Source organism: Actinoplanes hulinensis (assembly GCF_019429605.1).
GTDB classification, from domain to species: Bacteria; Actinomycetota; Actinomycetes; order Mycobacteriales; family Micromonosporaceae; genus Actinoplanes; species Actinoplanes campanulatus.
Genome location: NZ_JAHXZI010000014.1, coordinates 1 through 57,671, shown reverse-complemented (window position 1 = coordinate 57,671; position 57,671 = coordinate 1). Strand labels below are relative to the sequence as shown.

Annotated in this window: 42 protein-coding genes and 1 pseudogene (1 of these 43 running past the window's edge); 18 read left to right on the top strand and 25 right to left on the bottom strand. The window is 71.7% G+C overall.

Annotated elements, in window-relative coordinates; translation table 11 throughout:
* Positions 1-671, top strand: partial view of a LacI family DNA-binding transcriptional regulator gene (locus KZ829_RS25460; RefSeq protein WP_220146441.1) — the 3' portion only. The gene continues 169 nt to the left of window position 1, outside the view; the window shows 671 of its 840 coding nt (coding positions 170-840); the start codon falls outside the window, past its left edge; its stop codon occupies positions 669-671.
* 321 nt (positions 672-992) lie between these two features.
* Here KZ829_RS25460 and KZ829_RS25455 read toward each other — a convergent pair whose 3' ends face one another.
* Complete coding sequence (locus tag KZ829_RS25455; protein ID WP_220146440.1) at positions 993-1,820, bottom strand: SGNH/GDSL hydrolase family protein; 828 nt, start codon at positions 1,818-1,820, stop codon at positions 993-995.
* Between the two features lie 182 nt (positions 1,821-2,002).
* On the opposite strand from KZ829_RS25455, the gene KZ829_RS25450 reads away from it, so the two are divergent.
* Positions 2,003-3,616: a peptide chain release factor 3 gene (locus tag KZ829_RS25450; RefSeq protein ID WP_308285655.1), complete on the top strand. Its 1,614-nt coding sequence runs from the start codon at positions 2,003-2,005 to the stop codon at positions 3,614-3,616.
* A gap of 158 nt (positions 3,617-3,774) precedes the next feature.
* On the opposite strand, the gene KZ829_RS25445 is transcribed toward KZ829_RS25450, so the two are convergent.
* On the bottom strand, positions 3,775-5,652 hold the full coding sequence (locus KZ829_RS25445; RefSeq protein WP_220146439.1) for a glycoside hydrolase family 5 protein: 1,878 nt from the start codon (positions 5,650-5,652) through the stop codon (positions 3,775-3,777).
* 75 nt (positions 5,653-5,727) lie between these two features.
* On the opposite strand from KZ829_RS25445, the gene KZ829_RS25440 reads away from it, so the two are divergent.
* Positions 5,728-5,937, top strand: coding sequence for a DUF4287 domain-containing protein (locus tag KZ829_RS25440; protein ID WP_220146438.1), 210 nt, complete (start codon positions 5,728-5,730; stop codon positions 5,935-5,937).
* A 42-nt stretch (positions 5,938-5,979) separates the two neighbouring features.
* Here KZ829_RS25440 and KZ829_RS25435 read toward each other — a convergent pair whose 3' ends face one another.
* Entirely contained in the window at positions 5,980-7,560 is a 1,581-nt protein-coding gene (locus tag KZ829_RS25435; protein WP_220146437.1) for a pectate lyase family protein, read from the bottom strand.
* 138 nt (positions 7,561-7,698) lie between these two features.
* Between KZ829_RS25435 and KZ829_RS25430 the strand changes: the two genes are divergently transcribed.
* Positions 7,699-8,706 (top strand): phosphotransferase family protein, encoded by a 1,008-nt coding sequence (locus tag KZ829_RS25430; protein WP_220146436.1) that lies wholly within the window; start codon positions 7,699-7,701, stop codon positions 8,704-8,706.
* A 35-nt stretch (positions 8,707-8,741) separates the two neighbouring features.
* Positions 8,742-9,656 (top strand): phosphatase PAP2 family protein, encoded by a 915-nt coding sequence (locus KZ829_RS25425; RefSeq protein WP_220146435.1) that lies wholly within the window; start codon positions 8,742-8,744, stop codon positions 9,654-9,656.
* Here the strand turns inward: KZ829_RS25425 and KZ829_RS43280 are convergent.
* The gene (locus tag KZ829_RS43280) at positions 9,584-11,050 is read right to left on the bottom strand and encodes a family 43 glycosylhydrolase (RefSeq protein ID WP_246636257.1); all 1,467 of its coding nucleotides are present in this window, start codon (positions 11,048-11,050) and stop codon (positions 9,584-9,586) included. The two genes, KZ829_RS25425 and KZ829_RS43280, sit on opposite strands and share 73 nt — an antisense overlap.
* Positions 11,051-11,256: 206 nt before the next feature.
* On the opposite strand from KZ829_RS43280, the gene KZ829_RS25415 reads away from it, so the two are divergent.
* Complete coding sequence (locus tag KZ829_RS25415) at positions 11,257-12,702, top strand: family 43 glycosylhydrolase (RefSeq protein ID WP_220146434.1); 1,446 nt, start codon at positions 11,257-11,259, stop codon at positions 12,700-12,702.
* A gap of 44 nt (positions 12,703-12,746) precedes the next feature.
* Here the strand turns inward: KZ829_RS25415 and KZ829_RS25410 are convergent, their stop codons facing one another.
* The 4 genes from KZ829_RS25410 to KZ829_RS25395 form a co-directional block, all read right to left on the bottom strand.
* Positions 12,747-14,588, bottom strand: coding sequence for a rhamnogalacturonan lyase (locus KZ829_RS25410; RefSeq protein ID WP_220146433.1), 1,842 nt, complete (start codon positions 14,586-14,588; stop codon positions 12,747-12,749).
* A 513-nt stretch (positions 14,589-15,101) separates the two neighbouring features.
* Positions 15,102-18,266: a LamG-like jellyroll fold domain-containing protein gene (locus KZ829_RS25405; protein WP_220146432.1), complete on the bottom strand. Its 3,165-nt coding sequence runs from the start codon at positions 18,264-18,266 to the stop codon at positions 15,102-15,104.
* A 218-nt stretch (positions 18,267-18,484) separates the two neighbouring features.
* Entirely contained in the window at positions 18,485-20,395 is a 1,911-nt protein-coding gene (locus KZ829_RS25400; protein ID WP_220146431.1) for an Hsp70 family protein, read from the bottom strand.
* Between the two features lie 255 nt (positions 20,396-20,650).
* A complete protein-coding gene (locus KZ829_RS25395) occupies positions 20,651-21,670 on the bottom strand; it encodes a glycoside hydrolase family 5 protein (RefSeq protein ID WP_246636256.1) in 1,020 nt (339 codons plus the stop codon).
* Positions 21,671-21,798: 128 nt separating this feature from the next.
* Here KZ829_RS25395 and KZ829_RS25390 point away from each other — a divergent pair, with 128 nt between their 5' ends.
* Complete coding sequence (locus tag KZ829_RS25390; RefSeq protein WP_220146430.1) at positions 21,799-21,990, top strand: helix-turn-helix domain-containing protein; 192 nt, start codon at positions 21,799-21,801, stop codon at positions 21,988-21,990.
* 12 nt (positions 21,991-22,002) lie between these two features.
* Positions 22,003-23,100 (top strand): annotated as a pseudogene (locus KZ829_RS25385) (RNA-guided endonuclease InsQ/TnpB family protein); the annotation flags it as partial.
* On the opposite strand, the gene KZ829_RS25380 reads toward KZ829_RS25385, so the two are convergent.
* From KZ829_RS25380 to KZ829_RS25370, 3 genes are all read right to left on the bottom strand, one after another.
* Positions 23,030-23,890 (bottom strand): glycoside hydrolase family protein, encoded by an 861-nt coding sequence (locus tag KZ829_RS25380; RefSeq protein WP_246636255.1) that lies wholly within the window; start codon positions 23,888-23,890, stop codon positions 23,030-23,032. The pseudogene KZ829_RS25385 and the gene KZ829_RS25380 overlap by 71 nt on opposite strands.
* A 118-nt stretch (positions 23,891-24,008) precedes the next feature.
* Entirely contained in the window at positions 24,009-25,337 is a 1,329-nt protein-coding gene (locus tag KZ829_RS25375) for a M1 family metallopeptidase (protein ID WP_220146428.1), read from the bottom strand.
* The gene (locus KZ829_RS25370; RefSeq protein ID WP_220146427.1) at positions 25,334-29,203 is read right to left on the bottom strand and encodes a Pls/PosA family non-ribosomal peptide synthetase; all 3,870 of its coding nucleotides are present in this window, start codon (positions 29,201-29,203) and stop codon (positions 25,334-25,336) included. The genes KZ829_RS25375 and KZ829_RS25370 overlap by 4 nt, the downstream gene beginning before the upstream one ends.
* A 323-nt stretch (positions 29,204-29,526) precedes the next feature.
* On the opposite strand from KZ829_RS25370, the gene KZ829_RS44150 reads away from it, so the two are divergent.
* Together KZ829_RS44150 and KZ829_RS25360 are read left to right on the top strand one after the other, a co-directional pair.
* The gene (locus tag KZ829_RS44150) at positions 29,527-31,188 is read left to right on the top strand and encodes a serine/threonine-protein kinase (protein ID WP_220146426.1); all 1,662 of its coding nucleotides are present in this window, start codon (positions 29,527-29,529) and stop codon (positions 31,186-31,188) included.
* A 9-nt stretch (positions 31,189-31,197) separates the two neighbouring features.
* Complete coding sequence (locus tag KZ829_RS25360) at positions 31,198-32,010, top strand: hypothetical protein (protein ID WP_308285654.1); 813 nt, start codon at positions 31,198-31,200, stop codon at positions 32,008-32,010.
* A gap of 65 nt (positions 32,011-32,075) precedes the next feature.
* On the opposite strand, the gene KZ829_RS25355 is transcribed toward KZ829_RS25360, so the two are convergent.
* The 3 genes from KZ829_RS25355 to KZ829_RS25345 are packed head-to-tail and all read right to left on the bottom strand — an operon-like array spanning position 32,076 to position 35,946.
* The gene (locus tag KZ829_RS25355; RefSeq protein WP_220146425.1) at positions 32,076-33,770 is read right to left on the bottom strand and encodes an AMP-binding protein; all 1,695 of its coding nucleotides are present in this window, start codon (positions 33,768-33,770) and stop codon (positions 32,076-32,078) included.
* Positions 33,771-33,791: 21 nt separating this feature from the next.
* Positions 33,792-34,274 (bottom strand): ester cyclase, encoded by a 483-nt coding sequence (locus tag KZ829_RS25350; protein WP_220146424.1) that lies wholly within the window; start codon positions 34,272-34,274, stop codon positions 33,792-33,794.
* Between the two features lie 31 nt (positions 34,275-34,305).
* Positions 34,306-35,946, bottom strand: coding sequence for a DHA2 family efflux MFS transporter permease subunit (locus tag KZ829_RS25345; protein ID WP_220146423.1), 1,641 nt, complete (start codon positions 35,944-35,946; stop codon positions 34,306-34,308).
* Positions 35,947-36,077: 131 nt separating this feature from the next.
* Between KZ829_RS25345 and sigJ the strand changes: the two genes are divergently transcribed.
* Positions 36,078-36,959, top strand: coding sequence for an RNA polymerase sigma factor SigJ (gene sigJ, locus KZ829_RS25340; RefSeq protein WP_308285653.1), 882 nt, complete (start codon positions 36,078-36,080; stop codon positions 36,957-36,959).
* An 884-nt stretch (positions 36,960-37,843) separates the two neighbouring features.
* On the opposite strand, the gene KZ829_RS25335 is transcribed toward sigJ, so the two are convergent.
* The 11 genes from KZ829_RS25335 to KZ829_RS25285 all read right to left on the bottom strand — a co-directional run bounded on the left by KZ829_RS25335 (position 37,844) and on the right by KZ829_RS25285 (position 50,078).
* Positions 37,844-40,216: an ATP-binding protein gene (locus KZ829_RS25335; protein ID WP_220146422.1), complete on the bottom strand. Its 2,373-nt coding sequence runs from the start codon at positions 40,214-40,216 to the stop codon at positions 37,844-37,846.
* Positions 40,217-40,336: 120 nt separating this feature from the next.
* Positions 40,337-41,002 (bottom strand): class I SAM-dependent methyltransferase, encoded by a 666-nt coding sequence (locus KZ829_RS25330; RefSeq protein ID WP_220146421.1) that lies wholly within the window; start codon positions 41,000-41,002, stop codon positions 40,337-40,339.
* Positions 40,999-42,423 (bottom strand): NAD(P)/FAD-dependent oxidoreductase, encoded by a 1,425-nt coding sequence (locus tag KZ829_RS44145; protein WP_220146420.1) that lies wholly within the window; start codon positions 42,421-42,423, stop codon positions 40,999-41,001. Before KZ829_RS44145 ends, KZ829_RS25330 begins: the two co-directional genes overlap by 4 nt.
* Positions 42,420-43,340 (bottom strand): alpha/beta hydrolase, encoded by a 921-nt coding sequence (locus KZ829_RS25320; RefSeq protein ID WP_220146419.1) that lies wholly within the window; start codon positions 43,338-43,340, stop codon positions 42,420-42,422. The genes KZ829_RS44145 and KZ829_RS25320 overlap by 4 nt, the downstream gene beginning before the upstream one ends.
* Positions 43,341-43,350: 10 nt before the next feature.
* Positions 43,351-43,767 carry a DUF6917 domain-containing protein gene (locus KZ829_RS25315; protein WP_220146418.1) on the bottom strand — a complete coding sequence of 139 codons (417 nt, stop codon included), beginning with the start codon at positions 43,765-43,767 and terminating at the stop codon, positions 43,351-43,353.
* Positions 43,764-44,678, bottom strand: coding sequence for a Gfo/Idh/MocA family protein (locus KZ829_RS25310; RefSeq protein WP_220146417.1), 915 nt, complete (start codon positions 44,676-44,678; stop codon positions 43,764-43,766). The genes KZ829_RS25315 and KZ829_RS25310 overlap by 4 nt, the downstream gene beginning before the upstream one ends.
* Positions 44,675-45,802, bottom strand: coding sequence for an Ldh family oxidoreductase (locus KZ829_RS25305; protein ID WP_220146416.1), 1,128 nt, complete (start codon positions 45,800-45,802; stop codon positions 44,675-44,677). The genes KZ829_RS25310 and KZ829_RS25305 overlap by 4 nt, the downstream gene beginning before the upstream one ends.
* A gap of 6 nt (positions 45,803-45,808) precedes the next feature.
* Positions 45,809-47,107, bottom strand: coding sequence for a M20 family metallopeptidase (locus tag KZ829_RS25300; protein WP_220146415.1), 1,299 nt, complete (start codon positions 47,105-47,107; stop codon positions 45,809-45,811).
* Positions 47,104-47,991: a sugar phosphate isomerase/epimerase family protein gene (locus tag KZ829_RS25295; RefSeq protein ID WP_220146414.1), complete on the bottom strand. Its 888-nt coding sequence runs from the start codon at positions 47,989-47,991 to the stop codon at positions 47,104-47,106. The genes KZ829_RS25300 and KZ829_RS25295 overlap by 4 nt, the downstream gene beginning before the upstream one ends.
* A complete protein-coding gene (locus tag KZ829_RS25290) occupies positions 47,984-49,018 on the bottom strand; it encodes a Gfo/Idh/MocA family oxidoreductase (protein WP_220146413.1) in 1,035 nt (344 codons plus the stop codon). The genes KZ829_RS25295 and KZ829_RS25290 overlap by 8 nt, the downstream gene beginning before the upstream one ends.
* Before the next feature lie 16 nt (positions 49,019-49,034).
* Positions 49,035-50,078, bottom strand: coding sequence for a polyprenyl synthetase family protein (locus KZ829_RS25285; RefSeq protein ID WP_220146412.1), 1,044 nt, complete (start codon positions 50,076-50,078; stop codon positions 49,035-49,037).
* Positions 50,079-50,566: 488 nt separating this feature from the next.
* Between KZ829_RS25285 and KZ829_RS25280 the strand changes: the two genes are divergently transcribed.
* The 7 genes from KZ829_RS25280 to KZ829_RS25250 all read left to right on the top strand — a co-directional run.
* On the top strand, positions 50,567-51,745 hold the full coding sequence (locus tag KZ829_RS25280) for a DegT/DnrJ/EryC1/StrS family aminotransferase (protein ID WP_308285652.1): 1,179 nt from the start codon (positions 50,567-50,569) through the stop codon (positions 51,743-51,745).
* Positions 51,742-52,857, top strand: a complete 1,116-nt coding sequence (locus KZ829_RS25275) for a DegT/DnrJ/EryC1/StrS family aminotransferase (RefSeq protein WP_220146411.1) — start codon at positions 51,742-51,744, stop codon at positions 52,855-52,857. Before KZ829_RS25280 ends, KZ829_RS25275 begins: the two co-directional genes overlap by 4 nt.
* A gap of 33 nt (positions 52,858-52,890) precedes the next feature.
* Positions 52,891-53,721, top strand: coding sequence for a class I SAM-dependent methyltransferase (locus KZ829_RS25270; protein WP_188123024.1), 831 nt, complete (start codon positions 52,891-52,893; stop codon positions 53,719-53,721).
* Positions 53,718-54,665, top strand: coding sequence for a UbiA family prenyltransferase (locus tag KZ829_RS25265; protein WP_220146410.1), 948 nt, complete (start codon positions 53,718-53,720; stop codon positions 54,663-54,665). The genes KZ829_RS25270 and KZ829_RS25265 overlap by 4 nt, the downstream gene beginning before the upstream one ends.
* A gap of 40 nt (positions 54,666-54,705) precedes the next feature.
* Complete coding sequence (locus tag KZ829_RS25260) at positions 54,706-56,022, top strand: nucleotide sugar dehydrogenase (protein ID WP_220146409.1); 1,317 nt, start codon at positions 54,706-54,708, stop codon at positions 56,020-56,022.
* On the top strand, positions 56,006-57,235 hold the full coding sequence (locus tag KZ829_RS25255; protein WP_220146408.1) for a benzoate/H(+) symporter BenE family transporter: 1,230 nt from the start codon (positions 56,006-56,008) through the stop codon (positions 57,233-57,235). The genes KZ829_RS25260 and KZ829_RS25255 overlap by 17 nt, the downstream gene beginning before the upstream one ends.
* On the top strand, positions 57,232-57,671 hold a 440-nt coding region (locus KZ829_RS25250), incomplete at its 3' end, for an S-adenosylmethionine synthetase N-terminal domain-containing protein (RefSeq protein WP_281428226.1). The genes KZ829_RS25255 and KZ829_RS25250, both read left to right, overlap by 4 nt.

Here is a 57,671-nt window from a genome sequence, read left to right as displayed (position 1 = left end):
CCTACGAGCAGTGGGCCGAGCGCAAACAGGTCGCCGGTGTGATGCTGGTCGATCTCAGCCCCCACGACGAACGGGTCCCGCTGGTCCGCCGCCTCGGCATCCCGGCCGTCGTCCTCGGTGACCCGTCGACCGCGGACGGCCTCCCGACGGTGTGGACCGACGACGCCCGGTTCGCCCGCGACGCGGTCCGCTTCCTCGCCGAACGCGGCCACACCGTGGTCGGCCACGTCAGCGGCCCCCTGCTGTTCGCCCACACCCAGCTGCGCCGCGGCGGCGCCGAGACGGAGGCGGGCGAACGCGGCCTGACCCTGATCACCGCCGAGGGCGACTACTCGCAGGAGTCCGGGCGCCAGGCCACCGCGCTGGTGCTGAGCCACTCCCCCGCCCGCCCCACCGCCATCGTCTACGACAACGACATGATGGCCCTCGGCGGCCTGGAGACGATCAGCGAACGCGGCCTCCGGGTCCCGGCGGACGTCTCGGTCGTCGCCTGGGACGACTCGGCCCAGTGCCAGCTCGCCGTCCCCACACTGTCCGCGATGAGCCACGACGTGGGCCGCATCGGCGAACTCGGCGCGGGCGCCATCCTCGACGCCATGCGCGACGCCTCCGCCGACACCGTCTACGAGGCCCCGAAGGCCCAGATCGTCGAACGAGAAAGCACAACCTGAGGACCATTTCCGGTACGCCCGGCCCCGTCCCGCCCTACCAGGGCAGTTCCGCCCAGCCACGCGAGCTGACTGCCACTCCGGCCCGTGCCGCGCCCGCCGGGCTCAGATCGGTGGTCACCCCACCACAGCAAGACCCACCCCGGCGATCATGGACGCCCAACCACCGCCACCGGTGGCCAAACGTCCAAGAACACCGCCCGGCGAACGCCAGCCGACCACGGACGCTGCCCCAGCCCGGTTGAGACAACACCCGTGCCCGGCCGGGCAAGTGCGCCCGGCCGGGCAAGTGGGGAGCCGGCCGATCAAGCGCGGCAGGCTTCCCTAGAGCAGGTAGGTGGCCAGCGGGATGTTCTGGGTGCGCAGTGCGCCGGCGACGAGACCGGCGATGCGCTGGGCGCCGTACGTCTCGAAGTGGGTGTGGTCGTTGCAGAAGTACCGGCCTACCAGCCCGGCGGTGTAGTCGCCGTTGTTGGGGCAGAGCCGGACCGCGTTGTAGTGGTTCACGCTGAGCGTCTGCAGGTCGATGAGCGGGGCGCCGGTCGCGGTGGCGGCCGCCTGGGTCTGGGTGGTGAAGCCGCGGTTCTTGACCGCGGTGCTGCCCGAACAGGTGATGGCCGCCACGGCGGTGAGCAGCACCGGGTGGGCGCCCCGGGCCAGTGCCGTGCGGGCCATCATCGTCATCAGCTGCTGGTAGCGGGCGGCCCCGACGTGCCGGGGGCAGGTGGTGGAGCCGTCGTTGATGCCGAACTGGATGAACAGGTAGTCGCCGGCCTTCATGCCGTCGAGCACCCGCTGCCAGCGCGCCGACGACGTCGTCGAGTTCAGCACGCACTCGCCGTCGGTGCCGATGGTGGACGTGACGTTGCCCTCGTAGAGCCACGTCTGGATGCTGCGGCCGCCGAGGGCCAGGTTGTTGACGACGACGTCGCTGGTGAACAGCGGGTCGAACTGGGCGCCCCAGCCCACCGGGCAGGTGGCGGACGGGTTCGCCATGGTGGAGTCCCCGGCGAGCCAGACCGTGGTGGGGGCCGCGGCGGCCGCCGCGGCGGCGGGGCGGATGCCGCATCCGGGCAGCTCGGCCGAGACGGGGGCGGCCAGCAGCAGGGGTACGGCGAGAACGGTGGCGATCAGTGGGCGAAACGAGCGCATGGGACCTCCATGGGGGATGAATCGTTTCACGCACGAGCCTAAGTATCGACAAATCTCGATGTCAAGCACGAGTATGACGCTTCCCACCGGGGCTTTCCGTGGGTCTGATCCGGGCCGACCTTAAGGTTGCAGGGGCGGCGGCGCGGAGGCGCCGGGCGGGTCACACGGGAAGTTGGGGTTTCGTGAGTCAGAGCGTGTCGTCAGCAGCCACGACGGCGGGTGTCGGAGTCCAGGCGGCCAAACGGCGTACCTTCGCGGTGATCTCCCACCCGGACGCCGGAAAGTCGACGATGACCGAGGCACTCGCCCTGCACGCCCGGGTGATCGGGCAGGCCGGCGCGGTGCACGGCAAAGGCGACCGCCGGGGCGTGGTCTCCGACTGGATGGCCATGGAGCAGGAGCGCGGCATCTCGGTCACCTCGGCCGCGTTGCAGTTCTCCTACCGGGACACGGTCATCAACCTGCTGGACACCCCCGGTCACGCCGACTTCTCCGAGGACACCTACCGGGTGATCACCGCGGTGGACAGCGCCGTGATGCTGCTGGACGCCGCGAAGGGCCTCGAGCCGCAGACGCTGAAGTTGTTCGAGGTGTGCCGCCAGCGCGGCATCCCGGTGATCACCTTCATCAACAAGTGGGACCGCCCGGGCAACGACGCGCTCGCCCTGATGGACGAGATCGAGCAGCGGATCGGGCTGAAGCCGACGCCGCTGACCTGGCCGGTCGGCATCGCCGGGCACTTCCACGGCGTGATCGACCGCCGGACCGGGGTGTTCACCCGCATGCAGCGCTCCCCCGGCGGCGCCGACCTGGCGATCGAGGAGGACATGACCGTCGAGGAGGCGGCCGAGCGGTTCGGGGCGGACTGGACCACCGCCACCGAGGAGTTGGAGCTCCTCGAGATGACCGGCGCCGACCACGACCAGGAGGCGTTCCTGGCGGCGACCACCACGCCGGTGCTGTTCGGCGCGGCGGTCGCGAACCTCGGCGTACGCCAGCTGTTGAACGTGCTCGTGGAGCTGGCTCCGCCGGCGACCGCGCGGCCGACCACGGCCGGCACCGACCAGCCGGTGGACGCGCCGTTCTCCGGGTTCGTGTTCAAGATCCAGGCGAACATGAACAAGGCGCACCGCGACCAGGTGGCGTTCATGCGGGTGTGCTCCGGCAAGTTCGAGCGCGGCATGGTGGTCACCCACGGCGGCACCGGCAAGCCGTTCACCACGAAGTACGCGCAGCAGATCTTCGGGCAGGGCCGCGACACCATCGACGAGGCGTTCCCCGGCGACGTGGTCGGCCTGGTCAACGCGACGGCGCTGGGCATCGGCGACACGCTCTACGCGGGCCGCCCGGTGCGGTACCCGGCACTGCCGTCGTTCCCGCCGGAGCACTTCGCGGCGGTCCGCACCGACGACACCTCGGCCTACAAGCGGTTCCGCCGCGGCATCGAGCAGCTCGACGCCGAGGGTGTGATCCAGGTGCTGCGTTCCGAGCAGCGCGGCGACGGCACGCCGGTGTTCGCCGCCGTCGGGCCGATGCAGTTCGAGGTCGCCACCCACCGCCTCGAGGCCGAGTTCGGGGTGCGGGTGAAGCTGGAGTTCCTGCCGTACGAGATCGCCGCCGTCACCGACGCGGCCGGCCGCGAGATGCTGCGCGGCGAGTCGAACGTCGAGGTGATGACCCGGGTCCGCGACGACGCGCTGCTCGCCGTCTTCCAGCACCGCTGGCGGATGCGCACGGTGGCCGGCCGCCACCCGGGCCTCCGCCTCGACGGGGTGCTCGACGCCGGACTGTCATAGGCGACGGCCGACAGGCGTCCGGCCGCTCACAGGCCAGGGCGGCAAGGCGTCCGGCCGCTCACAGGCCAGGGCGGCAAGGCGCGCGTCCGCTCACAGGCCAGGGCGGCAAGGCGTCCGGCCGCGCCGCGCATAGGCGACGCGGATCAGCGCGCGGCCGCTCACAGGCGACGGCAGAAGAGGGCGTCCGGGGTCTTCGACGACAGGAAGCGTCCGGTGTAGGCGATTCCGGCCACGTACTCGTTGTCGGCGCACTGGCCCTTGTAGTGGCCGCTCGCGAAGTCGCCGCCCGGCCCACCGGCCGGGCGGTTGTCGCCGCGGTCGAACCACACGGTTCGGCCGCTGTCGGTGGCCGCCGCGGGCAGGGCGGTGGCGCACAGGGCGCTGGACACGGCGGCGCCCCGCACCGCGTAGCCGATCAGCACCGACGACGCCGGGCACTGCAACTTCGTGTAGCCGGACGCCCAGTCCCGGGAGACGTGCCGTTCGTCGGTCACCACCTGGTAGGCGCTCCAGACGGTCGCGCCGGACACGTCGGTGCACAGGCCGCGGTTGCCGGTGTGGCTCAACCCGATCAACCGTTGACCGTCCGGGCAGGCGGCCTTGCGGGCGCCCCGGTCCCAGTCCGGCTGTGCACGCATCAACGTTGACGCGGTGAAATCAACATGATCGGGGCTCAACATTGACCGCGACGGGACCGGATCAACGTACCCCTGTCGTGTCGTGCCATTGACCAGCCGCTGCCAGGCGGCCGACCGCCAGTCCGGACCGTCGATCAGCCCGGATCGCCGCCCCGCGGCGTCGAAGAACAGCAGCCCCCACTCGTTGCCGCTCTCCGCCCAGCCGACCACCGGCCAGTAGGCGAAGTCGGCGTCGGCCCGGATCAGGATGTCGACGAAGTTCTCGAACCAGGCCCGTTGCGGGCTGCCCGGAGCGGCGTCGGCGGCCACCCCGAACTCGCTGATCCACACCGGCGCCGTGAAGTGGTTGCCGGGCTCCCCCGCCACGAACAGGGCGTCCCGCTGGACGACCGCGGCCAGATCGGCGGCGCCCAGATCCCGGTAGCGCGGATCGGTCGTCTCGCCGGTCCCGGTGGCCCCGCTGTGATTCGGGCCGGTGTAGTCGTAGAAATGCGCCGAGTACACCAGTTTCCCGGACCGGACCAGGGTGTGCGACAGGTTGCGGACCGGCCGCAGGGTGGGCCGCTCGTGCGCGAAACCGTCGACCGGGATCCCGGTCCAGTTGATCCCCTCCACGATGATCAGCAGGTTCGGGTTGGCCTCGGCGAGGATCCGGTCGCCGGTGCGCTGCGACGCGGCGAGCCAGTCGTGGGCGTTGCCCCAGCCCCAGTTCGGGTCGTCCAGGACGGTACGCCGCACCTCGTTGTACAGATCGGCGCCGACCACCCGCGGATCGCCGGAGTAGCGCCGGGCCATGAACAGCCAGTCGTCCTCCCACTGCTGCACGCTCTGCGAGGTGTTCCAGCGCTCGTTTCCGTCGACGGCACAGCACCAGCGGGTGGTGTTGGTGTGGTTGTTGAGGATCACGGCGAGCCCGGCGCCGGTGAGCGCGGCGACGACCCGGTCGTACACCTGCAACGGTGTGAGCCCGCGCAGCTGCGGATTCGCGGCGACGGCCGGGTCGGTCACCGGGCGGGTGTCACGCAGCATCTCGTTCGAGAACGGCAGCCGGACACTGTTGAGCCCCAGCTCCCGGAATCCGGCGACGATGGTGGCCAGCGGCGCCCGGTCGAGCCCGAGCGGGATCCGCCCCGAGTTCTCCCCCGCGTGATGGTTGGCGTTGTCGGCCGTGTCGCCGGAGCCGTTCCACGTGCCGCTCGCGCCGTGCCAGTTGCCGGAGCGAAGTTTGAAACGCTGCCCGTCGGCATCGACGATGTAGCGGCCACGGGTCGACAGCGGGCCGGTCCATCCGGGTTCGGCCGCCACGGCGGACGGCGCGCCGGGCAGCAGGGCCGCGAACGACAACGACAGAATCACCAGCAGGCGTACGGCGATGACCACCCGTCCATTGAAGAACATGAACGGGTTTCAGGAAATACCTTTCGGTGACCCAGATCACCGATGAGTTCCCGGGGTGGGGCCGGTCTACCCCGCATGACCAACCCGGTGAAGGGCCCCGCCAGCTATTTTCCGTCGATCGAGAAGAAGTACGGGCAGCCGATCGCGTACTGGACCGCACTCATCCGATCGTCCCCGCTCACCCGGCACGGTGAACTGGTCTCCTGGCTGAAGACGGAGCACGGCCTCGGGCACGGGCACGCCAACGCCCTGGTCGCCTACACCCTCGCCGAGCAGCGGAACTGAGCCGATGCCGGACCGGGGTGCGCCCGGTCCGGCGACCGCACGTCAGGAGGCGTACGTCTGGAATTCGGCGATCTTGGGCGTACCGGAAGAGCTTGTGATCTTGAAGGTCAGCTTGGTGGTGGAGGTGGCCGCGAAGGTGACGGTCCCGCCGCCCGTGCCGGAGGCCAGAACCGCGCCGGTCGCGCCGTTGATCACCTGGTAGGCGCCGATCGACGAGCCGGACGCCTCGACGATGGCGATGCGGGAGACCTTGGTGGCCGCCGACCACTTGATCGAGATGTCACCGGTGGCGCCGTTCGGCGACCAGAAGGTGGCCGTGTTGCCGTCCTTCACGTTGCCGTAGCTGGTGCCGCTCGCCTTGCTGGAACCGTCCGCGCCGGCGCCGATGCTCAGGTTGACGCCGCTGGTCGCGGTCGCCGTCGGAGAAACGGTCGCGGTGGAAGAAGCGGTGGGAGAAGCGGTGGGAGAGACAGTGGCGGTGGGAGAGACGGTGGCCGAGGTGGTCGGCGCGGCGGTGGCGTTGCACCTGCCGTCCGAGACCTTCAGTCCGGTGCCGGCGCCGGCGGTGGCCGCCACGATCGACGGCACGCAGGACGCGTTGTCCAGCGCGAACGCGTACGGGATGGTGACGCTGGTGGTGGACACCAGGTCCGGGCCGGCCGGGTTGTTCTCCTCACCGGCAGCCGACCAGGTCACGTTGTCGAGGACGTTGCCGGACACCTGCCAGTAGCCGGCCGCGTCGGTGTAGAAGGTACCGAGCACGTCCTTCGAGTCCTCGAAGTAGTTGCTGTCCACCCGCGCCTTGGCGCCGGCCCGCGAGTTGATGCCCGACTCGTTGAGGCTCAGGTAGTGGTTGTTGTAGATGTGGGCGACACCACCGCGCAGCAACGGCGTACGCGAATCGATGTTCTCGTACTTGTTGTGGTGGAAGGTGATGAAGCTGTTGCCGGTGTCGGTCTCGCTGGAACCGATCAGGCCGCCACGCCCGGAGTCGCGCAGGATGCTGTAGGACAGCGTCACGTATTGGGTGTCGTCCTTCATGTCGAACAGGCCGTCGAAGCCCTCCGGCTCCCCACCCGAGGCGATCAGCGTGGCGTGGTCCACCCACACGTTGCGGACGGTGCTCTCCATGCTGATCGCGTCACCACCGTTGGACAGCGGTGAGCCGGACTTCTTGACGTTCTGCACCGTCACGTTCTGGATGACGATGTTGCTGGAGTCCCGGATGTGGATACCGAGTTGATCGAACGTGGCGCCCGCGCCCACACCGACGATCGTGACGTTGCTGATCTCCTTCAACTCGATGCGATCGGCCGCCGTGTTGCAGCTGTCACCGGACACCTTGGTCGTGTTGCCGTGATTGATCGTGCCCTCGACCTGAATGATGATCGGGGTGTCGCCGGCCGCCCGGGTGCACAGCGCGTTGTGGATCTGGGTGCCGGTGGTGGCCTTGACGGTGGTCCCGCCCGCGCCGCCGGTGGTGCCGCCGTTCTCGCTGGCGAAACCGGTGACGGTGGCCTCCGCGGCCGACGCGTCGTGCTGAGGCAGCCCGAAGGCGATGGCTCCGGCGACGCCGGCCACGCCGAGGACGGCGGAGAGTCGCAGCGCGACTGATCGTTTCATGGTCTTCACCTGTTCTCCGGGGGATGATGCGGCGGGCTCTGGGGGGATGGCCGCCGCGTCGATCACCCACTAGTGGTGACGGATCATGGATTGGTTGCTCGCCCCGGAGAAAAATCTCGTCCCGGTAGGGTCGGGCGGGTGAGCGAGCCGAGCCCGACCCAGCGCCTCCTGGATGCCACCGACATCGAACGATCGGTAGCGACGGCTCTCCCGGGACGGCGGGTGGTGGCGTCCGCGCCGCTCAGCGGGGGCGGTTTCGCCACGGTCTGGTCGGCGCGGCTGGACGACGGCGCCGAGGTGGTGCTCAAGGTGGCGCCCCGCGACGATGTGCGGTTGCTGCGCTACGAGCGGGATCTGATCGCCGCCGAGGGCCGCTACCTGCGCCGGCTGGCGGCCGAGGCGCCGGAGGTGCGGGTGCCGCGGGTGCTGCACGCGTCGCCGGATCTCCTGGTCACCGAGCGCCTGCCCGGCCGCAACCTGTTCGAGGTCCAGTCGGGTCCGGCCCCGGTGGACGACGCGCCGGTGCGGGCCGCGTTCGGCGCCGAACTGGCCCGGGTGCACCGGCTCACCGGCGACCGGTTCGGCTACGACGCCGGCCGGACCAGCGCCCCGACCTGGTCGGCCGCGTTCCTCGCGATGATCGACGACCTGCTCGACGACGCGGCCGAGTGGCAGGTCGAGACGCCCGCCCCGGCCGAGCGGATCCGCGATCTGATCATCCGGCACGCCGGGCTGCTCGACAGCGTGCGCCGCCCGGCGCTGCTGCATTTCGACGGCTGGGACGGCAACCTGCTGGTGGCGGACGGCCGCCTGACCGGGTTCGTGGACGGTGAACGGTTCCTCTACGGCGACCCGCTGCTCGACTTCACCTCGGCCGCCCTGTTCCGCCGCATCGAGGACGAACCCGGGCACCCCTTCCTCCAGGGGTACGGCGGGGTCCGTCTCGACGCACCGGCGCTGCGCCGGCTCAGCCTCTACCGGCTGCACCTCTACCTGCTGATGACCGTGGAGATGCCGAGCCGGCGGATCACCCGGGAGGCGCAGCCGGGCCGCTACGAGCGGCTGGCCGAGCTGCTCGACGAGGAGCTGACCGAACTGGCCCGCCCGGTGCCGGTTGCCGGAACCGGGGTTGACCCGGGGTCGTAAGCTCGGTCGCTCGACACGATGGAAGGCTGCCCGACATGACCGACATGACCCCGAGGCGTCTGGGGGCGCCGCTGGTCGTCGGCGCGCTCGCCGCTCTCGGGACGCTGGCGACCTATCACGTGTTCGTGCGCACCATCTCCGGGCAGTGGCTGGACACCGCCGCGATGCTCGGCACCGATGTGGAACATCCCCGGCTCGCGCAGATCCTGACCCGGGTGCTGAACGGCACCACCCTGGCCGGTCTGGTGCTGGTCTGCCTGGTCGTGGTCGCGGTCGGCGTGGTCCGGCGGCGGCCCGGCCTGGCGGTGGCGGCGGCGGTGCTGGTGCTCGGCGCCAACGGCACCACCCAGTTCCTCAAGAACGTCCTGACCCGGCCGCCCATCGACCGGCTGGAGTTCGCGAACTCGCTGCCCAGCGGCCATACGACGGCCGCCGCGTCGGTGGCGTTCGCGGTGGTCCTGGTCCTGCCCGAGGCGGTCCGCGCCACCGCCGCCCTGTGCGGGGCCGGTTACACGGCGGCCATCGCGATCGCCACCGTGTGGTCGCAGTGGCACCGGCCCAGCGACGCGGTCGCCGCCATGCTCGTGGTGCTGGGCTGGGGTGCGCTGGTGATCCTCGGCCTGCGGCTGACGAGCCGGGACCGGGCGGCCGCCACCGGCCGCCCGAGCCCGCTGGGTGTGCTGCCGCTGGCCCTGACCGGGCTGGTCACGGCGCCCGCCGCGGCCCTCGGCTTCCTCGCCGCGAAGGCGTCCGAGCCGATGACCACCACCCCGGAGCCGAGCCGTATCGCTGTCGCCTCCGGGGCGGCCGGGATCGCCGCGGTCGTCGCCGGCACCTTCCTGGTGTGGCTGTGGCTGGCGACCGACGGCGAACGCGGTCAGGACGTACGGCGGAAGGTGGCGTCGGCGCGTTCGGCGGCGGTGGAGACCGGGTCGATCCGCAGCACGTAGTTGCTGTGCCGGATGTAGCGGGTCGGGAAGTTGTACGACTGGAACGACGACCAGGAGGAGTCCGCCAGCCCGGCCACCTGACGGAAGGTGGCGTCCTGCCGGAACGTCGCCGTCCCGTTGTTCGGTTCGAGCCGCAGCACGTAGTTGTTGTGCCGCAGGTAGTGGCCGGGGAAGTTGACCGACTCGAACGAGACGGCGGTGCTGTCGGCGAGGCCGGCCACGACGCGGAACTGCGAGTCCAGCGCCGGGGTCACGTTCGCGTCGATGCGGGTGGCGTAGTTCGAGTGGCGTACGAATCGGTCCTGGAAGTTGTAGGACTGGATCCGCTGGACCGTGACCGCGCCCGGGTTGCCCAGCTCACCGGAGGGTCCGGCCAGCACCGTCGCGGTGGAGACCGGGACGCCCAGGGTGGGGGTGCCGTCGGCGTTCCAGGAGATCCGCTGGGCCCGGCTGGTACGCGTGGTGCCGCACCCCTGCGAGGTGGAGTCGTTGGCGTGGTAGACGATCCAGTCCTCGGTGCCGTCCGGTGACTTGAAGAAGCTGTGGTGGGCGGGCCCGTAGACCCCGTTGGCGTCGCTGCGCTGGAAGAGCGGGTTGGCGAGCTTGGTCCACGCGGAACGGTTGAGCGGGTCGGAGCCGGTGAGCTCGAGCGCGCCGATCTTGTAGTCGGGGGTGCCGCAGAAGCTGGCCGAGTAGGTCAGGAAGGTGCGGCCGTTGCGCTGGAGCACGTACGGCCCCTCGTTGACCGGGTTGCCGACCCTCTCCCAGGCCAGCGTCGGCTCGGAGATGATGATGCCGAGCGACGCGGGTGTCCACGGGTTGGTCAGGCGAGTGATGAAGAGGCTCTGGAGCCCGCCGTTCTCGAACCCGCCGTTGTTGTTGAAGGCGGAGAACACGAAGTAGTTGACGCCGCCGACGGTCATCACGCTGCCGTCGATCGACCAGCCGTTGTTCGGCATCAGGGTGAGCGCGCCCTTGTAGGTGTACGGCCCCATCGGGTCGGTGCCGGAGCTTTCGAGGACGTGCTGGCGCTGCCCGCCGCAGCAGGCGGACGGCCCGGCCGAGTAGTAGAGGTACCAGCGCTGCCCGTTCGGCCCGTTGAGCAGGTGCAGGCTGGGCGCCCACATGTTCGACACCGCGTTGGGCTGCGACATCGTGAACACGGTCGTCTCGGCGGCGGTCTTCAGCCCGGCCAGGGTGGTGGACCTACGGATGAGGATCTTCCCGGTCCACGTCGTGGCGGCGTAGTAGTAGTTGCCGTTGTAGTAGCTCATCCACGGGTCGGCGCTGTTGGGCGTGCCGACGACGGGGTTCTGATAGGACGCTCCCGGCGCGGCGAGGGCTGGGGTGGGCGTCACGATGAGAGCCATCGCGGTGACCAACACGGTGATCATGGCCCGTATCCGCACGGCACGCCTCCTAAAGCGTTAGCGCTCACAAAGATGACCGGCATGTTACGAGACATCCATATCCGTCACAAGGCTTGATCTCCAGCCTCTGCGACCGCCTTCTATTTCGGCGATGTTTCTTGACGTGACGGGCGATCGACGTGCATGTTAACGATCACACATCCCCGTCCCCACCCACAAGGAAGTCATCGATGGGTCTTCGTGCTCGAATCCGTCGCAAGCTCACCGTCGCGCTGGCCGTGACGGTCGTGCTGCTGGCCGGCTTCGCCTCCCCGGCGTCCGCCCAATACATCAGCGTCAAGAACCCGGTCGTCTCGCAGCGCGCCGACACCGCGATCTTCAAGCACACCGACGGCTACTACTACATGACCGCGTCGGTGCCCGACTACAAGCGCGTCGAGCTGCGCCGTGCCACCACCCTCCAGGGGCTCGGCACCGCCGCCACGAGCAACGCGTTCGTCGCCCCGTCCAGCGGCGCCCTCAGCGGCTGGATCTGGGCGCCCGACATCCAGTACATCGACGGCGCCTGGTACATGTACTTCTCGGCGTCGCCCAGCACCGCCGTCTTCGACCAGCGGCTCTACTGGATCCGCAACACCAGCGCCAACCCGATGACCGGTACGTGGAGCGCCCCGCAGCGCTTCAACACCGGCTGGGAGTCGTTCCAGCTGGACGCCGCGGTCTTCGTCAACAAGGGCGTCCGCTACTTCGCCTGGGCCCAGGACAGCCCGTCCACCAGCTTCAACAGCCACATGTACCTCGCCCGGATGAACGGCCCGACCGCGATCACCGGGACCGCCGTGGAGATCGCCCGGCCCACCGTGGCCTGGGAGAAGGAGGGCGTCGCCGGCGTCGTCGAAGGGCCGTCGCCGCTGGTCAAGAACGGCCGCGTCTACATCGCCTACTCGGCGTCCGCCACCGACTCCCGCTACAAGCTGGGCCTGCTGTCCTCGTGGGACACCAGCGATCTGCTCAGCCCGGCGTCCTGGTACAAGCACCCGAACCCGGTCTTCCAGACCGCGAACGGCGTCTACGGCCCGGGCCACGGCAGCTTCACGGTCGCCGAGGACGGCGTCACCGACATGCTGGTCTACCACGCCCGCGACTACGCCACCCCGACGCCGGACGCGCTGACCGACCCGAACCGGCACACCCGGGTGCAGCAGCTGCTGTGGCGGGAGAACGGCGACCCGTTCTTCGGCCAGCCGATCCCGAGCACCGTCACCAACCCGGGCATCCGGGGCCAGCACAGCAACCGGTGCGTCGACAACTACAACCGTGACACCACGCTGAACGCGCTGGTCCGCCTCTACGACTGCAACGGCGGCACGGCCCAGCACTTCGAGCTGACCTACAAGAACGGGTCGTACTACGAGATCCGTAACCGCAACACCGGCACCTGCCTGTCGAACATCAACGCCAGCACCGCCGCGAACGCCGACGTCGGCCTCTACACCTGCAACGGCTCCACCAGCCAGCAGTGGATCGTGCTCGACCGGGGCAGCGGCTGGTTCTCGCTGCGCAACGTCGCCGGCAACACGTGCCTGGACAACTACAACTGGGACGCCGCCAACGGCGCCCGCCTCTCCCTCTACACCTGCAACAGCCTGGCCGCCCAGAACTGGCGCCTCGGCTGACGCATCTGTTGCGGGGGCGGGTTCCCGCCCCCGCAACAACCCACTCAGCCGATCGCGAAGCTCGGGTGCGGCGGCTGGTTGTACGCGGTGTTCTGCCAGGCGACCGCCTCCCGGTACTGCCGGTCCTGCATCAGCGAGGCCCGCGAGATGCTGGTCGAATCGGTGGTCGAGTAGATCCGCAGGGCGGTGTTGTTCGTGGTCGGCCAGATGACCTCCTCCCGCCAGTCACCGAGGATGTCGGCCTGCAACGACGGGGTGGCCTTGGTGCCGTTGTTCGAGTGCACGCCGCTGGCGGTCAGCAGCCGGGTGTCGCCGCCGGTCCCGTACTTGTCGATCCGGGTCTGGTCGAGCAGCTCGCGCTGGGCGTCACCGTCCCACCAGATCACGAAGTTCGTCGACGACGGCTTGCGGCCGATGTTCGCGCCGCTGGCGCTGCGCAGCCCGTCGACCGCCGACGACCACGACTCGGCGCCCGCGCTGCCCGCGTAGATGTCGGCCGACACGCCCCGGCCGTTGTCGCAGCCGCACGACGGAGTCGACCAGATCAGAGCACCGGTGCGCGCGTCGGCCATCCACATGGCCGGCTTGCTGCCGTCCTCGGACACCTTGAAGACCTCCTGCCCCGAGCGGCTCGGGATCAGGTCGCTGACGTGGTAGGCGTCGCCGTGTCCCCGGCCCGTGGTCCACAGTCCGTAGCCGTTGTCGTCGACCGCCATGGCGCCGTACATGATCTCGTCGCGCCCGTCGGCGTCCACGTCGGCGATGGACAGCTGGTGGTTTCCCTGCCCGGCCCAGGCGGAGCCGTTGGTGGACGAGTTGCTGTCGAACGTCCACTTCCGGGTCAGCGTGCCGTTGCGGAAGTCCCAGGCGGCGATCACGCTGCGGGTGTAGTAGCCGCGGGCCATGATGATGCTCGGGTACGACCCGTTGAGGTAGGCGGTCCCGGCCAGGAACCGGTCGACGCGGTTGCCGTAGGAGTCGCCCCACGACGAGACGGTGCCGCGGGCGGGCACGTAGTCGGCGGTGGCCACGGCCCGCCCGGTCTGCCCGTTGAACACGGTCAGGAACTCGGGACCGGACAGGATGTAGCCCGACGAGTTGCGGTAGTCGGCGCTCGAACTGCCGATCACCACGCCGGCGCCGTCCTTCGTGCCGTCGGCGGTCTTCATGGCGACCTCGGCCCTGCCGTCGCCGTCGTAGTCGAACACCTGGAACTGGGTGTAGTGCGCGCCCGCCCGGATGTTGCGGCCCAGGTCGATGCGCCACAGCCGGGTGCCGTTGAGCTTGTAGGCGTCGATGAACACGTTGCCGGTGTAGCCGGACTGCGAGTTGTCCTTGGCGTTCGAGGGGTCCCACTTGAGAACGATCTCGTACTGGCCGTCGCCGTCGAGGTCGCCCACCGACGCGTCGTTGGCCGAGTAGGTGTAGGCCACCCCGTCCGGCGTGGTGCCGCCGCCCGGGATCTGGATCGGCACGTCCTGGTAGGCGGCCAGCAGCCCGACGCTGGGTTCCTCGGCGGCCAGGGTGACGGCCTCGGCGCCGTCGACGACCGGCCGCACGGTGTAGGAGGCGCCGGCCGGGGCGCCGGCGTCGGTGTAGTTCGTGCCGGCGGCGATCGGCGCGGCGTTGACCTTGACCGATCCGCGGTAGACGTTGAACGCCACCCCGGCCGGGTCCGACGCGAGCAGCCGCCACGACAGGAAGTTCCCCCGCGACGTGCGCAGAGCGATCAGACCACGATCAAGATCTTCAGTGGTACGGGCGGACGGCGCGACAGCCGCGAGGGGGCCGCTCTCGGCGGCGGCCACGGAGGTGGCGCCGCCGAGCAGGAGCAGGGTCGTGGCCGTCAGCGCGACGGCCTTTCGGGGTAGGGCAGCGATGTGCATGGGGATCCCATCGTGTGCAGGAACGGGGACACACGGACCGCGCTCGGGGAAAGCACGGGCGGAACGAGCCTCGGGGCGGCTCGCGGTTTCTTGAGTATGTTAACGATTCAATGGAGGGTCAAGCTTCGATGTCCATCGATTGAATTTCGGCACTCTCGGCCTCGCGCTGGACACGGCCGGACACCGGCCGGGATCGACGATCCGGATATCACCGCAGCTCAGAATGGTCACACGACACCGTCCGGCACGCTTCGGGCAACCCGGCACGGCATCTTCCCGCGTAGATTCCGGCGGCCGGAACGACACGGAGACCGGGGGAGACGATGCGCGACCTGAACGCGGGCGAACTGGACCGGTTGAAACGCTCGAATCACCAGCTGAAGCTCTCGGCCGTGGCGGTGGTCGTGCTGATGGGCGCGGTACCGGCGGTCGCGGTCGCCGGCGGCGCGGCCGTGCTCTACCCTCGGACGCCGGCCGGCGCCGGGATCAGAACGATCCCGGCGCCGGAGCGGGTCAGTGGGCCTCGGCCGTGTAGAGGGCGGTCACCTCCTCGTCGGTCAGGCCGCGGTCGTAGGCGTGCACCCGGTCGATCGAGCCGGACCAGAAGTCGGTGCGGTTGCCCGCGTACTTCGCCCGGCCCACCGACAGCGGGCCGGTGCTCACCACGTCCGGGCCGGCCGCCACCGTGGCGGCACGCCGGCCGTCGACGTAGAGGCGGATCTCGCCGGTGGCGTGGTCGCGGACGCCGGCCAGGTGGTACCAGCGGTTCAGTTCGGGCGTGGTGACCAGCCGGGCCCGGTTGCCGCCGGGGGTGCTGAACGCGAAGGCGCCCTGCCCGTACTGGAGATAGAAGGGGTTCTCGGTGCGGCGGCCGTCCTGACTGACCGCGGTGGCGTAGTTGCCGGGCAGTTCGTCGAGGGTCACCCAGGCCGCGATCGTGTAGTCCTTCGTGGTGTCGAGCACCGGCGCCGCCGTGTCGGCGTAGTCGCCGTCACCGTCGAACCGCAGCGCGGTGCCGCTCACGCCGGAAGCCCACGCGGTGTCGCCGGTCAGGGTGAGGTGGCTGTCGCCGCCGCTGTCGCGGGCGGTCGGGCCGCTGCCCTCGTCGAGGTCCCAGTCGCCGTGCCCGGGATACGTCCGGGCCTGACCGGACGCCGCCCCGGCCGCGATCACTTTCGCGTTCACCGCCCGTACCGCCGCGGGGTCGACCTTGATCTCTCGCCGGTCGTAGGTCCAGAGGCCGTTGAGCTCGGTCTCCAGGTCGGTGATCTGGGTGTAGACCGAGCCGGACAACTCCGCGCCGGCGGCCTCCAGGTAGAAACGCTCGGTGTTGTCGACGTACTTCGCGGTCAGTGCCGCCTTGTCGGCGACCCCGCTGTAGATGACGGCGGGCGTGCCCGGCCACATGTGCCCGGGGGTACGCAGGGTGAAGCCGCCGTGTTCACCGTCCATGGCGATGCGGGTGGCGTCCGGGTAGGGCGGATCATTGTTGACGTAGTCGTGGTGGTCGATCACGTCGCCCTTGCCGGAGTCACCCTTGGACGCGCAACAGTTGACGCCACTGTGCGCATTGACGATGCGGGACGGGTCGTCAATCTTGACGGCGGTGGCGATCTGTCCCGTCGTCGTGCGGTCCCATTCGCCCCAGCCCTCGTTGAAGACGATCCACCCGATGATCGACGGGAAGCCGTGCAGTTGGCGCATCATCTCCCGGCCCTGGCTCAGGAACGCCTCCTGACCGGCCGTGCCGTTGATGTCGGCGGAGACGAAGTCCTGCCAGACGAGCAGGCCGAGTTCGTCGGCGTGCCGGTACCAGCGGGCCGGCTCGACCTTGATGTGCTTGCGGACCGCGTTGAAACCGAGCCTCTTCGTCTCCTCCAGGTCGAAGCGCAGGGCCGCGTCGCTGGGCTGGGTGTACAGGCCGTCCGGCCAGAAGCCCTGGTCGAGGGTGGCGAGCGAGAAGATCGGCCTGCCGTTCAGCACCAGCTTCGGAAAACCACCGATGTTCTGTACGGCCACCTCGCGCAGCCCGAAGTAGCCGCGAACGGTGTCGCTGCCGAGCTTCACGTCGAGGTCGTAGAGGTAGGGGTCGTCGGGGCTCCACAGGCGGGGCTCGGCGATCTTGATTTTGAGGTCGGCGTTGGCCGTACCCGAAGCCTGTCCCGCTTTTCTGCCCTTTTTGTCCCTGGCGGTGATGGTGACCTTGGCCGCCGTCGCGGCGTTCACGCGCACGATGACCGACCCGGTCGCGACGTCGGAGGTGATGACGAGGTCGTCGACGGCGACCGGCGCGACCGGCTCCATCCAGACCGTCTGCCAGATGCCGGACGACGGCTCGTAGACGATGCCGCCCGGGTTCAGCGACTGCTTGCCCTTCGGCTGGTTCGGCCCGGTCACGTCGGTGACCGCGACGATGATCTCCTGCGGACCGTGCCCACGGAGCGCGCCGGTGATGTCGGCGGTGAACGCCGTGTAGCCGCCGGTGTGCGTGGTGACCAGCGTTCCGTTGACCCACACCTTCGCCTCGTAGTCGACGGCGCCGAAGTTGAGCCTGATCCGCTTGCCGGTCCAGTCGCGGGGAACGGTGACGAGCTTGCGGTAGAACATGTGGTCCTCGCGCCGTTCGATGCCGGACAGCAGCGACTCGACCGGGTAGGGCACGATGATCCGCTCACCGAGGGCCCGGCCGAAGACCGGCTGCTCCCCCGCCTCGGCGGCGGCGAACTCCCACGGCCCGTTCAGGTTGATCCAGTCCTTGCGGATCAACTGTGGACGCGGGTATTCGGGCAGGGGACGACGCTCGTCGACCCGGTCGCCCCACGGCGTCGTGAGCCGGTGCGTGGACGTGTTGACCGCCGAGCGGATGACCTGCGGGACGGTCTCGCCGCCGACGACGAGCCCGCCTGCGCCGTCGTAGCCGACACGGACCCGCTGGTTCTTCTGGATCTTCTCGGCGAGGGTGACGACCGCCGTGTCGCCGCGCTTGTGGACGCTCCGGATGGGGAAGACGGTGGTGTCCACCTCGACCTTGAGGTGCTCGGCCAGCGTGCCGAGGTCGTCGACGGCCGCGTCGAAGTCGGCGATCAGGGTGCGGCCGTCCGGCTGGACGGTGAACGCGACCGGGAAGATCTGGAAGCCGTCCGGCGGCGTGAAAGCGCTCTCCGGGATGATCTGCCTGTCGAGCCCGGCGCCCGACCAGCGCAGGAACAGGTTCGCGCCGCCGACGTCCTGGAACATCTCGATGCGGACGTCGTGCGCCTCCCCCGCCACCAGCGGCACCGGGGCGCTGACCTGCTCGCGGTCCCAGTCACCGACCCAGTGGTCGATCACCGGCCGCCCGTCGATCAGGAACCGGAACCCGTTGTCGCCGATCATGGAGAACGTGTAGTCACCGGTGGCCGGCGCGGTGATCCTCCCGGTCCAGCGGGCGGTGGTGTGCTCGGTGCGCCCGGTCAGCGACTCGAACGTGCCGGCCAGGCCGGGCAGGTCGATGTTCGCATCGAGAACGATCCCGCCGAGTTCGGCGAAGTCCCGGGCGCCCGGCGCGGACATCCGGAAGTACTCACCCTTGAGACCGTGCACCGGCGCCGCCGCGGAGGCGGGCGCGGCGGGTACGCCGAGAACGGAGAGAACCAGCAGGACGGCGAGGAGCAGGGTTCTCCCGGGTGATCGGGGCATCGATTGTTTCCCTTCGATCGACGAGACTGCAAACACACTGAACTATTTGCATGTATGAGGTCAACAGAAGGCAACAGCTTCGGACATGTTCGCGCGAAAGCTCGCCTCCATGAACCGGACGGCGGTCGACCGGATCACGACGGCGGTGCCGTCGGGGATGGTTACAGCGCTGCTGACGGTGTGGTCGTGCCGCCCGGCCCGGCACCGGCGCGCGGCTGTCAGTCCCGCTGAATGGGGATGCAGTTGCCGGTGTGGTAGCTGCCGTCGGCGGCCCTGGCCAGCCCGTGCCCGCTCTTGGCGATGCGGGCGCACACCTTCGGGGCATCGCCGACGGCCTCGAAGTCGGCGTCGGCGGTCCGCCGCACCGAGGGCTGCTGGTCCTCGAAGTAGTACTCGCCGTGTGCGGTCGCCTGGCTGCCCATCGTCGTCTCGTCGGGGCTCTGCCCGTCGCCGCCGTAGATATGCAGGTGGAAGCCCTTCACGGTGTCCGGGGTCTCGCCGTTCCAGTCCGCCTCGTACCAGATGGTGAACCTTCCGTCCCGGACGGTGGCCCGGGTGAGGCAGACCCAGCGAGGGCTCTGCCTCATCTGATCGGTGCACGCCTCGTCGGCCGGCACCGGGGCGGCGGCCGCGCCGGCCGGCACGCTCGCGCCCGCCGCGGCGGCCCCGCTCGGGATCGGGCTGTGCTGCGGGCTGTGCATGCCGGCCTCGGTCGTCGGAACGTCCTTCTTGCCGTCGCCGCCGAACCTGTTCAGGGCCCAGACGGCGCCGGTGACGCCGGCGAGCAACACCACCACGGCGGCAGCCAGAACAGCGCCGAGAGTCCGTACCCGAGTCGCCGCATCGGCGGGCAGCGCGACGGCGGCAGTCGGCCCGGCTACCTCCGGGGACGAGACCGGCTCCGGCGAAGACGCTGGGGAGAGCGCCACCGGAGACGGCGGGCCCGGCTGGGCGGGCCCGGCGGGAACCACGAGGGCGTCCGGCCAGGCCGGGGCGACCGCCTCCGCGGCGCCGGTCGCCCACGGGTCGACGGCCTCGGGCAGCACCAGCGCCGTCTGGGCCTCGGCGATCGAGGCACCGGCATGCCAGGCCGCGCCGAGCGCCACCGCATGCTTGGGGTGGGCGTCGACCGCGACCGGCCGCCCGAACTCCGCACCGACCAGCTGCGCGACCAGCGGAATCCGCGACGAACCGCCGACCAGCAGCACCGAGTGCAGGTCCGCCGGCTCGATCCCGGCCGACCTGACGGCCCGGCGCAGCGCCTCGATAGGGCCGCTCAGCACCGGGCGGACCATCGCCTCCAACTCGGCGCGGGTGAGCCGGACCTCGGTGGTGACGGCCGGCAGCAGCACCGGGATCGTCACGTCGGTGTCAGCCGACAGCGCCTCCTTGGCCTGCACGCACTCCTCGCGGAGCCGGGCGACCGCGGCGCTCGCCGCCGGATCCTGTTCGTCGAGGTCGTCCAGCGCGCCGTCGAGCGCCCCGGCCACGTGGGCGAAGATGGCGGCGTCGAAGTCGACGCCGCCGAGCCGCTCGATCCCCTCCGGCTTGCCGATGAGCTCGAACCCGTCCGGGGTCTTGCGCAGCACCGCCGCGTCGAAGGTGCCGCCGCCGAGGTCGTAGACGGCAACCGTCGCGTCCGGCTCCAGCCGCTGCTGCCGGGCGTAGAAGACCGCCGCGGCGTGTGGCTCGGTGATCAACTGGACCGGCTGCTCGATGCCGGCGAGGCGGATCACCTGATACAACAGATCGATCTTGTACGGCCCCCAGTTGGCGGGATGCGAGACGCAGATGGCGTTCGGCTCGCCGCCCTCTCGTGACGACACCTCGTCGATCACGGCCCGCAGCATCCGGGCCATCAGCGACTCGGCCGAGTACGGCACCCCGCCGAGCAGGATCGGCGTGGGGTCACCGAGGCGCCGCTTGAACTCGCGGGCCATCCGGTGCGGTTCGGTCAGCCCTCGCCGGCTGGCGATCTCGCCGGTCAGGATGGTCTCGTCGGCCCGCAACAGCACCACCGTCGGGACGGCCGCCGTCCTGCTGCCCAGCGAGACGATCTCGGCATGACCGGAGCGCCAGACGGCGGCGGCGGTGTAGGTGGTTCCCAGATCGATGCCGAGCGCATACATCCCGAGTACTCCGGATCCGGTCGAGGGCGTGACCTGCCTCCCCCGGGTCCGGGGGCTACCAGAATAGGGTCACGCGGACGGCCGGGCCGCCGGGAGATCTCCGGCGTGCCGGGCTTCACACCACCGGGCGAGCCGCCGGGAGGACCGGCGGGCGGCCCCGACACGCGGCTCCACCCGTGCCGTGGATGTTCGACATGGACCGGCCCCCTGCCACGGCGGCGCGTGCCGTGGCAGGGGGCCGGTCCGTTCCGAGCGTCAGAGGCCCCACCCGTACCGGATGCGGTCGCGGCCGGAGGCGTTCCGGACGGCCAGGTTGAGGTTGGTGCCGCTGCCGCTGAAGGCGAACATCGAGTAGTAGTCGAAGCCCGAGGTGCCGGTGGGCTTGCCACCCAGGGCCGGCCAGTAGGTGCCACCCATCTGGTTGTCCCGCATGACCTGGGTGACGGCGCGGATGTGGCGTACGAAATTGTCGGTGCTGTTGGCGTCGGCGTAGTTGAGCCCGGTCGACATCGGGGCGCCGAACTCGGTCACCACGGCGCGGGAGGCACAGTTGCCGAGCCGGGTCTGGACGTGGCTGCGGAAGGCGTCGTAGGTCATCGCGCTGTAGAAGAACGCGTAGTGGTGGAACGAGAGCAGCGTGCCGCTGAACCGGCTGTCGTTGCAGACGTCCCGCAGGTCCTGGCTGTACCCGGTGCCGCCGATCAGCGTCCGGCTCGGCACCGCCGAGTAGTGGTAGCTCATCCAGTTCGCCGCCACGTTGCGCCACTCCGCCGAGGTGTAGCCGTGCGGCTCGTTCATCGGCTCGAAGTAGACGCTGGTGTTCGCGCCGTATTGGTAGGTCACCTTCGACCACATGGTGTTCCAGGCCGCGATGTTGGTGATCCGGCCACCGGAGGCGGCGCCGTCCTCCCAATAGGCGAGGATCACCTTGAACCCGCGGGCGGTGGCGGCGTCGATGGCGCCCCGGTAGTTCTCCCACCACGTCGTACCGACGGTGTGCGTGTTGATCGGCAGCCGGACCGTGTTGACGCCGATCGCGGCCATGTCGTCGTACAGGGCGTTGGCCTTGGCCCGGACCGTCGCGTTGCTGTCCGACGAGCTGAGACCCTGCACGACCAGCGGGCCGGTGCTGAAGTTGTCGCCCAGCATCGCCCAGTTCATGCCGCGGAACTGGTTGGTGGCGGCGGCCGCCGGCGACGAGCCGACGGCGACGGCGCCCAGCGCGGTCAGGGCGGTCACCAGGAGGGGGGTGAGGAGCCGGCGCAACGGTGTCATCGGGGTCCTTCCGTGGATACTCCGGCCTTCGGGCCAGAAATTGAGGGGAAACGAAATGCCCTGTCGAACGGGGTACGAGTAGCCGAGCCGCTGGAAGCACGCCCGTACGGTTGTTCTATCCTGTGTGGATGGTCGCGATGGTGGAGCGCGGGTACAAGTACCGCTTCTACCCGACCCCAACCCAGGCCGAGCTGCTGACACGAACGTTCGGGTGCGTGCGGCTGGTCTACAACCTGGGGCTGCAGGCTCGTCGTGAATCCTGGAAGCAGCGGGAGGAGAAGGTCGGCTACAGCGCGACATCGGCGATGCTGACCGGCTGAAAGAAGACCGACGAGTACGGCTTCTTGAACGAAGTGTCCTGCGTGCCGCTGCAGCAGGCACTGCGTCATCTGGACGCCGCCTATACCAGGTTCTTCCAAGGGGTGGCACAGTATCCGCGGTTCAAGGCAAAGAAGAAGTCGCGGCGATCGGCTGAGTTCACCGCGAGCGCTTTCCGGTACGCCCCGGGTGAGCTGCGGCTGGCGAAGCTGCTTGACGAGCCGTTGCGAGTGGTGTGGTCTCGGCCGTTGCCCGAGGGCGTGGTGCCGTCGACGGTAACGGTGTCGCAGGACCGGGCCGGGCGATGGTTCGTCTCGCTGCGTGTCCAGGTACCCGCTGCCGTCGCCCCAGCCACAGGGAGGATGGTCGGGATCGACGCCGGCCTTCTTCACCTGCTCACCCTCTCCGATGGCGAGCAGGTGGAGAACCCACGCCACGAAAGACGCGAGCGTAAGGCGCTGTCGCGGGCACAGCGGGTGCTCGCGCGCAAGGAGAAGGATTCCCGAAATCGGGAGAAGGCGCGGGTGAAGGTGGCGCGGGTGCATGCCCGGATCGCCGACCGGCGCCGGGATCTGTTGCATCGGGTGACGACTCGGCTCGTGCGCGAGAACCAAGTGCTCGTGATCGAAGACCTCACCGTGCGCAACATGGTCCGTAACCACACCCTCGCCCGGGCGATCATCGACGCCTCGTGGCGGCTGTTCCGTCAACTGATCACCTATAAGGCTGAGGAGTACGGGCGAACGTTGATCGTGGTGCCGCGCTGGTATCCGTCGACCCGGCTCTGTTCGGTGTGTGGGGCGCTGGCGGAGAAGATGGATCTGTCGGCACGGAAGTGGACCTGCGCCGCCTGCGGTAGCAGGCATGATCGGGACGTGAACGCGGCCCGCAATATTCTGGCCGCTGGTCTGGCGGTGACAGCCTGTCGAGCTGACGTGAGACCTCAACGGGGAACCCTCCCGAGCGGGCAGCCGGCGATGAAGCAGGAAACACTCTGGGGCGACCCAGTGGAATCCCCGCCCCTTTCAGGGCGGGGAGAAGTCAACGGGGAATCGCGGTGCCGTGGCGGCAACCGGAGCAGCCGACCGCGCTCAGGCCGGTCCACGTGTTGAGGTCGGAGCTGGTCGCGGTCCAGATCCCGCCGTTGGTGTACTTGTCGATGTAGATGCGCCACCGGCCGTCGTCCAGCCGGACCAGGGACGGCCCCTCGTAGCCCGAGGCCCACAGGTTGCCCCGGTTGATCCAGCCGCCGGTGAGCCGGTCGGTGCTGGTCCAGTGCTCGATGTACTTGGTGGTCTCGTTCTTGACGAAGGAGTGCCAGGTGCTGCCGGACTTCACCACGTACGCGTCGATGTGGTTGAAGCCGAGGCCCCACATCTGCTGCGGCCCGCTCCACGAGGTGAGGTCGCTGTTCTGGGCCGTGTAGACGTACGGCCGGAAGCAGTTGGAGCAGGTCGTCTGGGCCACGTTGGTGATGATGTTGACCGTGCTGCCCTCGATGTAGAACTCCGGCGCCCAGGTGAACCGGGTGCTGCTGATCCCGGACGGGACCGTGGCGATGTTGGTCCAGTTCAGCAGGTCGGTGCTGCGGGCCACCGCGAAGTACGTCGAGTTCGTCGTCCAGGACTGCCAGGTGTAGGCGATGAAGTAGGTGCTGCCCCGCTTGATGATGCTCGGGTCGCGCAGCACCCCGGTCGGGCCCCGGAAGTTGGTGTCGTACAGGACGTTGTAGGTGGTGCCGCCGTTGGTGGACTGGTAGATCCACAGCTCCTGGTCGGCCGCGCCGTCGCCCTTGAAGGTGGCGTAGATCAGCGTCGTCGCCGCACTGGCGGGCTGGGGCAGGGCCAGGCCGCCGAGGACGAGCGCGACCAGTCCGGTCACCGCCATCAGAATGCGTTTCATCCTTGCTCCCTTCGTGGACCGCACCTGAATATGTTCAGTCGGGCAGGCACGTGTCCACGAAGCGAGCAAGGGCACTCAGAACCGTTCACAAGCGAACATGAACGGCGCCGGTGAAAGGTCAGAGCAGGCGCGGGGGCGGCGGCAGCGCCGGGCGGTCCAGCCACGCGGTGAACAGATCGTCCAGCGGCGCGGCCGTGAAGCGGGCGGCGTGCGCCTTGAACTGCGCGGTCGTCACGGTCCGGTGCCGGTGCTCGGCCACCCAGGAGCGCAGCAGCGGGAAGAACGCCTGTTCACCGACCCGTACGCGCAGGGCGTGCAGGGTCAGCGCGCCGCGCTTGTAGACGCGCGGGTCGAACATCTTGTCCACGCCCGGGTCACCGACGACGACGGTCGCCGGCTGCGCCGCCGCCCAGGCGTGCCATCGGGCCGCGTGCACATGTTCCGGCACGCCGCCGGAGACCTCGGACCACAACCATTCGGCGTACGTGGCGAAGCCCTCGTTGAGCCAGATGTGCCGCCAGTCGGCGACCGTCAGACTGTTGCCGAACCACTGATGGGCCAGCTCGTGCACGACGAGCCGCTCGTGGGTGCGCCGCCCGTCGACGTGGTTGCGCCCGAAGACGGCCATGCCCTGCGCCTCGACCGGGTCGTCCAGCTCGTCGTCGGTGACCACCACGACGTACTCGCGGAACGGGTACGGCCCCAACAGCCGCTCCAGGGCCGTCATGATCTCGCCGTGCCGGCCGAAGTCGTGCCGGAAGGCGTGCCGCACCCGCGGTGTGATCGCGGCCCGCTGGGTCACCCCGCCGGCGGCCAGCTCCACCAGGTCGTAGCGGCCGATCTGGACGCTCATCAGGTACGGGGCGGTCGGCTCGTCGCGCTCGTACACCCAGGTGGTCGAGCCGGCCCCGCGGCGGCGCGACACCAGGTCGCCGGTGACCAGCACGGTGTACGGCGACGGCGCGGTGAACCGCACCAGGAAACTGGCCTTGTCGTCGGGCCGGTCGTTGCACGGGAACCAGGACGGCGCCCCGTTCGGCTGGCTCGCCACGAGCACACCGTCGGTCAGCTCGTCCCACCCGATGTCGCCCCACCGCCCGGAGACCGGGGCGGGCTTCCCCCCGTACCGGATCTCGGTCTTGAAGGTGACGCCGTAGCCGATCGGGCGCTCCGGCTTGATCCGGAGCTTGCCCCGCCGGTGGTCGAAGCTCGCCGGGCGGCCGTCGACGCGCACCCCCTGGACCCGCATCCCGGCCAGGTCCAGGCTGAACCGCGACAGCGGCTGGACCGCCCGTGCCGTGACGATCGCCTTCCCGGCCAGCCGGTTCGACACCACCCGGTAGTCGAGGTCGAGTTCGTAGTGCAGCACCCGGTAGCCGCCGTTGCCGTGCTCCGGCAGGTAGGGATCGGGGGAACGGTCGGCGCCCGGCGTGGCCGGTGGGTTCATGCCCAGGTCGCGATCGGGTTGCCGAGCCAGCGGGTGTCGGCGGGCACGGCGTCGCCGCGGGTGACCAGCGAGCCGGGGCCCACGGTGGTCCGGGCGCCGATGCTCGCGCCGGGCAGCACGATGCCGTGTGGGCCGAGGGTGGCGCCGGCCCCGAGAGTGACCTCATCCATGCTCATGATCCGATCATGGAACAGGTGGGTCTGCACCACGCACCCCCGGTTCACGGTCGCGCCGGAGCCGAGACGGACCAGGTCGAACTCCGGCAGCCACAGCGTCTCCAGCCACACACCACGGCCGATCCGCGCGCCGAGCGTCCGCAGCCACAGGTTCAGCAGTGGCGTCCCGGTGACGAACCGGAACAGCCAGGGCGCGCCGAGCACCTCGACGAACGTGTCGGCGAGCTCGTTGCGCCAGACGAACGACGTCCACAGCGCCCGCTCGCCGGCCCGGAACCGGCCGACCAGCAGCCACTTCGCGGCCGACGCGGTGAGCGCCGCGACGATCGCGGCGGCGGACAGCACCGGCCCGGCGGCGAGCGCGGCCACCGGTCCGCCGGCGGTCCGCCAGATCAGCGTGAGCACGGCGAGCACCAGGACCGCCAGGGCGCCGGCGCAGATCACCGGGACGACCCGGCACAGTTCGATCGCGGCCCGGGCCAGCCGCAGGCGCAGCGGCGGGGCGAAGGTGCGGCCGGTGTCGGCCGCCTCGACGACGCGGCGCAGCGGCATCGGCGGGGCGCCCAGCCAGGACGAGCCCTTCTTCGCCCGGCGCGGCGCCGACGAGAGCACCCCGACCAGGCCGCGCTTGGGCACCGACCGGCCCGGCGCGGCCATCCCGGAGTTGCCGAGGAACGCCTGCTTGCCGATCCGGGCCGGGGCGACCCGCAGCCAGCCGTGGCTCAGCTCGTAGGTGGCCACCATCGTGTCGTCGGCCAGGAACGCGTGGTCGTCGACGGTGGTCATGGCCGGGACCGCCAGCACCGTGGAGATCTCCGCGCCACGGCCCACCTTCGCCCCGAGCAGGCGCAGCCACACCGGGGTGAACATGCTGGAGTAGATCGGGAACAGCGCGACCCGGGCCATCCCCATCAGGCGCTCGGTGGTCCACACCTGCCAGGCGACCCGCCCGCGGACCGGGTGGAACCCCTCCCGCAGGCCGATGCTGAGCAGGCGGACCGCCACCAGCACGAGCAGGGCGTAGGCGACCAGGTAGGCGACCGGCGCGGCCGGGACGGCGAGCAGCGCGGGCCCACCCGTGAACGCCCAGCCGACCAGGGCGAGCGCGGGCAGCGCGGCCAGTACCGGGAGGAGGCCCATAAGCTGCGCGGTGGCGCTGTAGGCGGCCACCCAGAACGGGCCGCCGAGCCGGGAGGGCTCGGGGCGGCGCTCCGGCCAGCCGGTCGCGTCCTTCCCGGCGACCGGTACGGCCGGGGAACCGGCCCAGCGCTGTCCGGCCGGCACCGTGCCGGTCACGGTAGAGCCGGCGCCGATCCGCGCGCCCCTACCGACCCGTGCGCCGGGCATCAGGGTGCTCCGGGAGCCGACCCGGGCGCCGGCGCCGACGCGCACCGTGCCGATCCGGACCACGTCACCGTCGACCCAGTAGCCGGAGAGGTCGACCTCCGGCTCGATCGCCGCGCCGCGCCCGAGTTTGAGCAGCCCGGTGACCGGCGGCGCGGAGTGCAGGTCGACGTCCCGGCCGAGCCGCGCGCCGAGCGCCTTCGCGTAGGTGATCATCCAGCCCGCCCCGGCCACCCCGGTCGCGCCGGTCAGTTCGGCGAAGCGTTCGGCAGCCCACAGTCTGAGGTGGACCTGTCCGCCGCGCGGGTAGGCGCCGGGGCCGACGCCGCGCAGCAGCAGCCGGGCGGCGGCCGCGGCCATGACGATCCGGCCCGGCGGGCTGAACAGCAGCGCCCAGGACGCCGCGATCCACCACCAGGAGACCGCCGGGAGCAGCCCCAGGATCTTCCCGAGAGCGGCGGCCACGGTGAGCCAGCGGAGCCCCACCATCGCCAGCATCGGCACCATGAGCAGGGCCTGGACGAAACCGGTCCGCCGGGGCGTGGGCCGCACCGCCCGGTGGACCGTGGTCTCGGTGCCGAGGCCGTCGAGCACGCTCGCCATCTCGGACAGTCGCGGGTTCTGGTAGACGTCGGCCACCGACACCCGCGGGTGGTCCCGCCGGATCCAGGCGACCAGCTGTGCCGCGTTCAGGCTGCTGCCGCCGCTGCTGAAGAAGTCGGCGCCGGGCTCGGCCGGGCGGACCCCGAGGATCTCCTCCCAGCCGCCGGCCAGCCACTGCTCGGTCGCGGTCAGCTCGCCGTCCGGCGATGCGCCGGGTACGGCCAGCGGCCAGGGCAGCGCCGCCCGGTCCACCTTGCCCGAGGTGCGGGTCGGCAGCCCGTCCACCACGGCCAGCAGCGGGACCAGCGCGGCCGGGAGCTGCTCGCGGATCCGCCGGTTGGCGGCGGCCAGGTCGAAGCCGTCGCCGTCGCGCGGCACCAGGTAGCCGACCAGGAGCTGGTTGCCGCCGGCGGTCCGCTGCACCGCGGCGGCCGCGCCGGCCACCCCGGACAGTGCCTGGAGAGCGGCGTCCACCTCGCCCAGCTCGATCCGGCGGCCGCCGAGTTTCACCTGCTCGTCGCCGCGGCCCAGGAACAGCAGGCCCTCCGGCTCGGCCCGGACGATGTCGCCGCTGCGGTAGGCGCGGTCCCAGTCCAGGGCGGACAGCGGCGCGAACTTCTCGGCGTCCTTGGCGGCGTCCAGGTAGCGGGCCAGGCCGACGCCGCCGATCACCAGCTCGCCGGTCTGCCCCATGGTGACCGGCTCACCGGACGGGTCGACGACGGCCAGCTCCCAGCCGGCCAGTGGCAGCCCGATCCGCACCGGGCCGTCGCCGGTCATCCGGGCGGCGCAGGCCACCACGGTCGCCTCGGTCGGCCCGTACGTGTTCCACAGCTCACGGCCCCCGACGGCCAGCCGCTCGGCCAGCTCGGGCGGGCACGCCTCGCCACCGAAGATCAGCAGCCGGACGTCCTCGAGCGCCTCGGCGGGCCACAGCGCGGCGAGCGTCGGCACCGTGGACACCACCGTGATGCGCTGCCCGGCCAGCCACGGGCCCAGGTCGACGCCGCTGCGCACCAGCGACCGCGCGGCCGGCACCAGGCAGGCGCCGTGCCGCCAGGCGAGCCACATCTCCTCACAGGACGCGTCGAAGGCCACCGACAGGCCGGCCAGGACGCGGTCGCCCGGCCCGAGCGGCGCGACGCCGTCACCGGTGAGGAACAGTTGCGCCTCGGCGTCCACGAACGCGGCGGCGGCGCCGTGCGGGACCGCCACCCCCTTCGGGGTGCCGGTGGATCCCGAGGTGAAGATGATCCAGGCGTCGTCGGCCGGGCCCGGGCGCCCGGGCCGCCCCTGGGGGGTACGCCGCGGCGACACGTCCAAGCCGTCGCCCAGGACGGCGCAGACGCCCGCCTCGGCGAAGACGAGCTCGGCGCGCTCCTCCGGGTCGTCGGCGTCCACCGGCACGTACGCGGCGCCGGCCGCCAGCACGCCGAGGATGGCCAGGTACAGCTCCGCCGTACCGGAGGAGATGCGGACGCCGACCCGGTCGCCGACGCCGATACCGTGGCCGCTCAGCGTGGCACGCAGCGCCTCCACCTCGGCGGACAGCCGCCGGTAGGTCAGCGTGCCGGCGTCGGTGCCGATCGCGGGGGAATCGGCGTGGGCCGCGATCGTCGCGTCGAGGATGTCGACCAGCGTGCGCCGGACCGGGGTGGACCGGGAGCGGAACACCGCCGGGGCCTCCGGCTCGAGAGTGAGCTCCGGAAGCTCGATCAGTCGCAGGTCGGTCGTCGCGGTCACCGGGCGCACTTCCTCTCCGCCTCGGAAACCGTCCGCGGCAGCCTTCGAAACTACGAGACGAGAACGGAGAACGACGCCGGAATGACGTATACGTGTCTACTGACACACCGCGATGCCCACATTACGCACCGATTTTTGGCACTTGCGGCGAGTGGATAGCGTCGGCCTGGTCAGAACACGTTCGAGCCCCGGACGCATTCGAGGTCGCCGATCCGGCCGGGGAAATCACCCGATGCGCTGATCCCCCGGGTGGCTGTTCCGCGACCAGAATGATCGGCGCGGCGGAGGGGGCCTCCGCCCCTTGGATGGTGGAGTGGGTCGACATGAGCAGCTGGCAGCTGTCCGGCTACACGACCGTTCGTCAGCTCGGCGCCGGCGCGTCGGGCAGCGTCGTGCTCGCCACCCACGACGAGACCGGCACCCCGGTCGCCATCAAGTACCTGGTGCACGTGCTCGGCGACGACGCCGCCTTCCGGGCCGCGTTCCGCCGGGAGGCGCGGCTGCTCGGCGAGATCGACGACCCGCACGTCTCCCGCCTCTACGAGTACGTGGAGACCGCCGACGGCGCGGCGATCGTGATGGAGCTGGTCAACGGGGTGTCCCTGCGGCAGATGCTGCGGGAGAACGGCCCGACCACCCCCGAGTCGGCGCTGGTGGTGCTGAAAGGCTCCCTCGCCGGGCTGGCCGCGGCGCACGGCCACGGCGTCGTGCACCGGGACTACAAGCCGGAGAACGTGCTGGTCACCGGCGAGGGGCTGAGCAAGCTCGCCGACTTCGGCATCGCCACGCAGGCCGGTCAGGGCACCGGCACCGTCGTCACCGGCACGCCACGCTACATGGCCCCCGAGCAGTGGACCGGCGCCCCGGCGACACCCGCCTGCGACATCTATGCCGCCACCGCCACCTTCTACGAGTGCCTCACCGGCCGGCCGCCGTACGACGGGGCGAACCTGTTCGCCCTGCACGACCAGCACGCCAACGCGCCCATCCCGACCGATCCGGCCCCGGCGCCGGTGCACGACCTGCTCCGGCAGGGCATGGCCAAGCTGCCCGCCGACCGGCCCGCACACGCCCTCGCCTTCCTCGACATCCTGGAGCGGGTGGCCGGTGCGGCGTACGGGCCGGACTGGGAGGACCGCGGGCTGCGCGAGCTGGCCCGCCGGGCCGCCCTGCTCGCCATGCTGTGGCCGTTCCCCGACCGCGCCGAGAGCGCCACCAGCCTCGCCTCCACGACGGTCGGCGCCGGCACCGCCACCGGCCGCCGCAGCCGCAGCCGCAAGGTGACCGTGTTCGCCGCGGCCGCCGTCGTCGCGACCCTGGTGATCGGCGGGGCGGGATACCGCTTCGCCGCCGCCGACGACGTCTCCCCCGTCATCGCGGCGGGTGAGGCCGGCAGCCCCACCGCGGCCGCCCCGGCATCGACCGAACCGTCCGGCACCGTCCCCCCGGCCGCGTCGGCGACACCCACGGTCACGTCGACCACGGAGAGCCCGGAGACGCCGGGCGCGACGACCGGCCCGACCGCGACGACGGCCCCGGTCACCAGGACACCGTCCCCGCCGGCCACCACGACGACCACCACCCCAGCCGCGCCGAGCCCGTCGGTCAGCACCTCCCCCACGCCTCCGCCGGACACCGTCGCGCCCACGGTCGGCGCGGTCCGGGCCGGCCCGACCAGGCTGGAGTCGGAGAAGTGCACCTACGGCAACCGGTCGAGCACCGTCACGGCCACCGTCACCGACGACGTGAGCGGGGCGGCCGACCTGAAGGTGACCTTCCGCTACACCCTGAACGGCACCACCTCGACCGTCGCGATGAGCTCGGCCGGCCGCAACCTCTTCCGGGGGACGCTCACCTCGCTGCCGATGCCCAAGGCGGCCACCCGGATCCCGATCACCGTCGTCGCCGTCGACGCCGCCGGCAACTCGGGCCCGTCGGCGAAACCGGTGTACGTGACCCTCGACAACATCTGCACCCCCGGTTAGGAGTACGCCGTGCCGGAGGAACCCTTCGACGAGCGGGCGATGCCGGAGCCCGCCGATCCGTGGCGGACCATCGGCCGCCCCGGTACTCCCGACGAGCGCACCGCCTATCTCGGTTCCTCGGACTTCGCCGGTTCCTCGGACTTCGCCGGTTCTTCGGACGAGCGCACCGCTCGTTTCGCCGACCCGGACGCGACCGTCTCCATCGGCTCGCCCGACCGGACCGTGCACCTGTCCGGGCCGCCGCTCGCCCCGACCGTCCACGCGGGCCCTCCGCCCGCGCCGACCGTCCACGCCGGCGGTGAGTCCGAGCCGACCATCCGCACCCACAGTGAGATGCGCTTCGGGCCCGGCGTGCCGGCGACCCCGGTGGCCACCCCCGCCTGGCCGGCCGCCGCCCCGGCCACCCGCCCGCGCCCGCTGCTGCGCCGGCTGGTGTCGCTGGTCTCCGGCCTGCTGACCCTCGCGCTGGTCGTGGTGGTCGGCCTCTACCTGTGGCAGCGGCTGCGCCCCCTCGAGGTGGAGGGCGCCACGGTGGCCGTGCCCCGGCCCGCCGGAAACCGCTGCGACGTCGCCGTCGACGTGGTCGCCACCGTGCGCACCAACGGCCGCGGCGGCACGATCCGCTACCAGTGGTTCCGCTCGGACGCGCCGCCGGGACCGGTGCTCACCGAGCGGGTGGGCCGCGGGCAGGACACCGCCACCCTCACGCTCACCTGGACGTTCAGCGGCGTCGGCAGGGCCACCGAGACCGCCACCGTCAACATCATCGAGCCGTCACCGGTCCAGGCCACGGCGCCGGTCGTCTACCGCTGCCGCCGCTGATGCTCCGGAGATCCTGACCCGGGCGGTCGGCCTGCTCGCCCGGGCCATGGACGGTTGATCCGCGCTCAGTCCGGCACCTCGGCGCCGGCGAGCCAGCGGCGCAGCACGTCCTTGCGGATCTTGCCGACGTGGCTGCGGGGCAGCGCGGCCGCCACCTCCAGCCGGGTCGGCCGGTACCAGCCGGTCATCCCCCGCCACGTCAGGTAGTCGCGCAGTTCGGTCAGGGTCGGGGGGACCCCGTTCGGGACGACCACCGCGCACGGCAGTTCGCCGCCCCGCTGGTCGACGTATCCCACCACCGCGACCTCGCGCACCGCGGGGTGCCGGGCCAGTTCCATCTCGACCTCCTGCACCGGGATCATGTGCGGGTGGCCGATCCGGTCGTCGACGCGCCCGGCGATGCGCATCGCCCCGCTCGTCTCGCGGGTGACGAGATCCCCGGTGGAGAACCAGCCGTCGTCGTGCTTCCAGGTCTCGCGCACAGTGAGCTGGTCGTGCCACACGCCCAGGCAGACGGACGGCCCACGGACCCGCATCGGGAAGATCTCGTCCGCCTCCCCGGTGGACACCAGATCGGTCTCCAGGCCGGTCACCGGGTACCCCACCTGGAGGTCGTCCGCCGCGGGCGGAGCGTCCGGGCGGGTGCGGATGCCCATGCCGGTCTCGGTCATCCCCCACACCCGGTGCATCGGTTTGCCGAACGCGGCCGACACCTCCTGCAACATGGCCGGTCGCATGGCTGCGCCGGTGGTGATGGCGGTCCGCAGCCGGCTGAGCGCGCGGGGCCGGCGGCGCTGGGCGGCGGCCAGCTCCTGCCAGTGCGGCGGCGCGGCGGACAGTTGGGTGACGCCCGCGCTTTCCGCCACGTCGAGCATGACCTCCGGGTCCCAGCGGTCCAGGAAGATCCCGGTGCCGCCGGAGAGGATGGGTCCCCACACCGCGAACAGCAGAGAGGTGGTGTCGTACGCCGCGAACGGTGTCGCGAACACCTCGTTCTCTCCCCAGCCCCGCTCCTGCACGGCGGCATGGGCGCCGGTCCCGCAGCGGAACGTGTTGTGGCTGTGCAGGACCGCCTTCATCTCGCCGGTGCTGCCCGAGGTGAAGACCACCATGGACGCCCGGTCGGGGTCGTCGAGGGTGAGCCGGTGCGGCGCGTCCGGCAGGTCGTGCCAGGTGTGCACGAAGAAGCCGGCGAAGTCGATCGCCCCGGTGGCGGCCGCGTCGCCGAGCACCACCCGGTGCCGCAGCCAGAGCAGCCGGGGGGCCACCTCGGCCAGCGCCTCGGCGTGCGGGAAGCCGTGCCACTGGTCGGGCACCACGCACACCGTCGCCTGGGTCATCCGCAGCACGCGCTCGAGCTCCCGTTGGCGGACCGACGGGGAGACCGGCACCGCGACCGCACCGGCACGCAGGCAGGCCAGCAGGAGGGCGATCGCCTCCCACGAGTTGGGCAGCTGGACCACCACCGGATCGCCGCGGCGGACCCCGAGGGCGAGCAGTGCCCGGGCGAAGCGGTCGACGTGCTGCACCAGCTGCGCGTACCGCATGGTGACGGTGCGGCCGGCGGCCGCCTGGTGCAGCAGGAACGCCGGCCGGTCCGGGTAGCGGGCGGCCACGAGATAGAGGTCGTGCAGGATGGTCTGCCGCCGCCACCAGCCCTCGGCATAGAACCGGTCAGCGACGTACGGCGGTGGTCGCAGCGCCCGGGCCAGCGCGGCGAAATCGCTCTGTTCCTCGACCAGGACCGGTGACGACGGCATCTCGATCTCCTCTTCTCGGTGTCAGCCGACCTCGACCGGCGTCGCCTGGACGGTCACGATCGCCGGGGCCGGATCCTGATCGTCCTGCGGCAGGGGCATCTGCCAGTCGGTCAGCTGCTGGCGGGTCAGGCCGAGGGTGTTGTGGCCGACCCACTGCTCGACGATCCGGCCGTCACGCAGCCGGAAGGTGTGGATCTCGCTCTCCACGCCCTCGGCCCCGGTGGGCGGGAAGGTCATGAACGGGCCGGTGTTGTGCCACCGGATGCTCATCCGGAGCGTGACCTTGGTGCCGTCGGCGTTGCTGAACTCGTCGTGCAGCGAGGCAGTGAGCCCCGGGTGCGCCCGGTGGAACGCCGCGAGGAAGCCCTTGATGAAGGCGACGCCGGTGTCACCGCGGCGGAACGGCGTGTAGAAGACGACGTCGTCGGCGTACATCTCGGACAGGGTGTCGTAGTCCGCGGAGGCCACCGCGGTGAGGTAGCGGACGCCGAAGCTGTCGGTCATGGTTGTGCCTTTCGGGTCGAGGTGGAACGGATCAGCGAACCCGCTGGACAGCGGTCGCCGGCTCGGTGGCGTCCTCGGTCTCCGGCCGCTCGGGGGCGGCCGGAACCGCGTCGCGGTTGGACAGCAGCAGGCAGAGGAGGGCGGCGACCACCAGGGTCGCGATGGGCAGCAGCAGCGTGGGGCGCAGCGCCTCGGCGAAGCTCCGCCCGAACACCTCGGCGGCCAGCGCGCCGACCTGCGCCCGCTGGGCCTCGGGGATGCCGAGGCGGGCCAGCGCGGCCAGCGGCGAGAAGGAGGCGCTGCCGTCGGCGATGCTGCGCATGGCGGCCACGAACCCGTCGCGCACACCCGGCGGCACCTCGCCGGCCCGGTCGGACACCGCCACGACGATCCGGCTCGACAGCTGGGACTGCAACAGCGCGCCGACGGCGGCGCCGCCGAGCACGGACCCGAACTGGCGGGCGAGGCTGATCACCCCGGAGGCCGCGCCGGCCATCTGCACGGTGACGCCCCGCATGGCCAGCGTGTTCATCGGCGCGAAGACGGCGCCCATGCCGACGCCCGCGATCAGCAGACCCGGCATCAGTGACAGGCGGGACGAGTCGGCCTCGGCGGTGGCCGCGAGGATCCCGAAGCCGGCCGCGAACAGGACCAGGCCTCCGAAGAGGATGAACTTGCCGCCGACCCGGTCGGCGAGCTTGCCCGCGAACGGGGCGATCAGCAGCTGGACGATCGACGGCGGGGCCAGCACCAGCCCGGCCTGCATCGGCGACAGGTCCAGCACCGACTGGAGGTAGAGGGTCAGCGGCAGCAGGAGCGCGGCCACGGAGAACAGGACGGCGGTCGTCACGAAGGCCATCACCGAGAAGTCGCGGCCGGCGAAGAGGCCCAGCGGCAGCAGCGGGTTGCGGTCACGGCGCCACCACTGGTCGGCGACGAAGAGTGCGAGCAGCAGCAGACCCGCGCCCAGCAGCAAGGGGATGGAGAAGACCGCGTTGATCCGGCCCCAGTCGTAGCGCTCGCCCTCGATCAGCGCGTAGATCACCGCCGTCAGGCCCGCGGTGGAGAGCAGCGCGCCCAGCGGGTCGATCGAGCGGCCGATCCGGGGTGTGGCCGGGATCACGAGCACCGCGAGGGCGAGGACCGCGATTCCGATCGGCACGTTGACGTAGAAGATCCAGCGCCAGGACGCGTTGTCGACCAGCACACCGCCCACGATCGGGCCGGCCACCGGGGCCAGGCCGGCGACACCGCTCCACACCCCGAAGGCGGTGCCCCGCTTCTCGCGCGGGAAGACCATCGTGATCAGCGCCAGCGTCTGCGGCAGCAACAGCATGCCGCCGACACCCTGCAGCGCCCGGGCGCCGATCAGCTGGGTGGAGGTCTGCGCCAGGCCGCACAGCAGCGATGCGACGGTGAAGACCAGGACACCGGTGATCAGCATCGAACGCCGGCCGAGCACGTCACCCAACCGGCTGCCGACCAGCAGCAGCGCCGCGAACACCAGGGTGTAGGCGTTGACGATCCACAGGATCTCGTCGAACGAGGCGCCCAGATCGGCGGTCAGGCTGGGGATCGCGATGTTCACGATGGTGGTGTCCAGCAGGACCATGAAGAAGCCGAGGCACAGGGTGACGAGCACTGCCCACGGATTTCCTTGCAACTTCCTCACTATCACGTCTCCTCGGATTTCGGTTCCGCGTCGGTGCGTTCGGCCCATACGACGCGGGGCACCCGTCGTCTGTGACATGCCGTGCGAAGTAAGGTGAGAACGAGATCGGTAGCCACGGCAGGAGGCCGCGCGTGTCCGGACAGACCGTGTTCACCGACGATTTCCAGCGCCATCGCGGGCTGCTCTTCCAGCTGACGTACCGGATGACCGGCAGCACCGCCGACGCCGAGGACGTGGTCCAGGAGACGTGGCTGCGCTGGCACCGGGTGGAGCCCGGGACGGTTCGTGACCCGCGCGCCTTCCTGGTGCGCACGGCCACCCGGCTGGCGATCGACCACCTCCGCCGCGAGCGGGTGCGCCGCGAGGCGTATATCGGACCCTGGCTGCCCGAGCCGCTGCCGAGCGCGCCGGGCGCCGACGAGCCGGTGGCGCGGACCGAGTCCGTCTCGATGGCCATGCTGGTGCTGCTGGAGTCGCTGTCGCCGTTGGAGCGTGCGGTCTTCGTGCTGCACGACGTCTTCGAGTTCGGTTACACCGAGGTGGCCGAGGCCGTCGGCCGTGCCGAGCCCGCGGTGCGCCAGCTCGCCGCGCGGGCCCGCGCGCACGTCCGGGAACGCCGTCCGCGGTACAACGCCGATCCCGCGCTCCGGCGGACCGTCACGGACCGGTTCCTGAAGGTCTGCCTGGGCGGCGACCTGAGCGGGCTGATGGACGTGCTCGCCCCCGACGTCGCGCTGTGGGCCGACGCGAACGGCTCCAACGAGATGCCGCGCGAGGTGCTGTACGGCTGGGACGCGGTGCTCGCGTTCTTCCGCGACTCGATCAAGCTGTTCCCGCCGGACATCGCGGCGCACCCGGCCGACCTCAACGGAGGGCCCGCCGGCCTGCTCGCCACCGCCGACGGGATCGCCGCGGCGGTCCTGCTCGACCTCGACGAGCAGGGCCGGGTGGCCGTGGTCCGGCTGGTCCGCAACCCGGAGAAACTCACCCGCCTCGGCTCGGTCCCCGGCTAGGTCACCGTCCGTTTTCCGCTCCCTTGTGGTACGCGTGTCCTCGCCCCCGTCCTGTCAGGACAGTGCCGTCCGGTCGGCGCGATCCCGCTGCCGACTGCGGCCTGTGCCGCGCCCGCCGGGCTGAGATCGGTGCCCGGGCGCTTTTCGGTCACGCTGGGCGGGTGGTCGCGGTCTTGCCGGCCAAGCACCGGGACTGCCCACTCCCGGCCATCGCGCCGGTCGCGCCGGGTGAGTGGCTGCGGTCTTGCCTCCCTGGCACCGGGGCTGCCCACTCCCGGCCATCGCGCCGGTCGCCCGGTGCGGGTGGTCGCGCTTTCGAGGGTGGGTGGGCGCACACGGCGGTGTCGTGGTCGCCTACCTGACCTATCGCCGCGATGACCTCCCACGTGGCGGCTTTCGTGTGCGTTCACCTCCGAACGCCCGGCCGGTCGGAACTCCGCGTGAGCGAGGGGCCCCGTTCACCGGCCCTTGTGGAACATCCGGGTAGCCGGAACAGCACGGATCTACCACGCACCCTCACGCACACAAGATCACGGTCACGGTGAGTGACTTCCGACGGGTTCACCGTGGCGCGACCGGCATCAAGCGCAACCACCCACCCGGCGCGACTGGCATGACGGCCGGGAGCACCACCCCCGGTTGCCTGGCAAGCACCACCGCAACCACACACCCGGCGTGAGCGGCAGCATGCGGAGGTGTCCAACCGATCTGAGCCCGGCGGGCGCGGCACAGGCCGAAGTAGGCAGCGAGATCGCGCCGCACGGACGGGACAGCCCTGATGGAACGGGGCAAGGACTCGCGTACAAGAAGAAGGAGCTGGAAGCGAAACGCGGACCTCGACCACGGGAGATCTCTAACCGCCCGCCGCATCCCCACGATCGGGGTCAGCCGGCATCGGCACGCCCGGCGACCTCGGCGTAGCCGGTGGACTCGGCGCCCCGCTGCTGCGAGATCCACTGAGCCACGTGCACCCGCGACGGCAGGTCGAGCTTGCGCATGATCTGCCGGACGTGGTTGATCACCGTCCACTCCGACAGTTCGAGGCGCTTGGCCACCTGCCGGTTCGTCATGCCCTGCCCGACGAGCATCGCGACCTGGAACTGTCGGGCGGTCAGGGTGCGGGCGCGGCTGCCGTCGAGGACCTCGACCGGCTCGGCGCCGGGCGCGGACAGCAGGTCAAGGGTCGCGGCGGCGGCGCTGGACCGGCCGCCGGTGCGCCACGCGGTCTCGAAGGCCAGGGCGCCGAGCCGGGTACGGACGTCGTCCACCGCGGTCCGCAACGCCGCCGACTCGTGGGGCAGCAGCGTGACGCCGGCACGTTCGCGCACCGCGTCGGCGGTGCCGAGCACCCGGGCGACCCGGGTCTCCTGACCGGCCACACAGGAGAGCAGCAGCAGCGCGGCGTGGGTCAGGCCGCGGCCGAGTTCGCCCTCGGCGCCGACCTCGTACAGCATGCGCAGGCTCCGGCGGTGCAGCTGGTCGGCACGTTCGACGGCGCCCTCGGCGTCGGCGATGACGGCGGCCTGCCGCAGGGCCAGGGCCTCCCCGTAGGTGTCGTCGAGACGCCGGTACGCCGCGAGGGCGGTCTCCGCGTGTTCCGCGGCGGCGGCCATGTCACCGTTGCGGATCAGGACGTCGGCGAGGCTCAGGCGGACCGCCGCGGCCGCCGCGGGCCGGGACTCGTCCAGGGCCGGCAGGATCCTGGCGGCCGGGTCGCGGCCGGTGCCGGAGCCGGCGAGCAGGCGTGCCGTGCGGCCGCGGGCCCGGGCCTGGAGCACGTCCGCGGGGTCGCCGACCGCATCGGCCAGCACGTCCACCGCCCGCTCGTGCCGGTCGGCGGCGGCGTCCGGGTCGCCGAGGGCCGTGGCCAGCTGGCCCGCCGCGTCCCGGACCCGGGCGGCGAGCGGCGGGTCGATCTCGGCGCACTGCTCGGCGGCGGCGTCGAGCAGCCGCAGTCCCTCCGCCGCGCGGGTGTCGATCAGGAAGTACCGGTGGAGGTTCAGGCTGTGCGCGGCCACCTCCCGGTGCAGGCCGCCGGCGCTCAGGTGGGTCAGGGCCGCGAGCAGATCGTCGTGGACGGTGCGCAGCCGGTTCAGGGCGGTGGCCTGGGTGGCCCCGTCGAGGGCCGGGCCGGTCCGGGCGGCGAGCGCGGCGAAGTAGCGGGCGTGGCGGTCCCGGGCGGCCTCCAGCTGTCCGGGGACCCGGGTGAGCCGGTCCCGGCAGTGCGCCGCCATGGTCCGCAGCATCCGGAACCGCGGCTCGTCGCCGGTGTGCTCGGCGGCCGTGATCAGGCTCCGGTCGGCGAGGGCCTCGACCGTGTGCTCGGCCGCCTCGGGGGTGAGCTCGCACAGCTCCTCGACGGTTCGCAGGTCGAAGCCGTCGAGGCAGAGGCTGAGCCGGTCCAGGGCCTCCCGCAGCGGCGGTTCGAGGGCGTCGAGGCTCCACTCGATGGTGGCCGTCAGGGATCGCTGGCGGGGATGCGCGGCCACATGCCCCCCGGTGAGCACACCGTTGCCGGCGCGCACCCGGGTCAGCATCGTGGCGAGGGAGAACAGCCGCAGGCGCCCCGCGCACAGCTCGATGGCCAGCGGCAGTCCGTCGAGCCGGGCGCAGAGTCGCGCGACCACCGTGGCGTTGTCCGCGGTGAGGGAGAAGGCGGGGTCGACGGTCCGGGCACGCTGCACGAAGAGCGCCACCGAGGCGTACTCCTCGAGCTCCAGCGGGTCGGCCCGGGCGCCCTGGCGCGGCGTGGGCAGCGGGTCCACCCGGAACAGGCGCTCGCCGTACACCCCCAGGGCTTCCCGGCTGGTGGCCAGCACCCGCAGCCGGGGCGCCGCGGTGAGAAGGTGGTGCAGCTCGGCGGCGAGGCCGGCGGCCCGCTCGCAGCCGTCGAGCACCAGCAGCAGCTCGTGCCCGTCGCCGGCGCCCGGCGGGAAGACCCGCTCGGCGAGGGCGGCGAGCGCCGCACGGCCGTCGGTCACCCCGGCCAGATCGGCGATGACGACGTCGACCGGCTGCTCGGCGGCGGCGAGCTCGGTGGCGGCCAGGGCCAGGCGGGTCTTGCCGACCCCACCCGGCCCGGTCAGGTTCAGGATGCGGAGGTCCGGGGAGAGCAGGTGCCCGGTGAGCGTCGCGAGTTCCTCCGTACGGCCGACGAGCGGCAGCAGCGACCCGACCGGAAGGAATCCCGAGGAGCGATCGATCGTTTCGACAACCCCCGGTAAATGGTCACGCGACACCTCATAGCCCCCGTACATCTGATGAAGATCACCAATCGGCAAGCGGGCCTTTACATCGGCCCTCGTCGTTCCATTAGATAGTTCTCCCACCTTCCGGGCGCAGATCGCCAGGCGTGATTGACATTACATAAACGTCGATCAAACCGTTGATCTCTTGCCCGCGACACCGACGGCGACGTACACCCAGCCGAAGTAGCGCTCCAGCATGCGCATGGTCTCCGCATGGCGCGCCACCTCCTCGAAGGGCTTGCGCCGCACCATCTCCAGCGTCCCGCCGAACGGCGCCACCATCGGCCCGATCGCCGGCACCGCGAAATTCGGCCACCAGCGCGGTAGCTTGTAGTCCAGCGCCACGAACCGGCCGCCGGGCGCCAGCGCATCGAACCCGTGCTGGATCACCGTGTCGAATTCCCTGATCAGGGTCAGCGAGAAACACGCGATGATGCCGGCGGTGTCCTTCGGGAAGACGAACCTGGTCAGGTCCGCCTCCTGCAACGTGACGTTGGTCAGCCCGTGCTGGCGTACCCGGTCGTCGGCCCGGGCCAGCATGGCGTCGGTCAGATCGACACCGATGACCCGCCCGGTGGGACCCACCGCCTTCGACAGCAGCGGCAGATTGTGGCCGGTGCCGCAGCCGGCGTCCACCACGGTGTCGCCCGGTTTGAGATCGAGCTGCTGGACGGCCAGATGCTTGTAGGCCATCGTGCGCTGACCGACCACGTACAGCCGGTTCGACACGATGTCGTACTTTCCCGCCAGATTGCGGTAGACATCCACCATGCGGCGGTTCTCGTCGACGGTCATGACCGCTCCCCCTCGAAGATCAGGCCCCGGTCGGCCGGGGGTGTGACGGTGTCGATGACGGTCCGGCGGGGGCCACGGAGCACCGCGGCCACGATGCCCGGCCGGAAGACCACGGTGGGCGGCGCCACCAGGTGCGTCATGTCGAACAGCGCGGTGGCCGCACGCTGGTCGTCGGTGACCACCCGGAGCAGGCGCTGCATGTACCGGCCGGCGAGCCGGTCCGGCAGCGGCTGGCTGCCCTCGCGCGCCCAGGGGTAGCCCGAGTCGGCCGCCGCCGACAGCGCCCAGGCCGCGTTCACCTCGGCCGCGATCGGTTTGCGCAGGCGGGCCGCGAGCCCGGCCGGCAGGCGGCCGGCGTTGCGTTCCCGGGCCGCGGCCATCGCCCGGCCGACCGCCACCGCGGTCCGGGCGGCCACCGAGATGCCCTGGCCGTACGAGGGGTTGAAGGAGCCGAAGGCGTCACCGGCCACGATGAACCGGTCCGGCCAGCGGGACAGCCTCTCGTAGTGCCGGCGGCGGTTCTCGGTACGGCCGGACCCGTACACCGGCGACACCGGGGTCGCGGTGCGCAGCGCCTCGTAGAGCACCGGGGTACGCAGTCCCCGCGCGAATTCCACGAAACCGTCGTGATCGTGTGGCGGGCGTTCACCGTTCATCCCGGTCACCGACACCATCCAGCGGCCGCCCTCGATCGGGTTGAGGATGCCCTGGCGCGGTTCCCGTTCGGTGGACTGGATCAGGATGCACTTCCAGTCGCGCCGCTGATCCGGCCCGGGCTCGAACACGCACGTCGCATAGGAGGTCCGGGGGTCCACCACGGACTCCTCCGGCGCGTCGTACCCGAGGGCCCGCAGCCAGGCGCCCGCCTGTGACGTACGGCCCGTCGCGTCCACCACCAGGTCGGCCCGCAGGTCGCTCTCCTCGGTGCCCCCGCCGGCGGTCCGGGTGCGGACCCGGACCCCGGCGACGCCACCGTCGTCCGCGGCGAGCAGGCCGGTCGCCTCGGTGGCCTCCAGCCAGTCGACGTTCGGGATCTCGCGCAGCCGGGACCGCACGTGATGGTCCAGCAGGTCCCGCGTTCCGGTCAGCACCACGTGCGGGCCGTCGAACCGGTTCACCCAGCCGCCGGCCACCAGCAGCAGCATGTCGCGGGGCATCCGGACCGGCACCATGCCGGCCGTGCGCAACTGGCCGGTGAGGCCGGGGAAGAGCTCGTCGAGCGCCCGTTGCCCGGCGGCGAGCAGGTTGTGGGTGTGCCGCGCCTGCGGCACACCGCGCCGCCAGGCGGGCCGGTCCGGCAGGGTGTCGCGTTCGACGATCGTCACCCGTTCGACGTGGTCGGCCATGACCCGGGCCATGACCAGGCCGGTGATGCTGGCGCCGAGCACGATCGCGTGACCGCCGGCGGCCGGGGCGGTCACCGGAGGATCCCGTCGATCCAGGCGCCGGCGGCGGTGAACCACTCCGCGGCGTTCGCGTGCACGTTCAGCGCGTGACCGGCGGCGGGGAGCACGAACACCTCCAGCCGGGCCGCGGGCGCGTAGAGCGGCCGCTCGTGCGCGAGGACCGTGGCGGCGTCACCGCCGCCGAAGATCCGGTCCTCGGCTCCCACCACCAGCATGACCGGGACCTCCACGCCGGCCGGCACCGCCGGGTCGTAGATCCGCTGGAGGGTGCCGCCCTCGCCGAGGGTGACCGTCGACTTCGTCTCCTCGTGCCACTTGCTCAGCTCGGGCGTCACCGCGCCGGGGTGCTCGTAGAAATCCGCCCGCCTACCGGGCTGGGTGGTGAGGTAGCCCTCCGGCGCGGTGTCTGCCTCGAACGCCGGGTCGAGCGCCGCCGGGTGGAGCCCGCCGGCGACCTCGTCGTGGAGTGGGCCGAAACGGTGCTGGAGCCCGGTGACCACCACGCCGTCGACGTCGCGGTGCTCGGCGGCCTCCAGCAGCGCCAGACCGGAGCCGAGCGAGTGCCCGACCACGATCACCCGGCGGAACGCGGGCAGGCCGGCGTGACCGGCCCGCAGCGCGGTGATCACCTGGTGCAGCGCCGCGAGGTTGCCGTCCACGGTGACCTCGGTGGCCGGCGGCCGGCCGCTGCGCCCGGTGCCGATCCGGTCCAGGGCCAGAACGGCGTGACCGGCCCGGACCTGGTGTGCCACGTAGTCGTTCGCACCGGGCAGCGTCCAGTACCGGCTGTCGTAGGTCAGGCCGGAGATCAGGACCTGGACGGAATCGGGGGCCGGGCCCTCGGGCAGGAAGAGCTCGGCGTGCACCGGGTACCGGACCGGATCGCCGTCGTGCAGCGCGACGTCGAACGTGATCGCACGGTTGGCTGACATGCTGTTCTCCTTAGGGGAAACGCCGGGCCGGGCGGAACTGGATCTCGATCTCCGGCTTCAGGCCCAGGTCGGGTCCGGTGACCGGCACCGGGGTGCGGATCAGCACGTTGTAGTGGTTCGGGAAGTGGCAGCCGTCGAAGCCGAGCACCGTGCCCACCACCTCGCCGCCGATCACCACCTCGTCGCCGCGGTCCAGCACGCCGGCGTTGCCGACCTCGGCGAACCCGAGGAAGCCGACCCGGTCGATCCGGGCGCCCGCGGCGGTCTCGGTGTGGTCGGTGGTGACGAGTTCGTGCACCTCGCCGGCCCGCACGCAACGGCTCGCGAACGGCTCCAGGCTCATGCCGCGGTCGTCACGCCGGTGGACCAGCGTCTTGACGACCACCGCGTGGACCGGGCGCTTCGGCCCGTCCTCGGCCGGATTCATCGCGCCTCCCGGGCGTACGTCTGCTCGACCAGCCGGAGCGCGGCGAGACCGTCCTCGGTACGGTGCGACGACGGCCCGCCCCGCACCGCCGCCGCGAAATCGGTGAGCACCGCGACGTACTCGTGCCACAGCGAGCTCTTGAACTCGGAGTGGCCGGCCAGCATGTCGGCGTACGCGGTGGTCCCGTCGGCCAGCCGTACCGTGACGTCCTTGATCTCACCGGGGTAGGCCCAGTCCAGCTCGACCCGGGCCGGAACCCCGCCGGCGGACAGCAGCTCCACGACGGCCTGCTGGTCGACGCCCGCGCCGTCCCGGGTCACCCGGACGTCCTCGACGGAGACCTCACCGAGGAAGAGCCGCACCAGGTCGTACGCGTTCGGCCCGTTGTCGGCGACGCATCCGCCACCGCACCGGCCCGGATCCAGGTACCAGCTGTCGGTGCCGGCGTGCTCCTCGATCTTCTCCAGGTACCGCACGGTCAGGTCGGCGACCGGCACCCCGGCCGGCAACCCGTCGCGCAGCCGCAGGACGTTGTCGTTGTACCGGCGGTGGAAGGCGGTGAACAGGGTGAGCCCACGGGCGCGGGCCAGATCGGACAGTTCGCGGCCCCCGGCGACGTCGAGGGCCAGCGGCTTCTCCACGCAGACCGGCAGGCCCGCGTTCAGCACGTCCCGGCAGATCTCCAGGTGCACGTCGTTCGGGGCGTTGACCACGACGGCGTCGATCCCGCCGGCAGCCAGCATCGCCCGGTGGCCGGTGTAGCGCCGCGCCCGCCCGGCGAACGGGTCGAGCACCTCCGGGCGCAGGTCGCACACCGCCTCGAGGCGGATGCCGGGCACCCCGGCGAACGCATCGACGTAGAACCGGGAGATCACGCCGAGGCCGATCACCCCCACCCGCAGGTCGCTCATCGGATCACCGCCGGGAAGGCGACGCCGGTCTCGTCGGCGACCGCGCGCAGTTCGGCCGCGAGGGCCGCGCCGAGCGGAACACCGTCTCGCTGGTATTCGCCGGCCCGCTCCGCCTCGTACCAGCCGGGATAGCGGACCCCCCGGCCGGGCCGCGTCGCCGGGCTGTCGAGCAGCGCGCCGAACAGCGCCGTGACGGTCTGCCGGAAGCCGTCCGCGCCACGCAGCTCGCCGGGTGCGACGGCCAGGGCGAAGACGCCGATGTCGTCGTCCCGGCCGGTGGGGCCGCCGTCACCGCCGAACGCCTCCGGATCGGGGCCGAGTCCGGCGCCGGCGACCGCGGCCGCCAGCACCTCCACCAGCAGCGCCAGCCCGTACCCCTTGAAGGCCCCGGTCTCCGGCGAGCCGCCGAGCCACTGCACGTAGGCCTCCCGGCGGTCCAGCGCGCCCGGGTCGGTGACCGGCCGGCCGTCGGTGTCCTCCAGCCAGCCCACCGGGATCGTCTCGCCGGCGCGCTCGGCCGCCCGGATCCGCCCGGTCGGCACCACCGTCGTGCTCATGTCCAGCACGAAGGGGTGGTGCGGGCCGGCCGGCGCGGCGATGCTCAGCGGGTTGGTGCCGAGCAGCGCGGGCCGGGCGCCCGGCGGCCGGGCGATCCGCTGCCGGCCGCAGTTGCCGGCCAGCAGGCCGACCATGTCGTGCGGGACGGCGCGGGCCGCGTGGAAGCCCGCGCAGCCGAAGTGGGTGGCGTTGCGGATCGACACCAGGCCGACACCGTGCTCGCGGGCCCGCTCGACGGCGAGGTCCACCGCCTCGGCGGCCAGCCACAGTCCCAGCGCCCGGCCGCCGTCGAGCAGCACGCTGGCGCCGCGGTCGGCGAGCACCCGCGGCTCCGCGACCGGATCGGCCCGCCCCTCGGCGAACAGGGGCAGATAGAGGCGGGTCAGATTGGCCAGCCCGTGGGATCGCACGCCGGTCAGGTCGCCGTGGCACAGCGCCTCGGCCGCCGTCCTGGCCCGCGCGGCCGGCACGCCGTGATGCTCGAAGACGCCGGTGGTGAAGGTGATCAGGTCCGGGTAGGCGACCGAGACGTCTCCGGTCACCGCCACGGTGCTTGCTGAGGTCATCGATGGTCAACTTTCGGTTCGGCTGAACTGGACCAGGACACGGCCGATCGCGGCGGCGTACCGCTCGAGATCGGCCACGTCGACGTACTCCCCCGCCGCGTGTGCCCGGTTGGCGGCGAGATCGCCGGGCCCGAACACGGCGGTGTGCGCGCCGGGCACCCCCTGCATCCAGATGGCGTCGCAGGTGAAGCCCGGCTCGTCCGCCGGCCAGCGCGGCAGGCCGGCGTGCTCCTCCAGGAGCGCCCGGGCGACCGGGTCGCCGGACGGGGTCAGCGCGGGCAGGTCGCGCTTGAGCCATTCCAGGCGGGTCACCGCGGCGGCGTCGGTCGCGGTCCGGGCGAATCCCGGCCGGCCGGCGAAGACGGTACGGAAGGCGGCGAGCCCCTCGGCCACGGCCTGTTCGGTCGCGGCCGCCAGCGCCCGGCCCGCCTCCGGGGTGCCGTACGACAGGTTGAGCAGCAGGCGGCCCGAGCCGTACACCCGGTTGTGGGCGTCGCCGGTGTGCATCCCGGCCACGCAGACCTGCCCGCCCGCGGTCTCGCCGGACAACGCCACGGCCAGGTGCTGGGCCAGGTAGCCGAGGAGCACTGTCGCGTTGTGCCCGGCGCCGGGCCGGTCGTCGATGGCGTCCTCCCCGTCGACGGACAGGCACGCGGTCATCGACGCGGTGCAGTGGTCCAGCAGCCGGCCGCCGGTCGGCTCGCAGAACAGGTTGATCCGGCCGGTGAAGCCGGCCCGCACCAGGGGCCGGGTGCCGAGGACCCCCATCGCTCCGCCCTCCTCGCCGGCCACCGCCTGGATCAGCACGGTGACCCGGTCGGTGAGCCGCGGCTCGGTCTCCAGGGCGGCGCGGACGCCGGCGAGCAGGGCGACCGCCGGGCCCTTGGCGTCCACCGCGCCGCGGCCGTGGATCCGGTCCGCCTCCTCCCTGACCGGCTCCACCCCGGCGACCGTGTCCAGGTGCACGTTGAACATCACGGTGCGGTCGGCGGACCGCGGCGGGCCGAGCCGGAGCACCAGGCTCGGCTGGCAGGCGAGGAACCCCGGGTCGGCCGCCGCCCGCCGGACCGACGCCGGCACCCCGGTCCCGGTCAGGTCGGCGGCGGTCGGCGCCTCGTGCCGGGCCACCACGAAACCCAGCTCCGCCGCCGCGGCCGCGTAGGCACGCTGGGCCTGCCACAGACCGTCCGAGAGGACCCCGGTCTCGAGCGGGCTGACCGTGTCCACGGCGAGCAGGCGCAGCAGGAGGTCACGGTCCGCGCGCCGCAGCTCCACCTGCCCGGCCGGGATCTGCGGGGCGCTCACGTGCGGACCCGTAGCCGGGGGACGGCGGTGCGCAGCAGCTCTTCGAGCCGCCGGCCGTACGCCACGAAGGCGTCCTTCCCGGCGGCCCCCGCGTCGGTCACGCCGGCGTGCGGCTGGACGTTGAGGTGCGGTTCGATGGAGCAGACCCCGGTCCAGTTCCGGTCGGCGAGCAGCCGCAGGCAGTCGGCGACCCGGCAGTCTCCGTCACCGGGATCGGTCCAGACCGGAGTGCCGGCCCGGTCGACGCCGTCCTTGACGTGCACGTGCGCCACCGCGTCGACCACCTGGGTGAGGAAGTCGTAGCCCTGGTAGCCGTACGCCAGGCCGTTGCCGATGTCGAAGACGAGCCGAAGCGCGGGGCTCTGCACCGCGTCCAGCAACCGCAGCGTCCGCTCGGCGCTCTCCCCCGCCCAGCCGGCACAGTTCTCGTGCAGCAGGACCAGTCCCTCGTCGGCCGCCTGGGCGGCGAGCAACCGGATCCGGCGGACCACCTCGGCGCCCCACTGGGCGGCGGTCAGCCCGTCGTTGGGGTAGGACATGATGCGCACGTACCGGGTGCCCAGCGCCCGGCAGCGCGGCGCGAGGGTGGCCAGCTCGGCGACGTCGGCGCCCAGGTTGCCGCTGATCGGCCGGCCCCAGTTCGCGATCCGCGAGTCCACACAGGTCACCCGCAGGCCGGCCGCGGCGATCGCGTCCCGGGCCTGCTCGAAGGCGCCGTCGCCGAGGTCGGCGAGAGCGTGGCCGTCGACGTTGCGCAGCTCGATCGCCGACCAGCCGAGCCGGGTGTGCGCCTCGATCTGCCCGGCCAGGTCCGGGGCCGCCTCGTCGCCGATGCCGCCCAGGGTGATGCCCGAGGGCGCCACGGTCAGCCGCCGCTCAGCCATGACGGGTCCCGGCGAGCGTCGGCGGCCGCGTCGCCTGCTCGGCCGCCGTGATCCGGGCCTTCGCCGCGCTGATCAGGCGTACGACGTCCATGTTGAGCAGCAGGTCGAGCTCGTGGTCGGTCTCGTCCCGGAACGCCGTGTACGCGTGCAGCATGAACTCGGTCAGCGAGTCGTCGACGAACATCTGGCGTGCGCCGGGATGGGCCAGCCCGGAGGTCCGCAGATGCGCGTAGTGGTCGGTCTCGCTGCTCGGGTAGAACCCGACGGCCTGCCCTCCGGTGAAGGTGAGGGTGATCCGCCGCTCGCGGATCGGCGAGGTGAGGTCGGTGAAGATGTGCGTACGCGTGCCGGTGGCGTGTGCCAGGGTCAGCCGGCCGGTGCCCATCCGCGGGACCACCCGGTCGCCGGCGCGCATGTCGGTCCAGCCGGCGTCGACCAGCCGGGCCGGGCCGGCCAGGCGCAGCGCCACACCGGTCGAGTGCGGCACCTCGACGTCGAGCGCGGTCGGGTGGCCGTCGCCGCGCAGCGTACGCCCGAGGCGCGGCTTGGTCTGGAGGATGTCGATGCGGCTGAGCGTGCCGAGGGTGCCGTCCGTGATCAGCCGGCGCAGGCCGGCGGTGAGGGTGCTGGCCAGCCACGGCGCCACCACCACCATGTGCAGGCCGAGGCGGCGCCGCAGGTCGAGGATCTGCTCGGCCGACGCCTCGTCGGTGGCCACCGGCTTCTCCACCAGGAACCGCCGGTAGCCCATCGCGGCCAGCTCGCGCAGGACGCGGACCCGTACCTCGGGTGGGGTGCAGAGATGCACCACGGTCTCGTCCGGCGGCGCCACGGCGGGGGCGGCGGCCAGGTCGGCGAGCGGCCGCAGATCCGGCGCGGGGGCCGGTGCGGGCGCGTACGGGTCGTGGACCGCGATCGGCGCGTCCGCGAACAGCCCGGCGTGCCGGCCCGCGCGCAACCGGCGCAGGACGGGCAGGTGCAGGCCGTGGCCGGATCGCCCGAACCCGATGATCAAGACACGGAACATGACGGTCTCCCCCTCGTCACCGGTCGCGGTAGGCGACGTGATTCGCCGTCAGCCGCAGTGCCGGATCCCAGCCGGGTGACAGGTCGATCCCGTCGAGGGCGGTTCCGGCCTCGGCCACCAGTTCGTCGATGTGCTTCTCCACCTGTTCGCGCACCCCGAGCCGGTCGAGCTCGCCGATCAGCGTCGCGGCGCCGGTCCCGGCGCCGTCGAGCAGGTCGCCGATCCGGTCGTTCTGGGCGGCCGCGAGGGCCAGGAGCAGGGTCATCTTGTGCCCGGCGACGTCGAGACGGGACGGCTTGCCCGAGGCGGCGGAGTCGCCGTACGTGTCGATCAGGTCGTCGCGGAGCTGGAACGCCTCGCCGAGCGCGTCGCCGAAGCGGGTGAACGGCTCGATCAGATCGGGCCGGCCGGCCAGGACGGCGCCGAGGGCGAGCGGCCGCTGGATGCTGTACCGGCCGGACTTGGCGATGGCGATCCAGCGGGCCAGCGGAGCGTCGAACCGGCGCCCGGCCGCCGCGCGCAGGTCGAGGAACTGCCCGACGAGGACCTCCTCGCGCAGCTCGAACCAGATCCGGCGGGCGTCGGCGGGCAGGCCGGCCGTCAGCCGGTCGGCGTAGCCGTGCGCCAGGTCGCCGGCGAGGGTCGCCACCGCCTCGCCGTAGCGGCGGGACTCACCGGCCCACCCGGCGGCACGATGCTGATCGGCGTGGTGCTCGTGAGCGGTCGGCCGGCCACGGCGCAGCGCCGAGTCGTCGAAGACGTCGTCGTGCAGCAGCAGGAAGGCGTGCAGCAGCTCGATCGCCGCGGCCGCGTCGACGACCGGCCCGGACGCCGCCTCGGCACCGCCCGCGGCGAGGTAGCCGCTGATCACGAAGGACGGCCGGAGCCGCTTGCCGCCGGAGCCGACGAGCGTCTCGATCGCCTCGACCGGGACGGCCGCCAGGTCGTGCACCGCGGACCACCGGGCGTGCTCGCCGGCCAGCAGTTCGCCGATGCGTTCGTCGGCGCGGGCGAGCAGGCGATCCCGGGCCGCGGCCGCCGCCCGGGCGGCCGCCGGCAAGCCGGTTTCCTGATCTGCGGACATAAATGAAGCCCCCGATCCACCACTGCTGAACTGAAATTGAACGCGCGGAATCCGGTCGGCTGCCGATAACCGAGTAACGCCTGAAAGGAGGCCGGATGCCGCCGGAAGAGGCCCGGCAGCGCGTCGGCTAATACGCTCGGGGACCACCGCGCACCTTGTCAAGGACATTCCGGCGTTGTCAAATAGACCGATATAACGGGCAAAGAGCACCAGGAATGCCCGAAAAATCCGGTCTGCCCCCTCCCTCAACAGGGCCCCGGCAAGGCATGGCTGGTTCTTGTTACGGCTGCCATTAGGCATTGCCAGAAGCTGTCAGTTGTCGCTGGAGATAGCCGTGACCTAGGCTTCGTCGAGGTTGCCTACGATCGACCGTGATTGACGTCGGCGAATCTTTTGAAACATTCTCCGGGTTGTCTACGACCTGTAAAGAGACTCCCTCATTCACCGATTCTGAGGAGCTGCGCGTGAAGCCAGCAACGGCGCCACCTGCCGGCGTCCCGTTCTTCACCCAGGCGAAAAGCTTCGACGCCAGATGGCCGGAGATCGCCCGGCACCTCCACGACGTCTTCGACCGCGGCAAGTTCTCGCACGGCCGCAAGGTCGAGGAGCTGGAGCAGGCGATCGCCGGCTACACCGGCGCCCGGTTCGCGGTGGCCGTCAACAACGGCACGGACGCCCTGACCCTGCTGCTGCGCGCCGCCGGGATCGGCCCGGACGACGAGGTCGTGGTGCCCGCCTTCACCTTCGTGGCGTCGGCCAGCTCGGTGGCGCTGGCACGGGCCCGCCCCACCTTCGCCGACATCGACCCGGACACCTACGGCATCGATCCCGCCTCCGCCGAGGCGGCGATCACGCCCCGGACCGCCGGGATCATGCCGGTACACCTGTTCACGCAGATGTGCGACATGGAGGGTGTGCTCCAGCTCGCCGCCCGGCACGGGATCACGGTGCTGGAGGACAGCGCCGAGGCGATCGGCATGCGCTGGGACGGGCGGCACGCCGGGCTGCTCGGCGCGGGCGGCGTGCTGTCGTTCTTCCCGACCAAGACGCTCGGCGCCATCGGCGACGCCGGGATGATCATCACGGACGACCCGGGGATCGCCGACCGGGCCGGCACGCTGCGCCACCACGGGCGGATCGGCCGGACCATCGACCACATCGCGGGGATCTCCAACCTCTCCGGCGTCTCGGGCACCAACAGCAAGACGGACGATCTGCAAGCCGCGGTCCTGCTCGCCAAACTGCCGCACCTGGACGACGACATCGCGACCCGGGCCCGGCTCGCCGAGGCCTACACCGCGCGGCTCACCGGCGTGCCGGGGGTACGCAGGACACCGCGCGTGGTGACCCGGCCGGTGCCCACCGACTCGGTCTTCTACGTCTACCTGATCGAGGTGGACCGCCGCGACGACCTGGTCGCGCACCTCACGGCCCGGGGCATCGGCACCGAGGTCTACTACCCGATCCCGCTGCACACCCAACCCGTCTTCGCCGAGCTGGGCTACCGCCAGGGTCAGTTCCCGCACGCCGAGGCGGCCTGCCGTCACGCGGTCGGCCTGCCTTTCTATCCCGACCTGAGCATCGACGACGTGGACCGGGTGTGTGACGCCGTCCGCGAGTTCTACACCGGGAGCGCCGCGTGAACCTGCCCTTCTTCCCGCCCGACCTGTTCGAGACCGACCGCGACGCGATGCTCGCCCTGGTGCACGAGGTCGGCACGACACCGGACCAGAGATTCATCCTCGGCGAGCGCACCGCCCGGCTGGAGGCCGCGCTGGCCGAGATGACCGGCGCCCGGCACGTCATCGCCTGCGGCAGCGGAACCGGCGGGCTGGAGCTGAGCGTGCGGGCGCTCGGCCTCGGCCCCGGCGACGAGGTCATCGTGCCGGCCTTCTGCTGCCAGCCGGTCGCCAGCGCGGTGGCCAACGTGGGGGCGGTGCCGGTGTTCGCCGACATCGACCCGTGGACGCTGGTCATGGACCCGTTCGAGACCGAGAAGCTGATCACGCCACGGACCAGGGCGCTGCTGCCGGCCCACGTCTTCTCGATCATGGCCGACATGCCCGCGTTCCGGGACATCGCGGCGCGCCACTCGCTGGCGCTCATCGAGGACGCCGCGGTCGCCCAGGGCGCGGTGCTCGGCGGCCACCCGGCCGGCCGCTGGGGTGACCTGGGGGTGTTCTCCTTCTTCCAGGTCAAGGCGTTCGGCACGCCGGGTGAGGGCGGCATGGTGCTCACCGACGACGACGAGCTGGCGCGGGCCTGCCGGATGATCCGCAACCACGGCCAGGACGGCGTGACCCGCTTCCTGCACCACCGGCTCGGCGTCAACAGCCGCTTCGACGAGGTGCTCGCCGCGTTCCAGCTGCACCGGCTGCCCGGCTTCGCCGACCGGCTGGAACGCCGGGCGCGGATCGCCGACTACTACACCGCGCGCTTCGCCGGGCTCGCCGACCGCGGGGTGCAGGCGCCTCCGCCCGGCCGCGACGGCCGCTGCTACTACGTCTACTCCCTGCTCGTGGACCGTCGTGACGAGATGCGGGCCTGGCTGACCGAGAAGGGCATCGGGTCGCACGTCTACTACCCGATCCCCCTGCCGGAGCAGCAGGCCTTCGCGAACTTCGCCACGCCGGACCGGGCCTGGCCGAACGCCCGCCGGGCCGGCCGCGCCAACGTCGCCATCCCGATCTGGCCGCACCTCACCGACGCCGACGTCGAGTACATCGCCGACACCGTCTGCGCGTTCGTCTCCTGAGAGCCGCCGCCCGTGACCACTGGAGCCACCGACATGAATCTGCTCGAATCCTCCACCGACGACATCTCCTCCGGCTACGTCTTCGATCCCGGCTGGGACCGCGAGACCGAACGGCTGCGCACCAACGAGGCCCTCTGGGACCCGGGAACGGTCGCTCGCTTCGACCAGATCGGTGTCGCACCCGGCTGGTCCTGCCTGGAAGTGGGCGCCGGGTACGGCTCCGCGGCCCAGTGGCTGGCCGACCGGGTCGGTCCCGGCGGCCGGGTGGTCGCCACCGATCTGGAGGTCGAGCGGCTGGGCTGGCTGAGCGGCCACCAGGTCGAGGTGTGGTGCCACGACCTGCGCTCCGACGACCTGCCGGCCGACGCGTTCGACCTGATCCACTCCCGGATGCTGATCCAGCACCTGCCGGACCGGGAGGCGGCCATCGCGCGGCTGGTCCGGGCCCTGCGCCCGGGCGGCACCCTCTTCCTGGAGGACACCGACTCGCTGCCGCTGTTCCGCAGCTTCCGCTCGACCGACTTCCTCCAGGACGTCCGGGAGGCCGGGTACGGACTGATGGCCCAGGCCGGGCACGAGCCCCGGGGCGGCCACTTCGACCTCCAGGCGGCACGCGCGCTCGGCCTGGACGCCCAGGCCGACGGGCGTGTGGTGATGGTGCGCGGCGGCTCCCCGCAGGCCCGCCACTACATGCTGTGGCTCGACTACATGCGCCCGAGGATCCTGGCGGCCGGCCTGCTCACCGCCGAGCGGATCGACGAGGCGCTGGCCGAGATGGCCGACCCGGAGAACTACTGGCTCAGCCAGATCCTCATCTCCACGATCGCCCGCCGGCCCTCCGGCTCACCGGGAGCCGGCCGATGACCGTGCTGCCCGTGACGCCACCGCTCGGCGACCGGCTGCGGGCGTACGCGAAACTGGCGAAACTCTCCTTCTACGACTACTACCTCTGCGTCTTCGTCGTCTGGACGCTGCTCACCGCGCCGGCGCGGACCGATCCGAGCACCTTCGCCGTGCTGCTGCTCTTCGATCTGGGCTGGGCCGGCGTGGTCGCGGCGACGGTCACCCTCGACGACGTGACCGGTTACCGCGACGGCAGCGACGACCGCAACTACGCGCCCGGGGCGGCGCTGCGCGACCGGGCCCGCAAGCCGCTGCTGAGCGGGGCGCTGACCGTCAGGCAGGCGGTGCGGTTCGGCTACGCGGCGGCGCTGTGGGGGGTGCTCTGCTGGACCGCGGCGATCCTGATCGCCCCGTACCAGCCGGTGGGGGCCATCGTGGCGGCCGCGTTCTCGGTGTTCATCAGCGTGCAGTACTCGTACGGTCTGCGCCTGAGCTACCGCGGCGGCCAGGAGCTGGTGATCCTGCTCAGCACGGCGCTCTGCGTCCTCATCCCGTACTGGCTGCTGGCCGGCTCGGTCAGCGGGCTGGCGCTGCTGGAGTCGTTCCTGTTCGGCCTCTGGAGCCTGCTCGTCTCGGTCTACTCGAACGTCAACGACGTCGAGGGCGACCGCGCGGCCGGCCGGCGCAACCTCGCCACCCGGGTGTCCCCGGACACCTACCGGGTGCTGATCGGCCTGCTGACCCTGCTCGAACCGGTGGCGATCGGCATCGCCGTCGCCACCGGGGCGGCGCCGTGGTGGTTCGCCGTGATCTGGCTGCCGGTGCTGCTGATCCGGCTCCGGCAGGTGGGCTTCGGCCTGCTGCGCGAGCAGCCCCTCGCCGCCCGGAAGCTGGGCATCACCGCGCACCGGACCGGGGTGGCCGTCCTCGTCGTGGCGAACCTGCTCATCTTCCACGTCCGCTGAGCACCGTACGCAATCGAACGCACGCACAAGGAGATCAGCGATGGTGACGCGCATCGAAGCCGGCCCGGCGCCGGCCACCGACGTCCACGACAGCGGCTTGCGGGTCGTCATCGTGGGCCAGGGTTACGTCGGGCTGCCACTGGCCGTCCGGGCCGCCGAGGTCGGGCACACCGTGATCGGGTACGACGTGGACGAGCGCCGGATCAAGCGGCTGGCGGCCGGCGAGTCGTACGTCGAGGACATCCCCGCCGAGCGGCTCGCCGCCGTGCTGGGCAGCGGCCGGTTCCAGCCCACGCTCGTCGAGGCCGACCTGGCCGGGTTCGACGTCGCGGTGATCACCGTGCCGACGCCGCTGCGCGACGGAGCGCCCGACCTGTCGTACATCGAGGACGCGTCGCGGACCCTGGGGCGGCATCTGCGGCCCGGCGCCCTGGTGATCCTGGAGTCCACCACCTATCCGGGCACCACCGAGGAGATCGTGGCGCCGCTGCTGACGGCGGCGTCCGGGTTGCGGCTCGACGACTTCCACCTCGGCTACAGCCCCGAGCGGATCGACCCGGGCAACCGGGAATGGCACCTGGAGAACACTCCCAAGCTGGTCTCCGGCCTCGGCGAGGCGGCACTGCGGCGGGCCGAGCAGTTCTACGGCAGCGTCGTCGAGCGCACCGTCCCGGTCAGCTCGCCGAAGGTGGCCGAACTGTCCAAACTCATCGAGAACACCTTCCGGCACGTCAACATCGGTTTCGTCAACGAGGTCGCGATGTGCGCCGAGGAGCTCGGCATCGACGTCTGGGAGGCGATCGACGCCGCCTCCAGCAAGCCGTTCGGGTTCATGCGGTTCACGCCCGGTCCCGGGGTCGGCGGCCACTGCCTGCCGATCGATCCGCATTACCTGTCCTGGCGGGTGCAGCGCAAGCTGGGCAAACGGTTCCTCTTCGTGGAACTCGCCAACGACGTCAACGAGCACATGCCCAACTACGTGGTCAACCGCCTGTTGCAGGGGCTCAACCGGCAGCGGCAGGCGATCAACGGCTCGCGGGTGCTGCTGCTCGGGCTGGCCTACAAGAAGAACACCAGTGACGTACGGGAGTCGCCCGCCGTGCGGGTCGCCGAACTGCTCGCCGCACGGGGCGCCGACGTCCGTGCCGCGGAGCCGCACGCGGTCGAGGCGCCCCCGGCGGGCGCCGGCGTCACCCGGGTCGAACTGACCCGCCATGAGGTGGAGGCGGCCGACGTCGCGGTCATCCTGACCGACCACGACGACTTCGACTACGACATGGTCGTACGCCACGCGCGGTACGTCTTCGACTGCCGGAACCGGGCGCCGGCCGGGCACGCCAATGTCGAACTCCTCTGAGCCGTCCCTGCTGCGCGACTTCTCGTTCCCGGCCGTGGTGGCCGGTCTCGTGGCCGCCCTGGTCTCCTATGCGGGCCCGCTCGTGGTCGTCATCCAGGCGGCCCGGGCGGCTCAGCTGAGCGACGAGCGGCTCGCGTCGTGGATCTGGGCGATCTCGATCGGCAGCGGGCTGGCCGGCATCGTGCTCTCCCTGCGGTACCGGATGCCGATCCTGGCGGCCTGGTCCACCCCGGGCGCCGCGCTCCTGGTGACCGGGCTCGCCGAGTACCGGTACGCCGAGGCGGTCGGCGCCTACCTGGTCGCCGGGGTGCTCACCGTCCTCGCCGGCCTGAGCGGCGTGCTGACCCGGCTGATGGCGCGCATCCCGGTGACGATCGCCGCCGCGATGCTGGCCGGCATCCTGCTGCGCTACGGCCTCGGCGCGTTCGGCGCCCTCGACAAGGCTCCATTGCTGGCGAGCGTCATGATCCTGACCTACGTGGTGGCACGTCGCCTGCTCCCCCGGTACGCCCTGGCCCTCACCCTCGCGACCGGGGTGCTCACCACGGCGGTCACCACCGGTCTGCACCTCGGCGGCGTCCGGCTGAACCCGGCCGTCCCGCTCTGGACGGCACCGCAGTTCAGCGCCGCCGCGCTGGTGGGTCTGGCACTGCCGCTCTTCGTGGTCACGATGACCTCGCAGAACGCGCCGGGCTTCGCGGTGCTGAACGCCGCCGGCTATCACCCACCGGCCGGCCGGGTGGTCCTGGCGACCGGCGTCGCGTCGGTGGCGCTCGCGCCGTTCGGCAGCCCCGGCATCAACGTCGCGGCGATCACCGCGGCGATCTGCGCGGGCCCCGACGCCCACCCGGATCCGCGCCGGCGGTACGTCGCCGGCCTGTCGACCGGTTTCTGGTACCTGCTGGTCGGCTCGGTGGGCATGGCGCTCGCCCAGGTCTTCCTGGCCCTGCCGTCGCAACTGGTGGCGCTGATGGCCGGGATCGCGCTGCTCGGCCCGCTGCTGAACGGCCTGGCCGGGGCGTTCGCCGAGCCGCAGGGCCGGGAGAGCGCACTGATCACCTTCCTGGTGAGCGGGTCGGGCATCACCGTGCTCGGCCTCGCCGCCCCCTTCTGGGGCCTGGTCCTCGGGATCCTGGCCCACCTGATCCTGACCCGGCGGCGCGTGCCCGGTCAGACCCCACATCTCATCCCGGACAGCTGGAGAAGACGATGAACCTTCGCTTGTTCACCTCCGAGTCGGTCACCGAAGGCCACCCGGACAAGATCGCTGACCAGATCAGCGACGGGATTCTCGACGCCCTGCTCGCGCAGGACCCGCGTAGCCGTGTCGCGGTGGAGACCCTGATCACCACCGGCCAGGTGCACGTGGCGGGTGAGGTCACCACCCAGGCTTACGCCGACATCCCCAAGATCGTGCGCGACACCGTCCTGAACATCGGCTACGACTCGTCGAAGAAGGGTTTCGACGGCGCCTCCTGCGGCGTGAGCGTGTCGATCGGCGGGCAGTCGCCGGACATCGCCCTCGGTGTCGACGGGGACGACCTGGACTCGCAAGGCGCCGGCGACCAGGGCATGATGTTCGGTTTCGCGTGCTCGGAGACGCCTGAGCTGATGCCGTTGCCGATCGCGCTGGCGCACCGTCTGGCCCG

Coding starts and splice junctions, on each gene's coding strand:
- KZ829_RS25455 (WP_220146440.1), bottom strand. CDS start 1,820: ATGCGCTCGTTTCGCCCACTGATCGCCACCGTTCTCGCCGTACCCCTG.
- KZ829_RS25445 (WP_220146439.1), bottom strand. CDS start 5,652: ATGTTCTTCAATGGACGGGTGGTCATCGCCGTACGCCTGCTGGTGATT.
- KZ829_RS25440 (WP_220146438.1), top strand. CDS start 5,728: ATGACCAACCCGGTGAAGGGCCCCGCCAGCTATTTTCCGTCGATCGAG.
- KZ829_RS25435 (WP_220146437.1), bottom strand. CDS start 7,560: ATGAAACGATCAGTCGCGCTGCGACTCTCCGCCGTCCTCGGCGTGGCC.
- KZ829_RS25425 (WP_220146435.1), top strand. CDS start 8,742: ATGACCGACATGACCCCGAGGCGTCTGGGGGCGCCGCTGGTCGTCGGC.
- KZ829_RS43280 (WP_246636257.1), bottom strand. CDS start 11,050: ATGATCACCGTGTTGGTCACCGCGATGGCTCTCATCGTGACGCCCACC.
- KZ829_RS25415 (WP_220146434.1), top strand. CDS start 11,257: ATGGGTCTTCGTGCTCGAATCCGTCGCAAGCTCACCGTCGCGCTGGCC.
- KZ829_RS25410 (WP_220146433.1), bottom strand. CDS start 14,588: ATGCACATCGCTGCCCTACCCCGAAAGGCCGTCGCGCTGACGGCCACG.
- KZ829_RS25405 (WP_220146432.1), bottom strand. CDS start 18,266: ATGCCCCGATCACCCGGGAGAACCCTGCTCCTCGCCGTCCTGCTGGTT.
- KZ829_RS25400 (WP_220146431.1), bottom strand. CDS start 20,395: ATGTATGCGCTCGGCATCGATCTGGGAACCACCTACACCGCCGCCGCC.
- KZ829_RS25395 (WP_246636256.1), bottom strand. CDS start 21,670: ATGACACCGTTGCGCCGGCTCCTCACCCCCCTCCTGGTGACCGCCCTG.
- KZ829_RS25390 (WP_220146430.1), top strand. CDS start 21,799: ATGGTCGCGATGGTGGAGCGCGGGTACAAGTACCGCTTCTACCCGACC.
- KZ829_RS25380 (WP_246636255.1), bottom strand. CDS start 23,890: ATGAAACGCATTCTGATGGCGGTGACCGGACTGGTCGCGCTCGTCCTC.
- KZ829_RS25375 (WP_220146428.1), bottom strand. CDS start 25,337: ATGAACCCACCGGCCACGCCGGGCGCCGACCGTTCCCCCGATCCCTAC.
- KZ829_RS44150 (WP_220146426.1), top strand. CDS start 29,527: ATGAGCAGCTGGCAGCTGTCCGGCTACACGACCGTTCGTCAGCTCGGC.
- KZ829_RS25355 (WP_220146425.1), bottom strand. CDS start 33,770: ATGCCGTCGTCACCGGTCCTGGTCGAGGAACAGAGCGATTTCGCCGCG.
- KZ829_RS25350 (WP_220146424.1), bottom strand. CDS start 34,274: ATGACCGACAGCTTCGGCGTCCGCTACCTCACCGCGGTGGCCTCCGCG.
- KZ829_RS25335 (WP_220146422.1), bottom strand. CDS start 40,216: ATGTACGGGGGCTATGAGGTGTCGCGTGACCATTTACCGGGGGTTGTC.
- KZ829_RS25330 (WP_220146421.1), bottom strand. CDS start 41,002: ATGACCGTCGACGAGAACCGCCGCATGGTGGATGTCTACCGCAATCTG.
- KZ829_RS25320 (WP_220146419.1), bottom strand. CDS start 43,340: ATGTCAGCCAACCGTGCGATCACGTTCGACGTCGCGCTGCACGACGGC.
- KZ829_RS25315 (WP_220146418.1), bottom strand. CDS start 43,767: ATGAATCCGGCCGAGGACGGGCCGAAGCGCCCGGTCCACGCGGTGGTC.
- KZ829_RS25310 (WP_220146417.1), bottom strand. CDS start 44,678: ATGAGCGACCTGCGGGTGGGGGTGATCGGCCTCGGCGTGATCTCCCGG.
- KZ829_RS25305 (WP_220146416.1), bottom strand. CDS start 45,802: ATGACCTCAGCAAGCACCGTGGCGGTGACCGGAGACGTCTCGGTCGCC.
- KZ829_RS25295 (WP_220146414.1), bottom strand. CDS start 47,991: ATGGCTGAGCGGCGGCTGACCGTGGCGCCCTCGGGCATCACCCTGGGC.
- KZ829_RS25290 (WP_220146413.1), bottom strand. CDS start 49,018: ATGTTCCGTGTCTTGATCATCGGGTTCGGGCGATCCGGCCACGGCCTG.
- KZ829_RS25270 (WP_188123024.1), top strand. CDS start 52,891: ATGAATCTGCTCGAATCCTCCACCGACGACATCTCCTCCGGCTACGTC.
- KZ829_RS25265 (WP_220146410.1), top strand. CDS start 53,718: ATGACCGTGCTGCCCGTGACGCCACCGCTCGGCGACCGGCTGCGGGCG.
- KZ829_RS25260 (WP_220146409.1), top strand. CDS start 54,706: ATGGTGACGCGCATCGAAGCCGGCCCGGCGCCGGCCACCGACGTCCAC.
- KZ829_RS25255 (WP_220146408.1), top strand. CDS start 56,006: ATGTCGAACTCCTCTGAGCCGTCCCTGCTGCGCGACTTCTCGTTCCCG.